Genomic DNA, 56,159 nt, shown 5'->3' on the forward strand with positions numbered 1-56,159 from the left:
AGGTGGGCATATACCACAAAGCCGTTCATTGCCTTTTTTAGATTTATTAACCGATGGCGAGGCTAAAGCTTTTGAAGAAATAAAGATAAAATTTGAGAACGCTGTAGGTACTGCAGAGTATATTCAATTTAGCTGTGGATCAGGTATTACAGCGTGTATTTTAGCTTTATTTGCTGATGAATGTGGTTATAAAAACTTAAGTGTTTATGACGCTTCTTGGAGTGAGTGGGGCGCAAGTAACTCGTTGCCTATTGTTACTGGAGAAAAGTAGGTGAGTTATGAGTTTAAAGTTTGCTCATGTTAAAGCGCAGCGCCTCTAAACCTCTTTATGAATAACGGTACTTAAAAATTTTACTCACAAGGAGAAGTAAAAGAGAAGAAAATGAGAAGGTAAAAACGAATATTTTCTCGCATTTTTATTAAGTAGCTTTTACTTTCTAAAACCATAAGGGCAGTTTTTACAGCCATTTTTACAGCAGGTTCCTCGCTTTAAAAAAAACCACTTACTAAATACCATGTAGCCATTGTGCATAGTGTAGTCGAGCTCTTCAATTAAGTTATCGTTTCCTCTAAATGCTTTTGCAAACTCTATTTGGCTTTTTATTGGCTGAGTATAAAGCTCTTCAAGGTAGTGATTAATTTTATTGAGTGTACAGGTTTGGCACAAACAGCTTGTTGCTGTTGCGTCTAGGGGTAAAATAGCGGGTAACTGGTTACACCAACATGTGGTTATATTATTTACATTACAGTTAAGCACTGTATTACATTGGCTGCAGTTTGTTTGAGTCATTTTAGTTCTTATCAACAGTAGAGCGCCAAGAATAACAAATATTATGAATATACAAAAAGTCTTAGCAGAATTTATTACGTTTTCGGCACAAAGAGACAATGCAATATCGGTTATTGTGTCAACGCCTGCATATAGTCAAGCGCCCTTATACACATTAAAAACTGACGTATTAGTTGGTGTAATTAAACGCTGTTTGAGTGGTGAAATAGATTTAGATGACTTAGAGCTTTGGGCTAACGTTATTGAGTCACGAGAAGACGTTGATTGCGCTGAACACGAGGGCGTTATTTATGCGCTTAGTAATAGCGAGCAAATGGGCGAGCTTGATCACCAAAAGCTTGAAAAAATACTGGCATTGTTAAAGGGTTAAAGTTTAGGTTAACTTAAAACCGCATTTAAATTAAATGCGGTTTTAGTATTTTTTTACAACTGACAACGTGATTACTTATGATATTCCAAGCAGGTTTCTACTTCGTTTTTAGATCCTAAAATAACCGCTACACGCTGGTGGATAGCGTCTGGCTGAATATCCATAATACGTTCAGACCCTGTTGAGGCAATGCCACCGGCTTGTTCTACTAGCATAGCCATTGGGTTTGCTTCGTAAAGCAGGCGCAATTTATTAGGTTTATTAGGATCTTTAGTATCAGTTGGGTAAGTAAATACACCGCCTCGACTTAGTACGCGATGAACATCGCCTACCATGGCTGCAATCCAGCGCATATTAAAGTTTTTAGCGCGCGGGCCGGTATCGCCTTCTAACAAATCATTTATGTAGTTTTGCATAGCGGGTTGCCAATGACGCTGATTAGACGCATTAATTGCAAACTCGTTTGTATCTGCAGGTATAGTGGCAAAGTCTTCTGTTAGTAAAAAGCTCCCTTGGGTTTTATCAAGGGTGAACATGCGTGTGCCTTTACCTGTACTAAGCGCCAACATCGTTGATGGGCCGTAAAGTACATAACCTGCCGCAACTTGCTTGTGGCCAGGTTGCATAAAAATACTTTCGTCTGCTGCATCTGAGCCTTCAGGCGCTTCCATAATTGAAAATATAGTCCCTACCAGCGAGTTAATATCGGTGTTTGACGAACCATCAAGTGGGTCAAATGCCACAATATATTTAGCGTCGGGGTTTCCTGCAACGGTGTAGTCTTCTTCTTCAGAGGCAATGGCTTTAACTGTGCCCGACTCCAGTAAAATATCTTTTAATAGCTGATTAGATAATACATCGAGCTTTTTTTGAGTTTCGCCTTGAATGTTTTCATCAAGTGTTGATCCTAATACGCCTGAAAGTGCGCCTTGGCCAACACGAAACGATATTTCTTTACATGCCGCTAAAATAGTTCGGATTAATGATAATAGTTCTCTTGGGCAACCGTCTTCTAGCAATACTGGAGGGAGTCTACGCATTCTATTTTCCTGATAACGTGTTAAAACTAATCATAATGTGAGAGAGATTAGTTTAGAGCGCTGAAATTCGTCTTAAATATCTGTATTGTTTAAATACCGCCCTATAATGGGGGCACCTAATCGTACCTAAAACGCCAATAACAAAGATAAGATTATGAAAAAAATACCACTACTAAGTTACATATTCTTTACTGTGTTGTGCTCTATCATAACTCAAGCGCACGCAGCAATTAAGTCAATTGATGAATTTACTACACAAATGAACCACTTTCCGGGGTACTACTCGTTTTATTACGATACTCAAAACGGCAAAGTGTATTTAAAAGTAGATAAGTTTGAGCAGCAGTTTTTATTACAACAAAGTTTGCCATACGGGGTTGGGTCAAACGATATTGGACTTGATCGAGGCCAGCTTGGCAACACGCATTTGGTACAGTTTGAGCGCTTTGGCGATAAAGTCATGCTGCGTGCTGTAAATACTTACTACCGTGCTAACACTAATAACAAAGCCGAGCAGCAAAGTATCAAAGAGGCATTTTCATCAAGCATATTGGCGGGCTTTAAAGTGGTTGCAGAAGACAAAAGCACGGCACTTATTGACTACACGCCTTATTTATTGAGCGATGTACATGGAGTAAGCCGTACATTAGCTGCCCGTAAGCAGGGTAATTTTAACCTTGATGAATCACGAAGTGCGGTTTACATGGCGCGTTCAAAAGCCTTTGTAAAAAACACCGAACTGGAGGCCGTGCTTACATTTAAAGGCGCAAAGCCGGGTAAGTTTGTACGCCAAGTTAGCGCCGACCCATACACTGTTACCGTACATATGCACCATTCACTTGTTCAATTACCAGATGATAATTACACACCACGTAAATTTAACCCGCAATCGGGCTTTTGGAGCATTGAACACAAAGATTACGCAGCGCCTTTAGGCGAGTCGATGTATGTTCGTTATATACCGCGTCATCGTTTAGTAAAAAAAGATCCGAGCTTACCTATTAGCGAGCCGGTTGAACCTATTGTTTATTATTTAGATCCCGGTGTACCAGAGCCAGTTAAAAGCGCCTTACTTGAAGGCGGTAAGTGGTGGAATGATGCATTTAGCGCTGCAGGTTATAAAAACGCGTTTATTGTTAAAGTATTACCAACTAATGTTGATCCCATGGATATTCGTTACAACGTGATTCAATGGGTGCATAGAGCAACACGTGGCTGGTCATACGGAAGCTCAGTTATTGATCCGCGCACCGGTGAAATATTAAAAGGCCATGTGACGTTGGGTTCGCTTCGTGTTCGCCAAGATATTTTAATTGCTGAAGCGCTGGCTGCTCCTTATTTTAAAGGCGATGAAGTTGCTAAAAACTTACACGCTATGGCGCTTGATCGTATTCGCCAGTTAAGTGCCCATGAAATTGGTCATACATTAGGTATTGCCCATAACTTTGCGGCATCAGTAAGTGATAGAGCCTCAGTAATGGATTACCCACACCCATTATTGAGCTTTAATGAACAAGGCAAGCTTGATGTAACACGAGGCTATGCAACAGGTATGGGCGTATGGGATACCCAGGTAATTAAATACGGTTATAGCGACTTTACTAATCAAGATGAAAGCGCAGAGCTGGCGGCAATTTTAAAAGAGAATAAAGCCAAAGGGCTAGCGTTTATTTCAGATTCTGACGCGCGAGCTAAAGGGGGTGCTCATCCAACTGCTCACTTATGGGATAACGGCGCTAACCCATCAGAAGAGCTTTTACGTGTTTTAGATGTGCGTAAAAAGGCACTTTCGCAATTTGGTATTAATAATATTAAGTTGGGTGTTGCGCTATCTCAGTTAGAAGAAAAGCTTGTGCCACTTTATTTATTTCATCGTTTTCAAGTTGAGTCTGTGGTTAAGTTAATTGCAGGTGTAAATTACGAATATGAAACGCGCGGTGATGAGCCTGTCCAAGGCGCTCAGGTTGTTGATAAGCAAGTGCAACAAGATGCAGTTAATGCCATTTTAGCAACGCTTACAGCCAAAAATTTAGTTATACCTGAATCGGTATTATCGTTAATTCCGCCAAAAGCATATGGTGAGTCTAAATCGCGCGAAAGCGTAGTGGGGCGTACAGGGTTAACACTTGATGCAATGGCTTTACCAGAGGTGGCAGTGCAGCATAGTTTATCGTTGTTGCTTAATCCACAGCGCTTAAATCGTTTAGCGCAACAACAAGCCCGTAATAACCAATTTTACAGTTTAGATGCGTTATTAAAGCAGTTATATAATCATGTTTATAATGTATCGTCGCCCGACACAATGAAAGGCAAAATAACCCAGCGTATACAGTTTTTAACAGCAAAAACGTTTGCTGACTTAGTGGCAAATAATAATGTAAGCCCAGAGGTACAAGCGCAACTTCGTTATTACTTAGTTAAGTTAAGTGACGACTTTAATCAAAACACGATGCTGAGTAATACAAGCATCGGTGAAAGCGCATTTAAGCAATACCTAGCAGTGCAGGTAAAACACTTTTTAGCTAATGGAGAGTGGCCTAATAACTTTAAGGTTCTGCCTATACCGCCAGGTTCACCCATTTAATTTTATAAGGGCGCAGGTTAACATGCCCTGAGCTTTAAACGCCTTTATAAGCAGCGCTTCGATAGTATCAAGCGCTGTTTTTTCTTGCATAAAATTGGTTTTTTGTTAACCTACTTGCCTTCCATTTTTTGTCTTTTTGAGGTGTATATGGCGTTTTTATCTCGTGCGATTTTATCGCTGTCCATTGCACTTTCAAGTACCGCTGCCTTTGCTCAAAAACCGTGTGATGTTGAACTCAGACATGGTCTAATTATTACCGATGACGTAATACGAATTGTTGATAAAGGCCAAACACGAGTACAAATTAACAACAATACCCAGCTCTTTATTCGTGGCTATTGGGTCGATTTAGGTGAAGATGAAAGCAAAGTACTGGAGCAATTTAGCCAAGGCATTCGTCAAACAGTACCCGAACTTGTAAATTTAGCCACCGACGGTGTTAATTTAGGGCTGAGTGCTATTGAACAAGTGGTTGAAGGCATGTCGGATAAAGAGCCTGAAGTACTTAAAACCCAACTGCAATACGTAGAACGCGCGTTGATGGATAAGTTTAAGCGAGGCGACGACTTTTTTTTTATAGCTCCTCAATCACTTTCTCAAATTGATGACTTTTTTACAAAAGAAATAAGCCAAAAAATCCACTCGGCGGTTCATGGCTCGTTAGGTGCTATTTTAGTGTCTTTAGGGGATGCGTTTAAATCGCGTGAAGGCAATATTGAGGATCGCATTAACGATATGGGTCAACGCATGGATATCATCACGAAAGAGATTGATAAGTCATTGCAAAAAAAAGCAGACCAATTAGAGCTAAAAGCATCAGAATATTGCGAATACCTCAACACCTTAGATGTCACCGAATCTCGCTTACAAGCGATTGTACCGGGCATGGCAGACTTTGATTTAGTGCAAATTAAATCGTAAGGGAAAGTGGTTCGTTATTAGACCGCCCTATAGTTTTATCTCATTCTCGGTTAACAAGCGGTATTCGCCTGGCGCTAAGTCTTCATCTAACTTAATACCCGCAATTTGCTCACGGTGTAATTCAACCACTTTGTTATCAACGGCGTAAAGCATGCGCTTTACCTGATGGTACTTTCCTTCACTAATTGATAAGCGTAAACCGTAGTTAGCTAAGCGCTCAGCAATAGCGGGGCGGGTGGCATCTTTTTCATTGTGTAGCATAACGCCTTCGCGTAATTGCTCAAGCGCTTCGTCGGTAATTGGTTCTTGGGTTTCAACTAGGTATGTTTTAAATTTATTACTGCGTGGTGAGGTAATTTTATGTGACCAGTCGCCATCGTTAGTGATAATAACTAAGCCTGTTGTGTCTATATCTAATCGGCCTGCTACGTGAAAGTCACTCATATTTGGCTCATCAAGTAAGTCAAAAACTGTTTTGTGTAAGTCGTCACTATTTGCGCACACATAACCAACAGGCTTATTTAGCATAAAGTAACGTTTACCTAAAAATACTAATGGCTCACCGTTATGTAATACGGCATCTTCTTTTGCTAACTGAAAGTTATGTGCTGTGATCACCTCACCATTTACGCTTACTTCTTTACGCTTAATACTGGCGCGAGCTTGCGTGCGCGGTACTTCTGCTAAGTGGCTAATAAATTTATCTAAACGGCAAGGGAATTTCATTTTGGTTCACATTTTTAGTCGGCTACAATGGGCGCGATTATAGCCGATAGTGAAATACCATGACAGTGCACAGCACACTAATTTTAAACCTATATAAGGCCAAAGTGGCCTCTGGTGAGCTGACGTACGATGCTGCCCAGCAACGTGCGGTTATGGCATTAAATACCTTAAGCCTACAACTTCAGACATCGGTAAAATGGTGGCAAAAAACACCAAATATAAATGGAGTTTATTTGTATGGGCCGGTAGGGCGTGGTAAATCAATGTTAATGGATTTATTTTATAACAATGTGCCAGTGGTAAAAAAACAGCGACTTCACTTTCATCATTTTATAGCACATGTTCATGCCCAATTAGCTGAGCTACAAGGCCACGCTAATCCGCTTACATTGATAGCGAAAAAATGGGCTAAAAACATTAAAGTATTATGTTTTGATGAGTTTTTTGTCAGCGACATTGGCGATGCCATGATTATGGCTAGATTGTTTAAAGCGATGTTTGAGCAAGGTTTAGTGCTGGTGGCTACCTCTAATGCAAAACCAGAACAGCTTTATAGCAACGGCCTGCAACGCGCGCGATTTTTACCTACTATCGATTTAATTAACAACCACTGCCACATAGTCAATGTGGCCGGTGAGGAGGATCATCGCTTTAGATATGGTAAAAATAGCCGCCACTATTATATCAACTTACCGAGTGATGATTTTAAAGCTATTTTTGTGCAAGCGAATTCACAGGTTACTTTTTCAGATGTAATTACGATTCACGGCCGTAAACTTAGCTACCAATTAAAAGCGCCTAGAGCCGTAATCATTGATTTTATGGCTTTATGTTCAGGCCCACGTAGTGCAAACGACTATATGTTTTTAGCATCCCAGTTTGATGTATTGTACGTTAATAATGTGCCTAAAATGGGTGAAACCGCAACGGGTAAAACGATTGTGCATGGAATAGAAGATAGCTACCAGCGGGAAAAGCAAACGCTTGAAGAACACACTTTAGACGACGAGGCTCGGCGCTTTATTGCATTAGTGGATGAATTTTATGACTGTCAAAAATTACTGATCATCAATGCTCAGGTAAATATAGAGCATTTATATGTGGGTAAAAAGCTAAGCTTTGAATATGCGCGAACGCAATCGCGGCTAGTAGAAATGCAAAATTGGTAAAAAACGCGCTTAACGGTTTGTGGCTAAGCGCAAATTTAATGACTTTACTTACTGTAGCCATTTGGATTGTTTGACTGCCAGCGCCATGTATCTTGCATCATGGCATCAATTCCGCGTTTAGCTTCCCAGCCCAGCTCATTAAGGGCTTTTTCTGGTGCGGCGTAACATGCAGCAATATCGCCAGGGCGACGAGGTGATACTTGGTATGGTACTGCTTGGTTACTTGCTTTAATAAATGCATTAACCATTTGCAGAACAGAATAGCCATTACCAGTGCCAAGGTTATATACAAGTGCACCCGTATTTGTAGCTATTTTATCAAGCGCTTTTAAGTGGCCAATAGCTAAATCTACAACGTGAATGTAGTCGCGTACGCCTGTGCCATCAATGGTGTCGTAATCATCACCAAATACGGCTAACTGCTTGAGTTTACCCACTGCTACTTGAGCAATGAATGGTAATAAATTATTAGGAATGCCATTAGGATCTTCACCAATTAGGCCCGATTCGTGAGCACCTACAGGATTAAAATAACGCAAAATAGCAAACGCAAAGCGCTCGTCAGATTTAGCGATATCCTGGAGCATCATTTCAACCATTAACTTAGATGTGCCATAAGGGTTGGTAGTACCGCCTACAGGGAAGTCTTCTTTGATTGGTAAGCTTGCAGGGTCGCCATAAACGGTGGCAGATGAGCTAAATACTAACTTAAATACGCCCGCATCTCGCATAGCATCAACTAAGGTTAACGTGCCTTGCACATTATTTTGGTAATACTCTACTGGTTTAGCAACCGATTCGCCAACCGACTTTAAGCCTGCAAAATGAATAACGCTGTTAACCGTATGCTTTGCAAATACTGAATCTAAAAAAGCTTTATCGAGTATGTCACCTTGATAAAAAGTTACTTCTTTTCCCGTAATTTGTTTAACGCGAGCCAGAGACTCTTGCGATGAATTTGCTAAATTATCTATAACAACAACATCACTTCCTTGTTGCAAAAGTTCTAAAACGGTATGCGAGCCAATATAGCCTGCGCCACCGGTTACTAAAATAGTCATGAAAGCTCCGTAGGGTTCTTTATTCAGTTGTTTTAATTTCAACATAAAATGGCATAGTTTACATGCTTTATATTTAATTTTTTGTTTGCAAAGAAGATGGTTTAAAGTAGTTTTAAAAGGTACATCAGATTACATTTTGTTCGTTTATAATTACATTTAACAACTATGATTAAGTTATAGTTAATATATATCTGTTAGGATTATTTAATTAAGGTAAGCAATAAAGTCACACCATATACGTTGTGTTATGGATTACTTTTTGGAGATAGCTATGAACTCAGTTACAAAAATTTCAATGGCACTGTGTGTTGTATTGCCACTATTTACACATGCTGGCGAGTCTGCAGTTAAGTGGCATGACTTTAAAGACTATCGCGATGTGCGTGCATCAAACCAAACTAAAGCGTCTTACCATAAGCAAATTACTAAGCAGTTTGAAAAACATTTTTCCAAGCTTGCTGAGCAACTGCCAAAAGATTATAAGCTGAATGTCGAAATTACAGATGTTGATTTAGCTGGTGATGTACGTTTCAGTGGCACAAGTGAAATACGCGTTGTTGAACCTATTTTTTTCCCACGTATTAACCTGAACTATTCGTTAGTTAATAAAGAAGGCGATGTAATAAGTGAAGCAAATGATGTTGAACTCAAAGACATGGGCTTTATGGATAGAATAAGAAGAGGCCGAGAGGAGTCATTTGACCACGAAAAAAGATTACTCACACAGTGGTTTGGCGAACAAGTATTAACAAGTATTGATTGAGTTAACTTGCCGCTTAAGAGCGGCAAGTGATTAACTTTGGTTATTTAAACGTGGCGAGTAAAGTGAGTAACTGTTGTAATTTAATGACGGTTGTTTTTAACTTTTCTTCGTTAAAGCCATCGGTTGATAAACTTTCTACGTCGGCTGCAACGTCTAGTACATAGGGTTTGAAACGCTTTGCTTCAAAGTCAAAACCAGCGTCTTTTCCAAATAAGGCTTTAAATTTACCATGGCCTTGTTGTTGTAATTCGTCTAGTTTTTTGTCGGCATCAAGTGCCTGACGATAAACAATTTTTAAGTTAGCGTTGAGTTGTTCAATTATAGAATCCATGGTTTTCCTAAAGCTTTGTACTGCATGGCCGATATAATACGTGGATTACATTTAAAAGTCAGGTTAGTAATATGAATATATCAGGTTCAAGTTTACCCGTTATGTCAGGGGCTAGCGAAAGTGGTGAAGTTTACAGCGCTTCTTTGGCTAAAAAACAGCAACAGGCAGACGGCGCAGCTGCGCTTGCACTAATTGAAGGTGCTGCGCAATCATCAAGTGCGCAAACACCGGCTAAATCGGTGACTGCAACACTTGGTAATAACATAAACGTATACGTTTAAATGTCGCTCTAAATGAGTTTGAGATCTATAGGGGTTTTACTTTTTTGACCGCCTATTTCTCTTACTAATTTAGGCACTAAAAATCCGGGCAGAGCTTTTAAAAGCTCTGCCATTATTTTTATTGCTTGCTCTTCGTTAATATCAAAGTGACTTGCGCCTTCAACTTTATCTAGCAAATACAAATAATACGGCAGCACGTCGGCATCAAATAACGCTTCACTTAAATTTATTTGTGCGTCAACCGTATCGTTCACGTCTTTTAAAATAACCGCTTGATTTAATAGCATAACGCCTGCATGTTTAAGCTTTTGCATTGCGGCTTTAAACTCATCATCTATTTCGTTGGCGTGATTTATATGGTTTATAAATACAATTTTTAGTGGTGATTTTTGTAAGCGGGCACATAGCTCGTCGGTAATTCTCGCAGGTATTACCACAGGCAAACGGCTGTGTATTCGCATACGTTTTATTTGCGGTAATTTTTCAAGCTCATCTAAAAACCAGCTAATGGCATCGTCTTTGGCCATAAGCGGGTCGCCACCACTTAAGATCACTTCGTTTATATTGGTATCTGATTTTATATAGCTAAGGGCATCTAGTAGGCTTTTTTTATTAAGTTGGTTTTCTTGATACGGAAAATGACGTCTAAAACAATACCGACAATTTACCGCGCAACCGGTTTTAAACATAACTAAAACACGCGATTTATACTTATGTAAAATCCCGGGTTGATCGTTGTCTTGCTCAAGCAAAGGATCTTTATTAAACCCCGATTTTTTTAAAAACTCTTGATGGCGAGGCATAACTTGTAGCAATAGAGGATCGTTTGCATCACCTTTGCGCATTTTTTTTATAAAAGGCACTGGCACCCGTACCGGAAATAAACTGCGAGCTTTTAGGTCGTTTTCATGGACTTGGCTCGATAAACCAACCATTTCAAGCAAGGTTTTTGGACAGGTAACTACATTTGCTAATTCTTTTTGCCAGTTTTTATGCAAATTTGCTTCATTTCTTTGTATCATTGGCACGTAGATTACTCGAAAAAATTAAAATAGAGGAAACGATGGCGAATTATAGCACCAACGAGTTCAAGGGCGGCCTAAAAATTATGATGGACGGCGAGCCTTGCAGTATCTTAGAAAATGAAATGGTAAAACCTGGTAAAGGCCAAGCGTTTAACCGTGTTCGTATCCGCAAGCTTATTTCTGGCAAGGTACTTGAAAAAACCTTTAAATCAGGTGAATCGGTTGAAGGTGCTGATGTTATGGATACGGATTTAGCGTATCTTTATACAGACGGTGAATTTTGGCATTTCATGAATAACGAAACATTTGAGCAAATTGCTGCTGACGAGAAAGCATTAGGCGATGCTGGCAAATGGTTAGTTGAAAACGATGTATGTACTATTACACTATGGAATGGCAGCCCAATTGCAGTTACTCCACCAAACTTTGTAGAGCTTGAGATCACTGAAACAGATCCTGGCCTAAAAGGTGATACAGCGGGCACGGGTGGTAAACCAGCAACGCTTAGCACGGGTGCAGTAGTTCGTGTTCCATTATTCGTTCAAATTGGCGAAGTAATTAAAGTAGACACACGCAGTGGTGAGTACGTAGGCCGTGTTAAGTAATATTTAACGTAGCTTAATAATACCAATCCGCAAAGATCAACACGGCCTAAGCGAATTGGTATAAATCCCAGCCTATGCTGGGATTTTTTTTGGAGAAAATATGTCAGCAACACTTTGGGCGCCCAGCGCAAATATAAAAACATTAAAACAACGCGCAGAAATTTTACGCACAATTCGTGAATTTTTTTACGTGCGAGATGTAATGGAAGTAGAAACACCGAGCTTAAGTGCTGCTAGTGTCACTGATGTTCACTTGGCAAGTTTTAATACTTCATTTATGGGCCCCGGGCATGCTGGTGGTTTGCCTCTTTATTTACAAACATCCCCCGAGTTTGCAATGAAACGCTTGTTAGCGGCTGGTTCAGGTTCTATTTTTCAGCTTTGCAAAGCATTTAGAAATGAAGAGGCGGGCAGCCATCATAACCCTGAGTTCACTATGCTTGAGTGGTATCGCCCTGGGTTTGACGAATTTGCATTGATGGATGAAATGGATGAGCTAATGCAGTGTGTACTTAATGTGGAGCCAGCTACGCGTATTACTTATCAGGATGCATTTAAACAAGTATTAGGCCTGGATCCACTGACAGCATCTTTAGATCAACTAAAGGCGCGTGCTTGTGAGCATGGCTTTGCTGACATAGCTAAAAACGAAACTCATAAAGATACCTTGCTACAGCTGTTATTTTGTATGAAAGTAGAACCGAGCATTGGGCAAACTAAACCCTGTTTTGTCTATCACTTTCCTGCCTCACAAGCGGCATTAGCGCAAATTTGTGAACACGATGAGCGAGTCGCTGGTCGTTTTGAACTCTATTATAAAAATATGGAGCTTGCGAATGGCTTTAACGAGCTAACCAACGCAACAGAACAAGCTAAACGCTTTGATGAAGATAACCAGTATCGTGAAGCGCACGGTTTAAAACAAGTTCCGATGGATTCGCGCTTAATTGCTGCATTGGAGCATGGTTTACCGCAATGTTCAGGCGTAGCATTGGGGATTGATAGGCTGGTAATGCTAGCAACTAACAAAGACAAAATTAAAGATGTAATTGCCTTTGATGTAGATAGGGCTTAGAAAAGTTATTAGTTTTCAGATAAAAAAACACCGCGCTTTAATTAAACGCGGTGTTTTCTAATCTGTAACTGACAACTGACAACTGACAACTGACAACTTACAACTTACAGCTCTAACGTAAACGTTATACCTGCTACTCTTGGCTCACCTAATTGTGTGTAGGTATGAGTTTCGTAGCCATCAAGTGGGTCGTTACCGAACTCAAAGCCACGCGTCGGCACAGCTTCATCAAACACGTTGCGTGCCCATGCACGAACTGACCACATGTCAGCGTCGTAGCCAAAGCTTAAGTTAACTAAGTTGCTGTTAGGCGCTTTTGAGTTATGGCTATCTGAGAAGTAGTAATCGTCTTTCCCTTCAATACCCACCATGGCATAAAAAGCGTTGGTAAAATTGTAGCGTGCAGTAAATGCATATTGGTACTTAGGCGATTGGGCTTGTTCACGGCCATCTTGGTTTAAACCAGATTGCGTTACAAAGTTATCTATTTCTGTGTCTAAGTAACCAGCGCTACCGGTTAATAATAGGTTGTCGGTGAGTCGGTAGTTACCTTCAATTTCAAGGCCGTAGTTACTACCAGAGCTTGCGTTATCAACGTAGCCTGTAAACTGCTGGCCTTCAACTTGCCATGCTTTTAACTGTATGTCGTCGCGGTGCATATAAAATGCCGCTAGGCGAAGTGTTAAAGCGTCATCGAGTGATGATCCTTTAACGCCAAACTCACCGCTCCATAAGTATTCAGGGTCGAAGCTGGTGTGCTGTTGAAAAAAGTTAGCGTCTAGGTTTAGGCCTTCATCTTTTGCTTTTGCAAGCGCTTCAGAGTTAATACCACCGGCTTTGTAACCACGCGTAATACTTGCGTAGATCATAGTGCGATCTATTACTTGATACTCAAGCGCAACTTTACCACCGAGCATAACATCGTCGGTTTCTTGTATAAAACCGTTACTGTCGGTGTAATCACCTTGGTATTGCTCAACACGTAGGCCTGTTATTAAGGTGGTTTTTGGACCAATAGGGGTTGCTACTTGGCCATACAATGCAATATTGCTGGTTTCATAAGTAGAGGCAAATGGGCTTGCAAGCCATGTGTATTGGCGCTCTAAATCAACATCGCGGTTTTGATAATAAAGACCCGCAACCCAGTTACCAGTTTTATCGTTAAACTGTAAGTTAGCTGATTGATCATCGCGATCGCGATTGTAAATATCAGTAGAGCTGTAACCCCAAGGGTGTAAGCCTGCAGCACAAAGTTGCGGCTCGTTAATATCATTACAAACCCAGTCTTCATCGTAGCTATAGAGTAACTCGCTATCGATTGCTGAAACATTAAGGCTTACATCAAATTTATCGAAACCCGTGTAAGTGTTAGCAATACCTACCGCGTAACTTTTTTGGTTATCTTGACCTGGTTCATCCGCAACGCTGTCGCGGCTATTGTCGAGCGTAAAGGCATCGTAACCATTGTTTATATCAATATAATGAAAATTTAACTCAGTGTTTAGGTTTTCAGTAAGCTGAGAGTTTAATTTGAAGCGTGCAACTTGCTCGTCTTGATTTTGTGTTGACTCGTTCAGGTATAAGTTGTCTACGTAGCCGTCAGATTTTCTGCGAAAGTAACTAATACGAGCCGTTGTATCGTCGGTCAAACCAGTGCTTGCTGCAAGGCCTGCTTCATGGCTGTTGTATGTGCCAGCACCTAAGTGCAGTTTTAAACTCGGATCGCTAGTTGCTTTAGCTGATTGCATTTGGATCATACCGGCCATGCCGTCTGCACCAAAGCGTGTTCCTTGAGGTCCACGGTAAATTTCTACTTGGTCAATATCAAATAATAATGAACTGCCACCAAGGCCAGAGTAGTTAATGCCATCAATAACTAAACCAACCGAAGGGTTAATAGGGTCAACAAATTGTGAGCGTAAACCCACGCCACGAATTTGTATAAAACGCCCACGAGACGCACCCGCAGTGAAGTTTACGTTAGCGGCACTGCCTAATATTTCGTCTAAGTAACTTGCACCACGTAGGCTTATTTCTTCTTCACTGAGTAAACTTGCACTGGCACTTAAAGTTTGAATAGTTTCTCGTTGAAAGTCACCGGTGACCACTATTTTTTCTATGTCGCTATCATCAGCATTAGCTGAAAAAGGGGCGCTCATTAGCGGCAAAAGTGCGGCAGTGATTAAAGACAAACGTAAGTTCATTTTGTTACTTAACTCCATTTTAGGGGCTTATGCTGGGGTCTGTTGACCTTTTAGTATTAATCTTAAAAGACAAACTGACCCTAGTAATTATTTTTATACCTGTGTTATAACGCAGCGATTATACGTAAAAAAACTAGGATTACTAATATGACTTTTAAAGTTGATTTTAAAGTACGTCATTACGAATGCGATTTACAAGGGATCGTTAATAACAGTGTTTATTTTAATTATTTAGAACATGCCCGCCATGAATTCCTATTTTCGAACGGTGTTGACTTTGCATTACTTGCTAAGCAAAAAGTTAATTTAGTTGTGATTCGTAGTGAAGTTGATTACAAGCACTCATTGGTGCCAGAAGATGAGTTTTATGTGTCTGTAAAGCCCGTTCGTCTAAGTCGTTTAAAGTTTGCGTTTGAGCAAACTATTGTACGTAAACACGACCAGCAAGTGATGCTTAAAGCAAAAGTAATAGGTACTGCCGTTAACGAAAAAGGGCGTCCTTTTTTACCACCCGAAATGCAAACCCTATTTAACAATAATGATTTAGGCTAACTCATATTCTATAAATAACGTTTTATGAACAAAAAATTACATTTAAAACATGCAAATTTAACGGATAAATCGCATAAATATTGTTATTATGACATTAATTAGACAATGAGTTAGTAGCAGTATGAAATTATCAGCAATACCGATGCTTTTAATCGGTTTATGTGTTGGTTGCGCATCAACAGGGACCGTTACCAGTGAGCAGCTAAAATACACACAATGGCAGTTATCTACAATTGATGATTTAGCCTTAGAGGAGCAATACACGGCTTCCGTTAGCTTTATAGAAGCGCTTCAAGTAAATGGATTTGCAGGATGTAACCGATTCTTTGGTGAGGGTGAACTTAACGAAAGTAGCCTTAGTGTGCAAAAAGTTGGAATGACCCGAAAATCTTGCGGCGAAAAAACAGATAAGTTTGAACAGCAGTTTTTAAAAACGTTAAAGCAAGGTGCAACGCTTAGCATGCAAGGTCAAAAATTAGTTATGCAAGGCGAGCAAAAGTTTGTATTTGTTGCTAAATAAATTTTAGAGTTTTAAAAAATGACCCCTTGCGGGTCTTTTTTAACTGGCGTACACTCAACGCAGATTTAATAAGATTGTTTATTAAATCAACGAACAATTTATATACTTGTCGGAGTGCCTAAGTATGTTGCTTAGGCTGAGATCGCGAAAGCGGGATCCGTGAACCTGATCAGGTTAATACCTGCGTAGGGAACAAGCTGCCTAAAACGGGACGCTTGTGCGTCTTTTTTTATGCGTGCAATAAAGCGATACCCATTTTTATAGGCTGCAAAGTGGCATGAAGCTACTTTACGATCTTTCTCTATTCCTTTTGGAATATCTGACAAGACAACCCTTTAGTTATGAGGTAAGTCATGTCAAACACTACAAATAAATCATCGCGTCGCGAAACGCGCGCAGCTGCATCTGAATATATTTATAATTTAACAGGGCAGCCATTTCCAAATTCTCAAAAAGTGTACGTTGAAGGTAGCCAGCCAGGCGTGCGTGTAGGTATGCGCGAAATAACACTCAGTGATACGTTTATTGGTGGCACCGACGAAAATCCGGTGTATGAATCTAATGAGCCCCTTCGTGTTTACGATACATCGGGCCCTTACACTGACCCAAATTTTGAATTAGATGTACGCAAAGGGTTACCAAAATTTCGTGAGCAATGGATTGCAGAGCGCAACGATACAGAAGTACTCGATTCGGTCACCTCGCAGTTTGCACAGCAGCGTATGGCTGATGATGGACTTGATCATATTCGATTTGATCACCTACCAAAAATTCGCCGTGGTAAAGCGGGCAAAAATGTCACACAAATGCATTACGCCCGCCAAGGTATTGTAACGCCAGAGATGGAATACGTTGCAGTGCGAGAAAATATGGGGCGTGCAAAGATTCGAGAAGAGTTATTAGCTGCGCAGCATAAGGGTGAGTCGTTTGGCGCGAGTATTCCCGATTTTATAACCCCTGAATTTGTACGTGACGAAATAGCGCGTGGCCGCGCAATTTTACCTAACAATATAAATCATCCAGAAACCGAACCAATGATTGTTGGCCGTAACTTTTTGGTTAAAGTGAACGCTAATATAGGTAATTCATCGGTCACTTCATCTATTGAAGAAGAAGTAGAAAAAATGGTGTGGTCGACTCGTTGGGGCGCCGATACCGTAATGGATTTATCAACAGGGCGCTATATTCATGAAACACGTGAGTGGGTAGTACGTAACTCGCCTGTACCCATTGGTACTGTGCCTATTTATCAGGCCCTTGAAAAAGTAAACGGTGTAGCTGAAGACTTAACGTGGGAAATATTCCGCGATACCTTAATTGAACAAGCAGAGCAGGGCGTTGACTACTTTACTATTCATGCAGGTGTGCTTTTGCGCTACGTACCTATGACGGCAAAACGTGTTACAGGTATTGTATCGCGCGGTGGCTCTATTATGGCCAAATGGTGTTTAGCGCACCATAAAGAGAACTTTTTATACACGCACTTTGAAGATATTTGTGAAATTTTAAAACAATACGATGTGTGTTTTTCATTAGGCGATGGCCTTCGCCCAGGCTCTATTGCTGATGCAAACGATGAAGCACAATTTAGTGAGTTACGTACATTAGGCGAGCTAACACAAATAGCATGGAAGCATGACGTACAAGTATTTATTGAAGGGCCAGGGCATGTGCCAATGCACATGATCAAAGCCAACATGGATGAGCAACTAGAACATTGTGGCGAAGCGCCATTTTATACTCTAGGCCCACTAACAACCGATATTGCACCAGGGTACGACCACATTACATCGGGCATTGGAGCTGCGCAAATAGCGTGGTATGGCTGTGCTATGTTGTGTTATGTAACGCCAAAAGAACATTTAGGCTTACCAAATAAAGAAGACGTTAAAGAAGGTTTAATTACCTACAAAATTGCAGCGCATGCCGCCGATTTAGCTAAAGGACACCCAGGCGCGCAAGAGCGCGATAATGCCTTGTCAAAAGCGCGTTTTGAGTTTAGATGGCATGACCAATTTAATATTGGTTTAGACCCTGAACGTGCCCGCGAATACCACGACGAAACACTGCCACAAGAGTCGGGCAAAGTAGCTCATTTTTGCTCTATGTGTGGCCCTAAATTTTGCTCTATGAAAATCAGCCAAGAAGTACGCGATTACGCTAACGATTTAGAGGAGCGTGGTATTGATCCCAATAACGCGGGTGAGGCTATTGAAATTAAAATGATTGATGTAGAAGCACAAATGAAAGCTAAATCAGAGGAGTTTAAGCAAACGGGCTCTGAAATTTATCACAAAGCGATATAACTCGACCTTAGGCTGCAGATATCTAACTACGTGCAATGAGGTGGCTACCTTAGCACAAGATTGCATGTAGTTTGTGACTCGCGGCCAGCCAATGAAGGATTTTTTATGCAGTACCATATTGCAATTGTTGGATTTGGTTTAGCAGGAAGGCTTGCTGCACTTGAGCTAAGTAAGCAGCACAATGTGAGCGTGTTTGAGGCCGATGATGAACATGCTCTCAATAGCGCAGGCAAAGTTGCAGCAGCTATGCTTGCGCCATTGGCTGAGTCGGTATTGTGTGAAGCCGATTTAGCGCAAATGGGATTGGATTCGATTAATCGCTGGCCACAAATAATAGAAGAGCTTGAACACGATGTGTTTTTTCAGCAGCAAGGCACATTAGTGGTTGCACATCAGCAAGATAAAGGCGACCTGCAAAGCTTTACCCAGCGAATAAAACCCATAGCTGGGCACAATACTGAGGCCTTAAATGCTCAGAAAATAGCGCAGTTAGAGCCAGAGCTTGCGAATCGTTTTAGCCAAGGTGTGTTTTTACCCTGTGAAGGGCAAATAGATAACCAAGCCTTTTATAAAGCAAGCTATAGCATGCTTAACAGGCGAAAAGTAAAGTTTGTGTTTAATCAGCGGGTAACTATTAAAAATGGTGAAATTAATAATCGCCCGTTTGATTTTATTATTGATTGCAGAGGGCTTGGCGCAAAAAAGGAGCAACTGCTTCGTGGCGTAAGAGGTGAGGTTGCGCGACTTTATGCGCCAGAAGTTAATTTAACGCGTCCAGTGCGATTAATGCATCCGCGATATCCTATTTATATTGCACCAAAACCTAATAATGAATATGTCATTGGTGCAACTGAAATTGAATCGCAAGACAGCGGCCCAGCCACTGTACGTTCAACACTAGAACTATTGTCGGCAGCTTACACGGTGCATAGTGGGTTTGCAGAAGGGCGTTTATTAGGGGTTCAAACAGGGCTTCGGCCTGCGTTTAGTGATAACAGACCACAAGTGAAAAAATCAGGAAATGTTATTAGCATTAATGGCTTATATCGTCATGGCTATATGTTAGCCCCTGTTCTTGTTGCACAAGCGCTATCGTACATAGGTGAGAATTAAATGAAGATTACGTTAAACGGTGAGCTTTTAGATTTAACCTCTCATGCGTTACTTGAGATATTGAAAGAATATGGAGCAATTGCCCCTTATGCGGTGGCTGTTAATGGCGTATTTATACCAAAAAGTCAGCATAACGGTTTTGTTATAAATGAAGGGGATAGCATTGAATTGTTATCGCCCATTCAAGGTGGGTAGCGCATGCAAGTAAAAGACACGCTAAATATTTATGGTGAAGCAATTAATAGCCGATTATTAATTGGCACCGCTTTGTATCCATCGCCAGATATTATGACGCAATCAATTGAAGCGTCCGGTGCGGGGGTTGTCACGGTATCACTAAGGCGTCAGCAAAGTGCAGAAGCAGGTGATGACTTTTGGCAATTGATAAAAAATACGGGTTTAAAAATATTACCCAATACGGCTGGGTGTCACAGCGTAAAAGAAGCGGTAACCCTTGCTCGAATGTGTCGTGAAGTATTTGCTACCGATTGGATTAAGCTTGAGCTGATAGGTGATGACTATAACTTGCAACCTGATCCATTTGCTTTGCTTGAAGCCACAGAAATACTAATTAACGATGGGTTTAAAGTACTGCCTTATTGCACCGATGATTTAGTGCTTTGTCAGCGTTTAAATGACCTAGGATGCGAAGTGCTTATGCCATGGGGGGCACCAATAGGTACAGGAAAAGGCTTGTTAAATAGTTACAATTTAAAAACGATTCGTGAGCGCTTACCAAATACAACACTTATCGTGGATGCAGGGTTAGGTCTACCGTCGCATGCCTGCCAAGCGCTTGAATTAGGGTATGATGCTGTATTATTAAATTCAGCCATTGCTGGGGCGGGTTGCCCAAAAACTATGAGCCTTGCATTTAAGGCGGCGGTTGAGGCAGGGCGCTTTGCTTATAACGCTAAAGCAATGCCCGAAAAAGACCTCGCAGCACCCTCAACTCCTACAATGGGCATGCCGTTTTGGCATCAGCAGTAAGGAAATAAAATATATGAATAACGTAGTGTGGACAATTGCCGGATCTGATTCTGGCGGTGGCGCAGGTATTCAAGCCGATATAAAGGCGATGCAAAGTTTTGGTGTACATGGCTGTACCGCAATTACTGCGCTTACGGCGCAAAATAGTTTAGGTGTAGAAGCTATTAATGCGGTGTCTACCGATATTATTGAATTACAGCTTTTGGCACTTGAAAAAGACATGAAGGCCAAAGTAATTAAAATTGGCATGTTAGCAAATGTGCAGCAAATTCAATTAATCAGTGAACACATAAGCCACTACAAAGCTAAATGGCCAGTTCCACCAGTAATTGTTTATGACCCCGTTGCTATTGCCTCAAGCGGTGATGTATTAACCGAAGAAGATACCGTAAGCGCTATTAAAGAGTGCTTATTGCCGCTGGTGGATGTAATAACACCTAACACGCACGAGACTCAATTATTAACGGGCGTATATTTAATTGGCCCAAGCGCCGTTAAAGACGCTGCAAATAAACTGCTAAGTTGGGGAGCAAAGTCAGTGGTTATTAAAGGTGGGCATTGGGATTTCCCTAGTGGTTACTGTATTGATTACTGCATACAAAATAATGAAGAATATTGGCTAGGTAATAAAAAAATTCAAACCCCACACAACCATGGTACGGGGTGCAGTATGGCGTCGGTTATTGCAGCGTGTTTAGCAAAAGATTACCCACTAAAAGATGCCTTTATTTTAGCCAAAGCTTATATAAACCAAGGTTTAAAGCAGTCGGTTAGATACGGTGAAGGAATAGGGCCTGTAGCGCAAACATCATTTCCTACACATTTAGATGACTATCCTCAAGTTATAGAGCCAGGTAGCTGGCTTGGTGATGAACTTGATTTTGATGTGCCGCTTGAGTTTAATATGGCCGCTGATTTTGCACCTTGTGAAAGTAAACAATTAGGCTTGTACGCGGTTGTTGATAGTAATGACTGGCTAGAAAAGTGCTTACAGGAAGGGATCAAAACAGCGCAATTACGTGTTAAAAATAAAACTGAGACTGAGCTTGATGAACTCATAAAACAGGCTGTTGAACTGGGTAAAAAGTACCGCGCTCACGTATTTATAAATGATTACTGGCAGTTAGCAATAAAGCACGGTGCTTATGGCGTGCATTTAGGCCAAGAAGACTTAGACATTGCTAATTTAGCCGCCATTAAAGAGGCGGGTTTAAGGCTTGGGCTTTCGACTCATGGTTTTTATGAAATGCTGCGTGCGCATAATTACCGACCAAGTTATATGGCATTTGGCGCTATTTATCCAACCACAACCAAAGATATGACAGGGCAAATACAAGGGCTCGATAAACTTAAAAAGTGTGTGCCATTAATGCAAAGCTACCCAACGGTTGCCATTGGCGGAATTGATTTAACCCGCGCAAATGAAGTTGCTAATACAGGCGTCGGTAGTGTTGCGGTAGTAAGGGCCATTAGTGAAGCGGATGACTATATTGCAGCTATTAGCTCGCTACAAAGCGCTATAAACCAGCCAAATGGATAAGCTCAGCGATAAAGAAACCCTGCGTTATAGCCGCCACTTATTATTAAAAGAAGTGGGGCTAGAAGGGCAGTTAGCACTAAAGTCTGCCACTGTTGCTGTAGTCGGTGCAGGCGGTTTAGGCAGTCCAGCACTTTTGTATTTAGCGGCGGCAGGTATTGGAATGCTTATTTTAATAGACGATGATGCCGTTGAGCTTTCAAACCTACAGCGCCAAGTGCTTTATAAAGTTAATCATTTAGGACAAAGTAAGGTAGCGGCCGCTGGTAAAGTATTAACGAGCCTCAATAATCAAATAAATATAGTAACGCACAGTAAAAAGCTTGATGAGGAGAATTGCGCTGAGCTTTTAAGCAATGCCGATGTAGTACTTGATTGCTCAGATAATTTTACCACGCGCTATGCAGTTAACCGGTATTGCTTAGCAAATAAAACGCGTTTAATAGCTGGCGCTGCTATCGCGACAAGCGGGCAGTTAATGGGCTTTGACTTTACACAGACTCAAAGCCCTTGCTACGGCTGTATTTTTCCAAAAACGAGTGATGCACCCGCTATTAATTGTAGTAATGCGGGGGTAATAAGCCCTTTATTAGGGATTGTTGGTTCTATGCAGGCACAACTTACGCTTAATTTTTTACTCGGGCATGTTGAGGGGAGTGCATTTATTACCTTTGATGCGCTGAGTTTAAAGCAGCAACATTTTAAAGTAGTTAAAGATTTAAACTGTAAAGAGTGTGGTAGATAAAATAAGAGGTAATTCGCGGGGCTAAACTTGGGATTAAGCCATGAGAAGCTGCGCTTCTAACATGAGCAAGCTCATTGTCTACCAATAAAAAGCACCGCATTTGTCATAAACGCGGTGCTTTTAATCTTTAACTAAAAACTAAAAACTAAAAACTTATAGCTCTTCACTTCCTTTAATTTTTGCAAACGCAGTACCTAAGCGAGTAACCACTTCTGGTAGTTGATCGTCTAGTATGTTTGCTTTATTAGCACCCCATGCAAGCACTACCGTTGAGCCTAATTTAAAGCGACCCATTTCCTCGCCTTTCTTAAGTGTGATTGCGTTTTCACCGCTGGTCGGGTAATTCCAACTAAATACATCACTACCCGCTGGTGGAGTAACAGTACCGGCCCAAACAGTTTCTATGCTTGCGACAATGGTTGCGCCTACCAATACCATAGCGAGTGGACCTATTTCCGTTTCAAAAATAGCCACTACACGCTCGTTACGCGCAAATAAGTTGGGAACATTCTGCGCTGTAAGCGGATTTACCGAAAATAAATCGCCCGGTACGTAAATCATTTTGCTTAATGTGCCATCAATAGGCATATGAATACGGTGGTAATCTTTTGGTGCTAAATAAATAGTTGCAAATTTACCACCTAAAAACGCAGTTGTATCGTCCTCAGACCCACCTAGAAGTGCCTGCAAGCTATAGTCGTGGCCTTTGGCTTGAATAAGCTGTCCATCAACTATGTCGCCTAGCTGGCTAATTGCACCATCTACTGGATGAATTATTGTATCAGCGTCTTCAACCATTGGACGAACGCCGTCTTTGAGTGGACGAGTAAAAAACTCGTTAAATGTTTTGTAATGAGACGGGTCTGAATATTTAGCCTCACTCATATCTATTTTATATTGCTTGATAAACAGTTTAATAAGCGTTGTTGTTAACGCACCGGCTTTTGCAGCTGCTAATTTACCCACAACGCGCGAAATAAAGTGTTTTGGCATTGCGTACTGCATTGCGATTTTAAATTTGTCTAAGCTCACGGTATTTTTCCTTAATTATACACGCGGCGCACGAGCGCCGGCACGGCCATCGGCCATTGATTCTAAAATTCGGTGGTAGCTGTCAAAGCGTAGTTGCGAAATGTCGCCATTGGCTACGGCTTCTTTAATTATACAGCCCGGGTCATTTAAGTGTTTGCAGTCTCTAAAGCGGCATCCACCTATAAATTCTCTAAATTCTTTAAAGCACCAAGTTACACGCTCAACGTCTAAATGCCACAACCCAAATTCACGAATACCCGGCGAGTCAATTAAGTTACCGCCAGTGGGTAAGTGATGAAGGCGAGATACCGTTGTGGTGTGTTGGCCTAAGCCACTGTTCTCTGATACCTCTTTCGTTAATATTTCGGCATTTGGCAGTACAGTATTTACTAGGGTTGATTTACCCACGCCACTTTGACCTACAAAAATATTATTTTTACCAACAAGCATGTCTTTAAGCTCATCAATTCCTTCTCCGGTTATATTGCTGACAAGCAGTACGCGATAATTTAATTTGCGATAAATATCGAGCACGTTTTGAATATCTTTTAGGCCGGCTTCGTCGATTAAATCGATTTTGTTGAGGACTAAAATAGGCTCAATACCCATGTCTTCACACGCAATCAAATAACGGTCAATAATGCTGGGTGTAAACTCAGGTAATACAGCAGAAACCATAAGTATTTGGTCAATATTTGCAGCAATTACTTTTACCCCATCGTAGAAATCGGGGCGAGTAAGCTGCGAGCGACGCTCTTGTGTTGCTTCAATAACTCCGGCTAAATCGCCTTCACTTACTTTAGCGCGACGAAATAACACTTCGTCGCCACATACTAAATTAGATACCGTTCGGCGTATATTACAGCGAAGCACGTCTCCATTTTGCGTTTCAACATCAGCGTGCTGACCAAATCGACTGATCACAATGGCGCTTTCAACCTGACCTAAATTATCTGCCTGCCACTCTTGGGCACCTTTTTTAGCTGGTTTTGAACCTGCGCTATTAATACGCTTTTGATGATTGGCCTTGATCTGACGCGATTGGCCTTTACTTAATTTTTTCTGTTTTGCCACGTTTGGCCTATAACCTTGTTTAAATGTCGGCTTTGAGCATAATACCAATTCGCAATAATACTTAACCGAGTTGGTATAAAAAAAGCTTTAGCTCGACGGTTGATGCTAATATGATATATCGAAATGCGTTGGATCTAAAGAAAAGCACCGTTTAAGGTAATTATGACTATTAATAAATCAAACTTAATTTGGCTCGATCTGGAAATGACCGGACTTGAACCTGCGACCGACAAAATACTTGAAATTGCAACTGTTGTCACTGATGCAGACCTTAATATATTAGCTGAGGGGCCAACTATTGCTATTCATCAAAGCGATGAATTACTTAATGGTATGGACGAGTGGTGTACTACTCAGCACGGCAAATCAGGCTTAACTGCGCGTTGTAAAGCAAGTGCGTTTGATGAAGAGTATGCGGTAGCGCAAACATTAGAGTTTTTAAAGCAATGGGTGCCAGCCGGTGCATCCCCAATGTGCGGTAACTCAATTGGGCAAGACAGACGCTTTATGAATAAATATATGCGTGAACTCGAAGATTTTTTCCATTACCGCAACCTTGATGTAAGTACGATTAAAGAACTTGCTAGACGTTGGAAACCAGAAGTGCTCGCTCAAGTGAATAAAAAAGGCTCTCACCTTGCCTTAGACGACATTAAAGATTCGATCATGGAATTGAAGGTATACAGAGAAAAATTCTTTAATTTGTAAAAAACACTTGCAAACACATCGTATTATTGTAGAATCCTGCCCCGCTCAAGACGATAACCCCCGCGGGGTTAGTGTGCTTAAGCGGTTAAATTATCATCAGAAAGTGCGGCGCTAGCTCAGTTGCCGGGATGTTGGACGCGACGTGTCGCGCACCAACGGAAAAATTACTGACTAACCATAATGCGGCACTAGCTCAGTTGGTAGAGCGCGACCTTGCCAAGGTCGAGGTCACGAGTTCGAGCCTCGTGTGCCGCTCCAATTTCTCACCAAAGAAATTGGAGTTAAAATTTAGAAATGCGGTACTAGCTCAGTTGGTAGAGCGCGACCTTGCCAAGGTCGAGGTCACGAGTTCGAGCCTCGTGTACCGCTCCAATTTCTAACTAAAAATGCGGTACTAGCTCAGTTGCTAGAGTGTTGAACGCGACCTGTCGCGCACCAACGTAAAATAACTAAAGAAGTAAAAATGCGGTACTAGCTCAGTTGGTAGAGCGCGACCTTGCCAAGGTCGAGGTCACGAGTTCGAGCCTCGTGTACCGCTCCAATATTTTTATCCCTTCAAAATATCTTCATTAAAAAGCATAATTCAAACCTTTATTACCTAATTTTTCCTATTTGTAATATTTAGCATTCAGACTTTGATTATTTGACGTTATCACTTTTGCGCAGAGCCAGCTTTTCATTAATAAAGCGATATTTTATCCTGAGGTAGTATAGTTGAAGCAAGAGGGGGGGGATATTTTTTGACTGAGAAGTTTTGAAATTTTAGTTAAAGCAGCTCACCTTGAATAGTTGCTATAATGCGCCTTGCGCCACCAACATCTCGGTGCTCGCCTAAATAAATACCCTGCCAAGTTCCTAAAGCTAAGTATCCATTTGAAATTGGAATACTTAACTCACAACCAAGTATGCTGGTTTTTATGTGGGCAGGCATATCGTCGTCGCCTTCATAATCATGACGATAATAAGGCTGTCGCTCAGGTACAAATTTATTGAAGTGGCTTTCCATATCCATACGCACAGTAGGATCGGCATTTTCGTTAATCGTTAGACTTGCTGATGTGTGTTGAATAAATAAATGCAGTAAGCCTACTTTGTAGTGGGCAATTTCGGGGAGTTGGTTTAAAACGTCATCATCAATTAAGTGAAAACCCCGAGAACGAGGTTTTAGTGAAATTGTTTTTTGTTGCCAACTCATAGTGTATCGAAACTAACTTCTATATTGGCTGTGCCAGCGTCGCTACTAAATGGCATTATGATTTTTTTGCCTTGGCTTTTATGTGTTATTGTATGGCCTGCACCTGAAACAACAATAGGTGTAGCCATATCAAAATCAAACCCTTTTTCGCCTAACAGGTTTTTTGCACCACCGGTTACCATATTAGTGATTTCACCCACCATGTCTGTGACTTCTTCATTAATAGTGTCTGGGCGCTCGCCAAGCATACGTTCCATAATTGTAAGAGCTAGACTTTCGTCAAATGTGATTGAGAACGACCCACGCGTTTGCGGGCCAACCATACCAATTAAACCAGATACATCGCCACAGGCGACTTCATCAGTTTTAATGCGCGGTTTACCAGGTTTCAACTGTGTTTGTGCCATGGTGCTTAACACGTTGATTAATGATGATAAAAAAGGATTGATAAACTCTACATTCATACTGAATACTCTTAAATTTGTGCTATTGAATGGCTACAACTTACTAGTATAGCCATAAAGAATTATTTTGTTTTTATAAAGCTCTGCAAGACTCACATTTACCATGAGCTTCAATTGTTTGCCCTGATACTACAAACCCACTTTCTGCCGCTAAGTTGTTTAGCTCATGAGAGATAACGGTAGAGTGAAGTTCTTTAACATATCCGCAGTTGTCGCAAATTAGCAATTGTACGGGATGAATATGATCAAAATGATGACACAACATAAATGCGTTGGTGCTTTCAATTTTATGAATAAATCCTAGTTCGGCTAAAAAGTCTAATGCACGATAAATAGTGGCTGGCTTGGCACCAGACTCAGTGATTTTTAGTTGTTCTAGTAGATCATAGGCACCTACACCGCCTTGTGCACTGGCTAATAAGCGAAATACTTTTTCACGGATAGGCGTAAAACGAGCGCCACGGTTGTCACATACTTGCTTAGCTTTACTAACTAGTGATTCTATATTCATCATTCTCTTATCCTTACGCTACCATGATATACTAACATACTGTGTTGTAGTTGCAGTGTTTTTATTAGGCGCTTTTTATTTAGGAAACCCCGAAATGAACGAATTATTAGCCATTTTTATCTTCTTTTTTGCGGTGATAGACCCAATAGGAACTGTACCTGTATTTATCGCAGTAACCCGAGGAGAAGATGATAAATTTAAGCGCAAAGTCATCTTTAAGGCCGTTGGGGTATCGGCTGTTGTGCTGCTATTTTTTGTTGTAGCTGGTGAGCTTTTATTAAATGCGATTGAAATTCCATTGTCGGCTTTTCAGATAGCGGGCGGCATAGTGCTACTGCTTTTTGCACTGTCGATGATTTTTGGTGAAAGCAAACCCGAAACAGAAATAAAAAGCGTACGTGACAGCACTGAAACAGCCATTTTTCCATTGGCTATTCCTTCAATCGCGAGCCCAGGCGCTATGTTAGGTGCTGTGCTTATGACGCGTAATGAAGAGTTTACTTGGATTGAGCAACTGATGACGTCCTCGATGATGCTTGCTGTTTTGGCTTTGGTACTCATATTACTTTTACTTGCAACACATGTGCATAAAGTTATTGGCGATAGTGGCGCGAGTATTATAAGTAGAATAATGGGACTTATTTTAAGCTCTGTTGCAGTAACTAATATTTTAAATGGTATTGCGCATTACTTTGGTTTGCAGGTATATAGCTAATATTGCTGCTAGTCGGGGTTTTGTGTAAAATGCGCCTCCTTTAAACGCCTTGCTTTTATACCCACTTGGGTTTTACATTTGGATGAATATATTTTGGATAAACCAACTTTAAACAGACGCTTTTCTGTCGCCCCAATGCTTGATTGGACTGACCGTCATTGTCGTACTTTTCATCGTAAAATGACAAAGCACACCGTGCTATACACAGAAATGATCACCACGGGCGCTATTTTGTTTGGCCGAGGTGACTACTTGCATTTTAACCAGCATGAGGGACCTGTTGCATTGCAATTGGGTGGTTCTGATCCTGAGGCATTGGCAAAATGTGCAAAGCTTGCCGGGGAGCGTGGTTATGATGAAATTAATCTAAATGTAGGCTGCCCGTCAGATCGGGTTCAAAATGGTCGCTTTGGTGCGTGTTTAATGGCCGAACCCGAATTGGTTGCTCAGTGCGTTGCGGCAATGAAAAATGAAGTTAGCATTCCGGTGACTGTTAAAACGCGCATTGGTATAGACGAACAAGATTCGTATGAGTTTTTATGTGCGTTAATTGAAGCAAGTCATAAAGTAGGCTGTGATGACTTTATTATCCATGCGCGCAAAGCATGGCTAAATGGTTTAAGCCCTAAAGAAAACCGTGAAGTTCCGCCACTTGATTACCCGCGTGTATATCAGCTTAAGAAAGATTATCCGCAACTCGATTTAAGTATTAATGGCGGCGTGAAAACGATTGAACAAAGTCTAGAGCATCTTCAATACATTGACGGGGTTATGGTTGGGCGCGAGGCCTACAGTAATCCGTTTATGCTTAACGAGGTTGATGAAAAAATTTACGGGGATATAGCCAATACGCAAACCCGACATGATGTTGTGCGCTCAATGTATGATTACATTGAAGAGGAAATGCGATTAGGCGCTAATTTTTGGCATGTTGCACGTCATATGCTCGGTATTTTTCAGGGACAACCTGGTGCGCGTGGCTTTAGACGTCACCTTTCAGAGAACGGCCATGGCAAACAGGCTGATTTATCTGTAATGGATAAAGCTCTTAGCTTTGTTCCCGAGTAATTTTTTCAAACGTAATATATAAAGCCACTTATACAGTGGCTTTTTTGATCCTAAAAATTAGTCAAAAACATAATTTATTGGCCAATTATACTTAGCACTATTCAGTGTGTGGTCATTTTAATCTTATCTTTTTCATTTCAACCCTTTGATAATAAGCTTCTTTTATTAATATAAAGTGACTTGGCATAACTCTTGGAATCTACTCGTTGTAATTAATTAAAAATCAACAGGAGAATACAATGGGAATAGTTAATCGCGTAAACGATGTTATTCAATCAAATATAGTGGCAATGCTTGATAAAGCAGAAGATCCTCAAAAGCTGGTTAACTTAATGCTTAACGATATGCAGGATGCATTAAACGAATGCCGAAGCACAGCCGCTGCGCTTTTATGTGAAGAAAAAGCAATTAACCGCCACCTTGATACTAAAAAAGCAGAGCTTGCGACATGGCAATCTAAAGCTGAGTTAGCAATTGAAAAAGGACGTGATGATCTTGCAAAGTCAGCACTCATTTCTAAACAAGCTGTAAGCGAAAGCATTGAAAAGAAACAAGCTCAACGTGAGACTTTACAAGAGTCTTTATTAAAAATTAGATCTGACTGTGAACGCCTTCAACAAAAAATAGCAGAGGCAAAAACAAAGCAAGCTCAACTAGCGCAGCGCCATGATGTAGCCGTTGCCAGGTCGCATATAAATACTCAGTTAAATAGCGATAAAGTAGCTCATGCACTCTCTCGTTTTGAGCAAATAGAGCAACGTGTTGAGGGTATTGAAGCACAAGTCGAGGCGTATGAGTTAACTGATAAAGCTAATTCGACGGCAACTCAAATCGAGTCACTTGTTAAAAACGAAAAAATTGATACAGAGCTGGCTAGTTTAAAAGCACGCTTAAATGTTAGTTCTAAACAAAGCGCCTAGGAGGAATTATGAGTCGATTTAATCATCAGCGTGGTTGGTTTAAAGACACGCTAAATAAAAAGATATCTGGCGTATGTAGTGGCTTAGCTTACCGATTAGATTTTCCGGTGTGGGCAACACGTTTGGTTACTATTTTACTGTTTTTAAGTTTTCCGTTTGTAGTTGCGCTTAGTTATTTTATTGCGCATTGCTGTTTAGAAGAAAAGCATATTAAGGAATTTTAAAATGAAAGCTATAGCTGTTTGTATACTCATTTATTTGGTGTTTTTTACTAACTCATTCTCATTTTTAAACTTTGACACGTGGCAGTTTCCATTGTGGATTGCAGATATGAGCTGGGTTGGTGTTGAATTAGTGAGTGTACTTATAGCCATTGTAGCCGTTGCCGCAATTGCTGCGTTAGTGACTTTAGGTTTGATTGGTGCAGCAGCAGTGGCTGTTATTGGTACTGTTTTGGCTTTGCTATTTGGCTCAGTGATGATTGCATGGCCATTATTATTTATTGCCGTATTGTGCTGGTTAGTGGCTGATAACAAAAAAGTGGTTTCTTAATCCTTAATTTAACTCACTATTCCCCGTTAACTATGTTAAATTTAACGTGTGATATTACGTTTTTACAAGGATTAAAATGATGACAAAATTGTGTTTATCTTTTGTGTCTGCATTGGCTTTTAGTTTTTTTTCGTCATCTTTGGCTGCGCACTCTGGCCATAACCATTCAGCCGATACCGCACAACTTGAAGTAAGTAACGCGCAAGTTAGAGAGTTCTTACCTGGCGGTAAGGCAAGTGCCGCCTACTTAACTATTTCCAATCATAGTGGTACAAATGCAATATTAACAAAGGCCAGTATTGACGGACTAGCACGTGTTGAAATACATGAGCATGCACATGTTGATGGTATGATGAAAATGCAAAAGGTCGAATCGGTCATTGTGAAAGCGCATGAAAGTGTCGATTTTCAGCCTGGAGGCTATCATTTAATGGTATTTGAGCCACAAGAGCCTTTAAAAGCAGGGCAAGAACGCAAACTAACGCTATATTTTAGTGATGGTAATCGCTTATTTACAAATATTGAGGTGGTTACGCTAGAGTCGCAAATAAATAAAGCTAAGTCGTCAGCACAACATTCTCATCATTAGGAGTTTACATGTCGCAACACAAAGGAAAAATAGCAGGCATTATAGTTATACTGCTTATTATATTTTACGCCATTGCCGTTTACTGGAGTACTGAACCTTCACGTTTTGATGTGGTTGAAAGTGCAAAAGAGCAAGCGCAACTTCGAAATGAAACGATGGTGACGGGTTACATTACTACATCAACACTTATCACTGTTGCAAATACGCTGCTTGATAAGCCAGGCGGATATTTATCAAACGACGTTATACCACCTAGCATTATTATGGATGATATGCCTGCTTGGGAATATGGCGCACTTGAAATGGTTCGTGATTTATCACTTTCTATGAGAAAAGATTTTAGCCGCTCTCAATCGCAATCAACTGAACACGAAGCGCTTAAAAAAGCACAACCTCAATTTAATATAAGTTCTGAAGCTTGGGCGTGGCCAAGTGCTGAGGGCGAGTACCAAAAAGGGATTGATTACTTAATTGTTTACCGTACGCAAATGGCTCATCAGCATGAGCGCGATAGTCAGTTTTATGCTCGCGCTGATAACTTACGTAGTTGGTTAAAAGAAGCTGAAAAACGTTTAGGCAGTCTAAGTCAGCGTTTAAGTGCAAGTGTTGGGCAAGATAAAGTTAATACTGACTTAGCTGGTAATTCTTCAAATAAGCAAGCAACGCTTGCTCCATTGCAGCAGCAAGTAAGAACACCATGGCTTGATATAGATGATGTGTTTTATGAATCTCGTGGTGCAACGTGGGCGTTACTGCATTTTTTACAAGCCGTAGAGTATGACTTTAACGATGTGCTTGAAAAGAAAAACGCACGCGTTAGCTTACAGCAAATCATCCGTGAACTTGAAGCCACGCAAGAAACCGTGTGGAGCCCACTAATTTTAAACGGAAATGGTTTTGGCTATGTTGCTAATCATTCTCTTGTTATGGCAAATTATATTTCTAGAGCCAACGCGGCTTTAATCGAACTTAGCGAACTATTAGCGCAAGGATAAAAAATGAAAAAGTATTGTTTAGCAGCTGCCTTATCTATGGCATGTTTAGCACCTGTAGCTCAGGCTGATACCCTATTAGGTTTGTATGTAGGTGTTGATGGTTGGCAGTCGGATAATGAAGGTCAGCTTTCTTACAAAGCAAATGCACCTCAAGATTTTAACTTTGAAGATGAAACATACATAAGCTATTACGCCGCGCTCGAACATCCGGTGCCATTAGTACCTAATCTTAAATTAAAGTATACAGAACTTGAGCTAAATGGCTCTACAGTGCTAAATGATACATTTAGCTTTAATGGTTCAGACTACGTAGTGGGTACACCCGTTAATTCTGTAAGCGATTTAACGCATGTAGATTACATTTTGTATTACGAAATATTTGATAATGACCTGATTTCTATTGATTTAGGTCTAAACGCAAAGCAGTTTGACGGTGACATCATTGTTAATGGTACAACGCAAGATGGTGGCGCAAACTTTACTGAAACGGTTGAGTTTTCTGGTTTTGTGCCACTTGCATACGCGCGTGCAGAAGCAGGCTTACCACTTACAGGTTTAAGTGTGTTTTTTGAAGGCAGCCTTTTGGCAATTGACGATAGTAAAGTGCAAGATTATCAAGTAGGTGTTGCTTGGGAACTTGTAGATAACTTAGCTGTAGATATTGCTGTTAAAGCGGGTTACCGATCAATGGTATTAGAGCTTGACGATATTGATGATATTACTACTGATATTGACGCATCGGGTCCGTTTGCAGGTATTCAGGTTCATTTTTAATTAGTGCCTTCTAATTGAACAAAGCGTGGCGTCCTATTTTGTAGGATGCCACGCTAAATCAAACTCTCCCTCTAGTGCCGTGTTTACCAGCTGCTTATATACTTTATTTACAGGGAATCGTATGAGTTTAGATAGCTCATCACCGGTTTGTGTGAATTTGTAATAGCTTAACACCAAATCACTATTCTTTGCTTTAAGCGTCACCTTTTGAGATAAAAACGATAACGTGAGTTCTTGGCCAGCTTTAAGCACCGCAGATTCGATTTCTTTTCTGTAAAGCAAATTTAAATCCATTAAAGTTAAAATATCAGGAAAGCCTATTCCTGTTTTACCTAAATTTAATGACACTTTATTTCCCTTACGAAGAAGGTCGAATAAAGACGGTTTTTTATAAAAGCCAAGTAAAATAAAGTGGCTATCGTCTTTTTCGTTATAACCTGACAAAGACACGCATTTTTGCAAAGAGTCGGCTTCGCGCTGAGTCATGTGTTTTAGTGTTTGTAAGCTTTTAATTGAAAAAGTACCCGGGCTTAATGTTTCACCGGTTAAAATTTTTGCCCACAATGCTTGCATAGAGCTATTTGAGGTGTCCTCACATAAAGCAATAAAGTGTTCAACCCAATCTGCATCAGGGTGTTTATTGCTAGCTACATCGTGGCAAAACTCCATTGCTTTGGTTAAAATAGCTTCTATATTTTGTTGGCGCTTAATAGCCAGTAAATCTTGTCTTTGCTTTGAGCGAGTCAGCAAAGGGTGTTCGCTATTTATATGGTACAGCGGTTTTACTTGCCCTCTTGTATTGTAACTTTGTTCTGATGACGGCGAAGTGTCGTTGTTGGGCACCTTAGTCACAGGGTAACCAAGTAACGATTCTATTATATTAGCTAGATTAATCCGTGCTTGTGCTGTTTTTACTGTCATGGCTATTTGCTACGCTTTGTATATCGCTTAATTGTGCTACGGTTTTTAAATTATTTAACCCAAGCTCTAAAGTGTTATTTAAAATATACTCATATACGAGTGCCATATAGCCTGAAATGAGAAGAGTCGTTGATTGCCCTTCAATATAACAGGTCACGGTATTGGCATTTGCCTGCGGTGAAAATGTGAGTGTACCTTCAATAATATGTTCATTATTTAGTAATATGTTGAACGACATTTTATCATTATTTAGGGAGGTTATGGTCATTTCACCATACCCCCATTTTCCTACCCATGATTGATGAGCGCCTACACCAGCGCCAGGTTCATTAACAATAAACTCAATGGTGGGGTCTACTTGCTGCCAAGGTGACCATGTGTGCCATTGGTTAAAGTCTGCAACAAGTGTTTTTATTGTGCTGGTATTGGCATTAATTTCTACGTGTTTACTTACACGATAATCTTGTGGCAGCAGTAATCCGACTACGACTATTATAAGTAGTAAAACTAATACATATTTGAACAGTACTTTTAATAATTTAATAACCATACCTTTGGTAGTTTTTTTAACTATATATGTAACAACTTTTTGTTAATCGACTATAGTATGAATTAGATCATAAGCCAAAAACTAAATTTATAGCTTTTTAAACATTACGTTAGAATATTTAAGCATTAAGCAGTATCAGAAAAAGGGTAAATATGTCGTCTGAACAAAATGATTTTCTATTTTTAGACCCACAGCAAGACGACGAAATAGTTGTTGAGCCATCTCGTTATTGGGATATTTTAATTGTAGACGACGACGAAGAAATTCATACGGTTACAAAACTCGCATTATCTGGACTAGAGTATGGTGGTGCTAGGCTTAGGTTTCATCACGCATATTCTGGCGCTGAGGCCAAAAATATACTTACTCAGCCCAATGATATATCTGTTATTTTTTAGACGTTATTATGGAAACTGACGATGCCGGCTTTCAGGTGGTTAAACATGTCAGAGACACTCTTAATAACAAACGCGTTCGCATTATTTTACGTACGGGCCAAGCCGCTAATATCCCCGAAGAAAAAGTTATTCGTGAATACGATATAAACGATTACAAAACTAAAACAGAGCTGACACGCTCAAAACTTGTGACAACGCTTATTGCTGCTATTCGTTCTTACGAACAGATATGCCTACTTGAGTATCAAGCGCAAGCGATGAATACTATTTTATCTGCCTCTAAATACATTTTGGGGCAAACAGATATAAAAGTATTGTGCAATAAAGCACTTGAATTTATGGGGGTTATTTTAGGTTGTAAATCTAACGGATTAATTTGTACCAAGCTTGATGGTGAAAATTTTATTCAGGTTCTGGGCGGGTGTGAAAAGTACGAAGAATATTTTGGTGAAAAATTAGTTAATGTTAACCAAACTGCGTTATCTCAGGTTGAGGCCTGTTTTGGACAACTCACTCATCAATATACAGATAACAGCATCACCTTTATTTTAAAAAGTAAGCACCGCAAAGCTGCTTTATATATTGAGAGTGGTGGAGCACCGACAGATATTCAACTGCAGTTTGCTGAAATATTTTTAACTAATATTAGTATTGCGCTCGATAATATACGGTTGTTTGTAAAGCTAAGAGATGCAGCTTATAAAGACCTACTCACTGGTATTTCAAATAGAACTGATTTTATTGAGCGCATAGATGATTTTCAAAACGCCAGTGAAAACAAATATGTGTTTGTTTTGTTAGACGTTATTAACTTCTCAGATATAAATGATGGCTTAGGGCAAGATGTAGGTAATAAGCTACTTATTGCTATTGTTGAGCGTTTGAGAGCAATTGTCCCCACAGCTCAATTACTCTCTCGTGTAGGTGCTGATGTATTTGGTTTTTTAATCCCAAAAAGTGAATTTGTTTTAACTGATTTTAATGAAAAGTTAAGTCCGTCGTTTTCTGCTGCGGAACATGTGTTACCCATCGATTTTAGAATTGGCTTATGCCAACAGCAAGACTTTCAAGGCTCTGGTTTAGAAACATTAAAAGTGGCTTATATTGCTTTAAATCATGCTAAAAAAATAAAGCACAAGGAAGGTGTTTATTACAGTATTGATATGCAAGAAAAAATGGAGTGGCGATTAGGTTTAATTAGACAGCTGCGCCATGATTTTGCCAGAGGGAAGCTCGAAGTATGGTACCAACCGCAGTTATCGTTTGATGATTTGTCATTAATTGGTTGCGAAGCTCTTTTACGCTGGCCGTTGGAAAATGGCACCTACATTTCACCCGCAGTGTTCATACCTTTAGCTGAAGACGCTGGACTCATCGTTGATATAGGGCAGTGGGTGTTAGAGCAAGCGTGCCAACAGCAAAAGCGATTAGAAAATGAAGGAACTGAAATTTGTATTGCTGTTAACGTGTCGGTTCCGCAATTTAAAGTTAAAGGGTATGCGCAAACAGTAAAAAATACCTTACTAAAATACGGTGTGGACCCAAAAAACATTGAGCTTGAAGTCACTGAAAGCGTAGTAATGGATGAATTAGACACGGTTATTAATACTCTGAGGGAGCTTAAGGCGTTGGGTATTGAAGTTGCTATTGATGACTTTGGCACAGGGTTTTCTTCATTAAGTTATATACAAAGCCTTCCTATCGATAGGCTAAAGATTGATAGGTCGTTTATTAAAGATCTTAATAATGGTGATACCGGTGCCGTTGCTGGATTAGTAATATCGTTAGGTGCAAAGTTAGGTTTAAAAACAATAGCAGAGGGTGTTGAAACGCAGGAACAAGCTAAGTTTTTAAAAGACTTAGGATGCGATGAAGTACAAGGGTTTATGTATGCTAAACCTATGCCTGAAAACAAGTTATTAGAGTTCATTAGTAAACGAAAAACATAGATAGTTATAGGCTTAGTGTTAAAGGTATTTCATACGTTGTAATGTTGTATATATAAACAAGTCTATGATGTATAATTTGCGCCTTTTGTTATTCTACGGTCACATTTATGAGCACACTCAAAGCTAAGCGCGCCTTATTCTCTTACCCCAAGTATTGGGCTGAGTGTTACGGCACTGCACCATTTTTACCTACATCACGCGAAGAAATGGATGCACTTGGCTGGGATAGCTGCGACATAATAATAATTAGTGGTGATGCTTATGTTGACCACCCAAGCTTTGGGATGGCAGTGATAGGACGTGTGCTCGAAGCGCAAGGCTTTAGAGTGGGGATTATTGCTCAGCCAAAATGGGATACAAAAGATGCATTTATGGAGCTTGGCAGGCCAAACCTATTTTTTGGTGTAACTGCTGGCAACATGGACTCAATGATTAACCGTTACACAGCTGAAAAGCGTATGCGCCACGATGATGCTTATACACCAGACAATATAGGTGGTAAACGCCCAGATCGTGCGGTGATGATTTACTCTCAGAAGTGTCGTGAAGCATACAAAGGTATTCCTATTGTTATTGGCGGTATTGAGGCCAGCCTTCGTAGGATAGCTCATTATGATTATTGGCAAGAAAAAGTGCGCCGTAGTATCTTGTTTGACTCAAAAGCCGATATATTGATTTACGGAAATGCTGAGCGCCCATTAGTAGAAGTTGCCCACCGCATTGCCGGTGGTGAAACGATGGATACGATTCAAGACATTCGTGGTACCGCTGTTATTCGTAAAGAACCTTTGCCGGGCTGGCGGGGGAGTGATTCAACAGCTATTGATAAAATAGGTAAAATAGACCCCATTCCAAACCCTTACGGAGCCGATGATGTTGGCTGTAGCAAGTCTGAGTTTAAACAAGCAGGTATTGATTTAAAAGCAGAAGCTGCAAAGCCTATTACCGTGCAGCCAGCGCGCCCTAAGCCATGGGAAAAAACGTATGTTAAACTTCCAGCGTACGAGCAAGTAAGTGTTAACAAACCTTTATACGCGCATGCCTCAAGGATATTACACCAAGAAACTAACCCTGGTTGTGCAAGAGCTTTATTCCAGCGTCATGGCGATCGCTCTATTTGGGTGAATCCACCGGCTTATCCTTTAGAAACACATGAAATGGATGCGGTATTTGGATTACCCTATCAACGAATTCCTCATCCACGTTATGGCGACGCTAAAATACCTGCTTACGACATGATAAAAACGTCGGTGAATATTATGCGCGGCTGTTTTGGTGGGTGTTCATTCTGTTCGATTACAGAGCACGAAGGGCGAATTATTCAAAGCCGCTCGCAAGAGTCCATTATTGAAGAAATTGAACAGATCAGAGATAAAGTGCCTGGTTTTACTGGCGTTATTTCCGATTTAGGTGGGCCAACGGCCAACATGTACAAATTACGTTGTACAAGCAAAAAAGCAGAAAGTACCTGCCGACGCTTATCGTGCGTATACCCTGATATTTGTAAGCATATGGACACGGATCACACGCCAACAATCGATTTATACAAAAAAGCACGTGATGTAAAAGGCATTAAAAAAGTTCTTATCGCTTCGGGCGTTCGCTATGACCTTGCTGTACGCGATCCTCGCTATGTTAAAGAGCTGGTGACACATCATGTGGGCGGGTATCTAAAAATAGCGCCAGAGCATACTGAAGACGGTCCATTATCAAAAATGATGAAGCCAGGCATGGGTGCTTACGATCAATTTAAAGAATTATTTGATAAGTACTCGAAAGAAGCGGGTAAAAAGCAGTATTTAATTCCGTATTTTATTTCTGCGCACCCAGGAACTAAAGACGAAGATATGGTAAACATGGCTTTATGGCTTAAGTCTAACGACTTTAAGTTGGATCAAGTGCAAAACTTTTATCCATCTCCAATGGCCAATGCGACCACTATTTACCATACCGAGATGAACTCACTGCGTAATATCAAGAATAATAGTGAAGTAGTGCCAGTGCCAAAAGGAGCACGCCAGCGCAGATTACACAAAGCTATTTTGCGCTACCATGATGCATCGGGCTGGCCAATGATACGTGAAGCACTTCGCAAAATGGGTAAAGCCAACTTAATTGGCAAAGGGCCAAACTGTTTAGTGCCAGAAGAAGGCCGCGATGAAAAAGCGGGTAAAACCGTTAATAAAGGCCGTAAAGGGGCTCGCCCAGCGCTTACACGTCATACGGGATTTAGCCAATTTAAAAAGGCTAATACAAAACCTAAAGTGGGTGGAAATAGGCAAAAAGCCAGATAGTTATTACCGAGACAATAAAAACGCGCAGCTATAAATTAACTACGCGTTTTTTATAACAGCTTTTAAATTTATATTAACAGCCAAGTGGCGGTGCCTAAAAAGGCAAAAATACCCACAATATCTGTCACTGTTGTTAGCACTACACTGCCTGCAAGTGCAGGGTCTATATTCATTTTTTTAAGTAAAATTGGAATACTTGCACCAGCAACCCCTGCCACAACTAAGTTCATAAACATGGCAAAAGCGAGTACGCCGCCGAGCATAAAGTCCCACTGCCAAAGTGCAATAACACCCGCTATCAACAATGACCACAAAATGCCATTGAGTGCTCCAATAGCGAGTTCTTTCATCATTAAAAAGCGTTGGTTGGTTTGATTTATATGACCAACAGCTATACCACGAATAACAAGTGTGAGTGATTGACTACCAGCTACACCGCCCATAGAAGGAACAATGCCATTAAGCACTGCTAATATGGGTAAAATATCGAGTGTGCTTTCAAAAAAACTGGCTACAAAGGCGGCCGCAAGCGCAGTTAATAAGTTAACTCCTAACCATACTGAGCGTTTTTTAGAGCTTTTTAAGACAGGGGCAAAGGTATCTTCTTCATCATCAAGGCCCGCCAAACTCAGTAAACTATGTTCGGCGTCTTCACGAATTACGTCAACAATATCATCGATCGTGACACGACCAAGTAGCTGATCGTTGTCATCAACAACTGGGGCCGAGATCCAATTATGGCGCTCAAACAGTTGTGCGACTTCACTTTCATCCATTGAAATTGGAATTGACTCACATTCTTCATCCATTAAATCGCGAACAATTTTTTCTGGTGGATTAGTTAGCAATGTACTCAGCGATAAAGCACCAATAAAGCAGTTATGTTTATCAACCACATACAGGTCATCAGTGCCTTCAGGTAACTCTCCGCGAAGTCGAATATAACGTAGTACGACATCAATGGTCACATCTGGGCGAATAGTTACCGTATCGGTGTTCATGAGTGCACCAGCAGAACGCTCTTGATAAGATAGCGCTTGTGTTGCGCGCTCTCTATCTTGGGTGTCCATGGCGCTAACAACGTCTTGGTAAACGGTGTCAGGCAAACTACGTAATACTTCACCTAGGTCATCGTGACCCATGTCTTCAGTGGCAGCAGCAATGTGCTCAGGCTCCATTTGGGCAATAATACCCAGGCGCACGTCTTCTGATAATTCTTCGAGTACATCACCTTGAACATCAGGATCAACTAACTGCCATAGCAAGCGACGAATTTTGTGTGGAGATGATTCTAATAATAACGCAGTATCACATGGCGCTGTTTTTGCGAGCATGCGCCTAACTTGAACAAACTGACCACTATTAAGTGACTTGGTCACTTGTTTTAGTTGTTGTAGTGGGTAGTCTTGTTCAAAAGCTTCGGGCATTGGCGTCCTTTATTTATACTGTAACTGTTACCTAATGGGTGGGGGAGTACGACCTAGCAGCCAGTTATTTTGATTATAGTTATTTTATTTAAATGTTAAAAATTAACGTTACTCTTGTTCGTTAAATCGTTGCGAAATAAGTTCTCCAATTGCATTTAAAGCTTGCTCTGCATCAGGCCCTTCACATACCACTTTAACTTCTTTACCTTGGCTACTTTCAAGTAGCATCAGTGCTAATACACTGTCACCAGCAGCTTCTTTATCATCTTGAAACAAGGTGATTGAAGCATCAAATTTTACAGCGAGTTGGGCTAATACAGTCGCGGCTCTGGCATGCAGTCCTAATTTATTTTGTATTAAAAAAGTGTCTTCTATACGCATACATTACTCTATCAAAGCTGAACAGGTTATTAGTTTTGTAAAATTACTTTTCTTGTTCTCTGTGACGTATTTTTACATTGGGATGCGTAACTGCAAAGCTTTCGCCAATTGTTTGCGCTAAATATACAGAGCGATGTTGCCCGCCAGTACAGCCAATCGCAATAGTTAAATAGCTTCTGTTATTTCGCTCTAGGTGTGGTAGCCATGTTTGTACAAAGGTTTGTATTTGCCATGTAAATTTTTGAACTATGCTGTGGCTAGCCAAATAATCTTTTACTGGTTGGTCTAGGCCATTAAGTGGTTTTAGTTCAGGCTCCCAATGCGGGTTAGGTAAAAAACGTGCATCAAATACGTAATCTGCTTCTTTAGGAATGCCATGTTTAAAACCAAAAGATTCAAATGTAACAATTAGCTGCTTGTCTTTTTTACCTAATATTTTTTCGCGAATTGATTCAGCAAGTTCATGAACGCTTAGCTCACTGGTATCGATCATGTAATCGGCGCGCGTAATTAGCACATCGAGAAGTTCTTTTTCTTTTTTTATGGCTAAATCAAGCGGAAGTGAATCTATTGATAAAGGGTGTAAGCGTCTGGTTTCAGAAAAGCGTTTAATAAGGGTTTGATCTTCACTGTCTAAGTAGAACAGCGTTGGTTTTGTAAAACCCGGTAAGTATTCGATGATGTGATTAAATTCATCTTGCTCTTTTGGTAAATTTCGCACATCTATACTAACGGCAATTTTATCGTAGTTATCAGAAACGCTTCTTACCAAAGAAGGTAATAAATTTACTGGAATGTTATCTACGCAATAATAACCTAGATCTTCAACAACGCGTAAAGCAACCGACTTACCAGAACCAGAACGGCCACTTATGATAATCAACTCCATTAATCACCCTTTAAATTTGTTACGATTGGTCAACAATAATTTGATACAACTCAGCATCCGATTTAGCACAGCGAAGCTGCTTACAAAATTCTTTATTTTTTAGTTTATCAGCTATCGTTGCTAGCGTCTTTAAATGCTGTTGGTTATCGCCTTCAGGTACGATGAGTGCAACAAAAATATCAACAGGGCGGTTGTCTATAGCATCAAAATTAATCGGTGTTTCACTTACTAACACCAATGCTAAAGGTTCTTGTGCGCCGCTCATTCGGCCATGTGGAATAGCAATACCTCTGCCTATCCCTGTGCTGCCTAGCTTTTCGCGGGTTAATAAAGCGCCCAAAATATCCTGTTGAGATAAATACGGTAATTTATCGTGAGCCAGCTCGCTAATAAACTCTAAAATTCTTTTTTTACTATTAAAAAGGACCGCAGCTTTACTGCAGTCCTGGCATATAAGTGAACTTAATTTCATCATATTAGTGTCGAGCAAGCTTCTCTTTGTGTTTAATTACTTGACGGTCAAGCTTGTCAATCAATGAATCAATAGCTGCATACATATCTTGATGTTCAGTGGATGCGAATAATTCAGCACCACTTACATGAATAGTTGCTTCTGCTTTTTGATTTAATTTTTCTATATCGAGAATGACATGAACATTATTAATATGATCAGAGTGCCTTTCTAGCTTCGCAAATTTGGTATTTATATAGTCTCTTAATGAATCAGTTAGTTCTACATGACGACCAGTTAAATTTAGTTGCATAAGCATTACCCTCTTTGTTTAGCGTCTTAGATCAGGCTCTTTCGCTGATTTGACGGTGGAATAGCAAGAGATTCGCGATATTTTGCGATTGTACGTCTCGCTACTTTAATTCCTTGCTCAGCCAATATATCCGCAATTTTGCTATCACTCAATGGTTTTGCTGAGTTTTCTGCTGCGATTAATTTTTTAATAAGTGCACGTATTGCCGTAGATGAACATTCTCCACCATTTTCGGTACTTACGTGGCTTGAGAAAAAGTATTTAAGCTCAAATATTCCACGCGGTGTGTGCATATACTTTTGCGTAGTTACGCGCGAAATTGTTGATTCGTGCATTTCTACCATTTCGGCAACATCATTTAAAACCATCGGTTTCATGGCTTCTGGCCCGTGTTCAAAAAAGCCCTGTTGTTGTTTAACAATACAGTTAGTTACTTTTAAAAGTGTATCATTTCTACTTTCTAAGCTTTTTATAAACCATTTAGCTTCTTGTAAATGTGAGCGAATAAATTGACTGTCGCCGCTTGATTTAACTGTACGTGACATTGCTGCATATTGGCTGTTTACACGAATTTTTGGCATGCTGTCTGGGTTTAACTCTACAATCCAGCGGCCTTTAATTTTTTTAACTGACACATCAGGTATTACATACTCAGACTCTTCTCGTACTATTGTGTCTGCAGGCTTAGGGTTGAGCGTATGAATAAGTGTCATTACTTCTTTAAGCTCATCTTCTTTGAGCTTCGTTTTTTTCATTAATGTACGGTAGTCACGAGCAGCTAACAAATCAATGTGCTCTGTTAAAATCATTTTTGTTTCATCAATAAAAGGCGTGCCTTTATCAAATTGATTTAACTGAATACACAAGCACTCTTGTAAGCTACGTGCCGCAATACCCACTGGGTCAAATAGCTGAATGCGCTTTAAAACCGCTTCTATTTCGTCAAGTTCAACCTCAACGTCATCGTCGTTATCTTGATTAAAGCTCTCTAAAATCTCTTCGCAGCTGAGTGTCAGTATGCCTGAATCATCCACCGCTTCTACAATAGCAATAGCGATGGCTTCATCTGTAGGGCTAAATGGCGTTAATTGTAATTGCCACATTAAGTATTCGTGAAGCGTTTCAGTTGATGCGCCCTGATATATAGACTCATCTTCAGGCATTGGGCCTGAAGATGATGCAGGGGCTGCACTCATATACTCATCCCAGCTAACATCCATTGCCATGTCGTCACTTACGGTATCTTTAGCAAGCGCTTCACCACTGTCTTGTTCATACTCGCTAGGGGCTTCATCGGCAGATACGGTTACTGTAACTTCATCGTTATCTGCTTTTTGCTCATTTTTGCCCGCAAGATCATCGGCATAGTCTTGCTCCTCAACCTCAAGTAATGGGTTGCTGTCGAGCGCTTCTTGTATTTCTTGCTGAAGATCCAATGTACTCAATTGCAGCAAGCGAATAGCTTGTTGCAACTGAGGTGTCATTGTAAGTTGCTGGCCCATGCGCAGCTGTAGTGATTGCCTCATGTATCTCTAACAATCCTTTTAAGTTGTTATAATTAATACTAGCAGATGCTTATAAATAAGGCGTAAATGTTACAGCCTAAATTGCTCGCCTAAATATACATCGCGTACAGTTTTATCATTTAATACGTGTTCAGGGGTACCAGAAGCAATCAGTTCCCCATGAGAAACAATGTAGGCTTTTTCGCAAACATCAAGGGTTTCTCTTACATTGTGGTCTGTTATTAATACGCCAATACCACGGTTTTTTAGGTGTTCAATAATTTTTTTAATATCTAATACTGAGATAGGGTCAACACCGGCAAATGGTTCGTCTAACAAAATAAACTTTGGATCTGCAGCTAAAGCACGTGCAATCTCCACTCGGCGACGTTCTCCGCCCGATAATGCCATACCTTTGCTGTCGCGAATGTGTTGAATGCTAAATTCATCCAATAGATTATTTAATGTTTCTTCTCTGGCTTGTTTAGTGAGCTCCTTTCGAGTTTCTAAAATAGCCATTAAGTTTTGATACACTGTTAATTTTCTAAATATAGACGACTCTTGTGGTAAGTAGCCAATACCTAATCTAGCACGACTGTGCATAGGTAAAAGCGTAATATCGTTATCATCGATAGATATTTTGCCTTTGTCGCTAGGGACTAAGCCTACAATCATGTAAAAGGTTGTTGTTTTACCTGCGCCGTTTGGCCCAAGCAAGCCTACAATACTGCCAGCTTTAACTTCTAGGCCCACATTTTTTACAACTTCACGGCCTTTGTAGCTTTTGGCTAGTAGCTCTGCTTTTAATGTGCTCATGGTTGGCCTTTGTCATTTTTTTTAGGCTCCACAGGCACTAAGATAGTGTGTACACGGTCAGTTGAGCTTTCATCTTTTTCTGCGCTAATAAGCTGCTGTTCTATATCGTAGGTAATGCTTTTAGCATTCATTTTTTGCCCAGCTTGAGATATCTCTGCATCTCCAATTAATGTTAAAAAACGCGTTGAGACATCGTATCTAACTTCATTAGCGCTGGCGCTCATTATTGTGCCGTCGGCTTGTTTTTCTTCAAAATATGCAGGCGTACCTGTGGCAATTAACAATTGCTTGTTGTCGCCTAGCTCATCACGCTTGTGAACCTCAAGGCGGTCTGCGGTAATTTTTCTGTCGCCATGAATAATTTCAACATTTTTTTCGAAGATACCTACGTTTTCTTTTAGTTGACCCTCTTGTTTATCCGCACTAATCGAAATTTGATTTGCAGAAATTGGCGCTGTTGGTTCAGCGGCATTAGTACCTAATGCAAGTATAAATGTTGGAATAATAAAGAGTGTTGATAGTTTATTGGTCATAATAAATAGTTCGCGTATGGTTAATTAATTTTATCACTTCGGTTTTTAAATCGGCTTCTAAGCCTTTACCGGTGATTTTTAAATTGGGCCCTGTAACAATGACAGGCTGCTCTGATTGCATCGTTAGTAATTTTATATCTACCTGAATGTTATCAGCATTAATTTTATCTATCATTGCGTTATCAGTTAAATTACTAGCAACAACGTTACCTTCTAATATTAATTGTCTGCCTTCGTACAATGTTGCTTCATTAGCGTTAATTCGCCATGTTTGCTTGTTGTTGTATAGCGTAAAAATAGGTTTATCAAAAAAGGTAAACCCTAATTCTTGATATAGCTCCATTCGCGCTGCCGTTACTTTATGGCTGATTTTCCCATTTTCGTCATACGCTGTTTGTTTTAGCTCTATGGCTGTGTAATCGGGCTTTGCAATTATGTCTGCTTCGGTTTGTTGTGGTAAATTTACTTGTGTGAAATAAGGGTACCAAAGCCAAACCATACAGCTGATGAATAAAACGCTTAATATTATGCGCGCTGCATTCATGAACTAGTCCCTTTTGTGGTCAAAGGTTTGTTATTTTCAAGCATTAGCAGGTCGGTAAGTTCTCTCACTGCACCAAAGCCACCTAGCATTTGTGTTGTATAATGTGCTAAACGTTTTATTAGCGGATGTGCGTCATTTACTGCAACAGCAAACCCTACTAACTCCATCACTGGCATGTCTGGGCCATCATCGCCAATGTAAGCAATTTGCTCATCATTTAAATTGAGCTTTGTTTTTAGTTCTTCGTAAGCGAGTAATTTATTTTCTTGGCCTTGGTATATATGTTGTACTGTTAGGCTTGTCATACGCTGTTGTACTATCTTTGAGTGGCGTCCTGTAATTACCGCAACTTCAAAGCCGCTATTAATTAGCGCTTTAATGCCAAAGCCATCTTTTGTATTAAATGCTTTGAGCTCTTCGCCTTGGTTACCCAAATAAATGCGACCATCAGAAAACACACCATCAATATCACAAATAAGTAGCTTTACTTTTTTTGCACGTGCTTTTGCGTCTTCACTCAATGGTTGATAGAGCTCTTCAAATTGCATTTATAATACTCCTGCTTTTAATAAGTCTTGCATATTTAATGCACCAATAGGGTGGTTTTGCTCATTAACGATAATTAAACCATTAATACGCTTTTGCTCCATAATATTAAGTGCTTCAGCGGCCAAAATATCTTGCGTTGCCGTTGTGCAGGACTTGGTCATTACAACATCTATTTGTGTTGTATGTATATCAATTCGTTGTTCTAAAATACGACGTAAATCACCGTCGGTAAAGAGCCCTACAAGTTGTTGCTGAGAATCAACTATGGCTGTCATGCCTAAGCCTTTTGCCGACATTTCTATCAGTGCATCTTTTATAGTTTGCGTAACGTTAATAATAGGTGTGTTTTTACCGCTATGCATGACATCTTTTAGGGTCAGCAGTAAACGTTTACCTAAACTGCCGCCGGGGTGAGATAGCGCAAAGTCATCAGCTGTAAAACCGCGGGCTTCTAACAGTGCAACCGCCATGGCATCGCCCATTGCAAGTGTTGCTGTTGTGCTTGCTGTAGGGGCTAAGCCTAACGAACAGGCTTCTTTTTGAACTTTTATGCAAATATGTACGTTTGCAAGCGTTGCCATTGTTGAACTAGCGTTGCCTGTCATGGCTATCATTTTTGCGCCGAGGCGTTTCAAAACGGGAATTATATTGAGGACTTCGCTTGTTTCACCAGAATTAGAAATGAGCATAACCACATCATTTTTAGTGATCATACCTAAGTCGCCATGGCTTGCCTCACCTGGGTGTACAAAAAATGCAGGGCTGCCAGTACTTGCTAATGTCGCCGCTATTTTATTGCCAATATGACCCGATTTTCCCATGCCTATAACAATAGTTCGGCCTTGGCAGTCGTATATTAACTGACATGCTTGATGAAAATTTTCATCCACATATTGTGCAATATCACTCAATGCTTGGCGCTCTATGTCTAATACACGTAGGCCTTGTTCAATAAAATTTAGCGTTGCCATTACTTACCCTACTTGACTGAAAATATACCCTTGGTAGCCTAAAAAAGCGATTAATAATAAGCCGCCCTCTACTCTATTGATGCGCTGAGCACCTCTAAAGTTCAATGACATGATAATAAGCGCAACCGTGGCACCAATCATAATAAGTATGTCGCGGTTAGCAACAGACGGGTCAATAACAGAAGGGTTAATAATGCCTGCGAAAGGCAGCACGGCAAGAATATTAAAAATATTAGAGCCAACAATATTACCCAGTGCTAAGTCATCTTCATTCTTAAGAACCCCTGCAATTGAAGCTGCAAGCTCGGGCAAGCTAGTACCTATTGCAATAATTGTTAAGCCAATGACTAAATCGCTTAGGCCAAAATATTTTGCAATATCGACCGCTGAATCTATTAAAAAATGTGCACTGACAGGGAGTAATACCATACCAATAACTAACCAAATGACTGCTTTTTTTGTTGGTACGTCATTGGGTACTTCATCACATGCTTCAGATACAAATGGGTCTGTTTGATTTTTAGCACGTAGCGAAACAATAATCAGCCCACCAATAAAGACGACAAAACCAATTAATAAGGCAACGCCTTCAGCAAGCGAAAAGTAGTTATCTGAAAAAATATACCAAGTAGCTAGAGATACGATAAGTACTAATGGGATTTCACGTTTTAATGTACTTGAAGAAACGCTAAGAGGCCTAAATAAAGCGGTAATACCTAATACCAGTAAAATATTTGTGATATTTGAGCCAATTGCGTTACCTACCGCAGTGTCTGTTTTTCCAGCCAATGCAGCAGAGGCTGACACCATCATTTCAGGTGCTGATGAGCCCATGGCAACAACAGTCAAACCAACAATTAAGGTTGGTACGCCAAAGTTTTTAGCCAGTGCGGCCGCACCATAAACAAACCTGTCAGCACTCCAAACTAGGGCTGCAAAACCAAGAATCAAAATAACAAACGAGGTAACCATTGTATTAAGCCAGTTATTCAAAATAGGAATGGCGCGAATAGTAACAAATGCCACGATGAAAGTATAAATAAAAGAGTAAGGTCAACTACGTAGACTAATTTATTTTACTAAATTAATCAGTCGGGGCTGTTAAGCTTTCAGTACTAAAGTTTTGCTGATGTATGGGGAATAACTTCACCACCAGGTACTGACTTACCAAAATTCTAAATGGGTTGCTGAAAATTTAACCTTGATAGTTAACAGACCCTAGTTTAAGTGTTGGTTAAGTGAAGATGAGTGAGTCTTAATGTGTGTTTTAAACGTACATTACAAAATCTTACGAATTGTTTTTTCCATATTGGATCAAAAAGATTTAAAATAGGGGCACTAGTGAACATTTTTATGGAGAGCGACTTGTCGCAATCAATAGTAGAAGTCAAGGATGTTAGCTTTTCCAGGGGCGATAGGGTCATATATAAAAATATGAGCTTTAGTGTGCCTAAAGGCAAAATCACTGCGATTATGGGGCCAAGCGGTATTGGTAAAACCACGATGTTGCGTTTAATTGGTGGCCAATTAAAACCTGATTCGGGTGATATTTTATTTGAAGGTGGCAGTATTCCTTCCATGACGCGTTCAGAATTATACGAAGCGCGTACAAAAATGAGCATGCTATTTCAAAGTGGTGCCTTGTTTACCGACATGTCTGTGTTTGACAATATTGCTTTTCCGATTCGTGAGCACACAAAACTAAGTGAAGATCTTATTCGTTTAGTGGTGTTAATGAAGCTGCAGGCTGTGGGTTTACGCGGAGCTAAAGATTTAATGCCCTCAGAGTTATCAGGTGGGATGGCAAGGCGTGCTGCTCTTGCTCGCGCAATAGCGCTCGATCCAGAGCTCATCATGTATGACGAACCGTTTGCTGGCCAAGATCCTATCTCAATGGGCGTGCTTGTAAAGTTAATCAAATCGCTCAATCAAGTATTAGGTTTATCGTCTTTAATTGTGACCCATGATGTAACTGAAGTAATGAGTATTGCCGATCACGTTATTATTATTGCCGATCAGGGCGTAATAGGCTCAGGTACGCCAGATGAAATGCGCAATCATGAATCAGAGCTAGTTCAGCAATTTTTAAAAGGTTTGTCTGATGGTCCTGTGCCATTTCATTTCCCCGCGCAAGCCTATGCAGATGAGTTGCTTGGAGAAAAAGCCTAATGTTGGATTTGTTTCAAAAGTTAGGGCATAAAACTCTGGGTCGCTTTGCTGCCCTTGGTCGCTCAGCTTACATGTTGTTCAGCGCACTCGCGCATGTTCCTAATTTTAAAAAAGGCACTCCGCTGCTTGTTCGCCAGCTTTATATGGTGGGTTCGCAGTCGCTGCTTATTATTATGGTATCGGGCTTGTTTATCGGTATGGTACTCGCATTGCAAGGCTACACCGTATTAGTAGGGTATGGTGCTGAAGATAGCTTAGGGCCACTTGTAGCATTGAGTTTACTGCGTGAGCTAGGCCCTGTTGTTACTGCGCTATTATTTGCTGGGCGTGCAGGTAGTGCACTTACCGCAGAAATAGGTCTCATGAAAGCCACCGAACAATTATCATCATTAGAGATGATGGCAATTGATCCACTTAAACGTATTATTGCACCTCGCTTTTGGGCTGGTTTTATTAGCATGCCCTTACTTGCAATTATATTCTCTGCCGTTGCAATTATAGGGGCTCATTTAGTCGGGGTTGATTGGTTAGGTGTAGATACCGGTAGTTTTTGGTCAATTATGCAATCGCAAGTGTCGTTTCAGGCAGATGTACTAAACGGCATAATTAAAAGTTTTGTATTTGCAATAGTGGTTACTTGGATTGCACTTTACAAAGGCTATGACTGTGTTCCAACGTCGGAAGGGATCAGCAAGGCAACTACCGAGACAGTTGTACATTCGTCATTGGCCGTTTTAGGTTTCGACTTTATTTTGACAGCGGTAATGTTTACCAGCTAATTAGGGTATAAATAATGAATTCACGGAAATTAGAAATTTTAGTTGGCTTTTTTGTAGCGCTTGGCATTTTAGCTTTTGCTATGTTAGCGCTTAAAGTAGCGAATGCAGGTATTAGTGGCTCAGGCGAAACCTATTCACTCAATGCAAAGTTTGAAAATATTGGCTCATTAAAAGCACGAGCCCCTATCAAAGTAGGTGGTGTGGTAATTGGTCGCGTTGAGTCAATTTATGTTCATCCAAAAGAGTTTTTACCTGTGGTTGATATGACTATTGATGCGCAATACTTATGTCGTTTTTCAGATACAAGCTCTATATCCATACTTACATCGGGTATTTTAGGCGAGCAATACTTAGGTATAAATCCTGTTATTGCCTCCAGTTCTGCGGAACAGCGCTGTTTAGGTGAAACAGTAACCAACAATGAACAAGATACTGCAATTGATGATTTATTTGGCGTAGAAAGTAAGGCGTTAGGTAATGGGGATTCAATTATTGATACTAAGTCTGCCATTGTGTTAGAAGAATTAATTGGGCAGTTTTTATTCAACCAAGGTAGTGAGTAATTATTATGTTGAAAAAGTATTTAGCTATTATAACGCTTAGCGCATTGAGCCTAATGCAAACGGTGAGTGCTGCAGAAGTAAAGTTAGACGATCCAAATAAAATGGTGCGCAAGGTATCAGAGCATACATTTGACCGAATCAAAAAAGATCAACCATTGATTGTTAAAGATCAAGAGTATCTTCGCGTTATCGTTGAAGAAGAGTTGATGCCCTATATTGATTATAAATACGCAGCACTGCGTGTATTAGGAAGTGAAGTATCTAAAGTGCGCGCAATCACAGATGATGCTGAAAAAGCACAAGCAATTAAAGATATTCAGCGCTTTATTGGCGTGTTTAGAGAGTATTTAGTTGCTACGTATGCAGGTGTATTTACCCAATATACTAACCAACACGTTGAATTTGGTGCACCGCAACCATTTAAAGGTCAGGATGTGGTTGTAGTAAAAACAAAAATTATCGAAGATGGTAAGCCAGATATCCGCATTGATTTTAAAGTTCGTGAAGATCGCAGTGGGCAATGGCGTGCATACGACATGATTGCTGAAGGGATAAGCTTGTTAGATGCTAAGCAAAGTGAGCTACAAGGTATTTTGCGTCAGCAAGGTATTGATAAGGTAAGTGACCTTTTAGAGCAAAAAAGTAAGCTTCCAGTTCAATTTAGAGGCAGCAGCTCGAATGACTAAATTGGCGATAAGCCAAATTGATGATCAACAGTTTCGAGCGAGCGGCGAGCTCTCTCGAAATTCAATTGGCGATGAACAACTTCTGAACAAGCAGCTACAAACTAAGCATAAAATCATCTATTTTGACCTAAGTGGGGTGTCAAGGGTTGACACAGCCGGCTTAGCTTGGTTAATTCACTCTTTTGCAGAATTAAAGCAGCAAGGTATTCGCCTTGAATTGCAAAATCCACCTGAGCAATTGCAAAATTTAATGCAATTGGGTCAAGTTACAACCCTATTTGAGTGAGAGTTATGGAAACTAGCCAAGTCGAAACATTATTACGCGAAGAACTTCAATTAGCAGAAGTTCATGTAAAAGCCAATGGAAGCCATTATGAAGTTGTTGCCGTGGGTGAGTGCTTCGACGGTTTAAGCCGAGTTAAAAAGCAACAGCTAGTATATGGTCCACTAATGAATACTATTTCAGACGGTACTATTCATGCAGTTTCTATTCGTGCTTTTACACCGACTGAGTGGAAACGCGAACAAAAATTTATTTTACCGCAATAAATAGGGCCTCCTAATGGATCAATTTGTAATTCAAGGTGGCACTTCACTTGCTGGTGAGGTGACTATTTCTGGTGCTAAAAACGCGGCACTGCCTATTTTATTTGCCTCACTTTTGGCCGACGGTAAAAGCACATTTACCAATGTGCCACGCTTACGCGATATTGTAACTACTGAAGCTTTGCTAAAAACATTAGGTGCAGATGTAAATTGGCAGGGTGATACCCTCGTCATAGATGGTGCAACTGTTGATAAAACGTTGGCCCCATACGATTTAGTAAAGCAAATGCGCGCGTCTGTATTAGCATTAGGGCCTTTAGTTGCTCGCTTTGGTGAGGCACAAGTTTCATTGCCAGGCGGCTGTGCTATTGGTGCTCGCCCTGTTGATATTCACATTCAAGGCATGGAACGTTTAGGTGCGCAAATTAGTGTTGAAAATGGCTATATCAATGCAAAAGTGGATGGTCGCCTTAAAGGCGCTGAGATCTTTATGGAGATGGTCAGTGTAGGCGCAACCGAGAACTTGTTGATGGCAGCAGCGCTGGCCGATGGTAAAACAGTACTAGAAAACGCAGCCCGTGAACCTGAAATCACCGATTTAGCAAATTGCTTGATTGCTATGGGTGCTAAAATTACAGGCGCTGGAACGAGCCGTATTGAAATTGAAGGCGTAGAGCGCTTATCCGGTTGTGAACACAAAATTTTACCGGATCGTATTGAAACGGGCACGTTCTTAGTTGCTGCAGCAATGGCTGGTGGTGAAGTATTGTGTAAAAACACAGACTTTCATTCACTTGAACCGGTTATTGAAAAACTGCGCGCGACAAATGCCTTACTTGAAGTTAAAGACGATTCTATTTACCTAGATATGCGTGGTCGTGAGCTTAAAGCCGTGAATGTTAAAACCGCGCCGCATCCAGGGTTCCCAACCGATATGCAAGCTCAGTTTACTGCACTTAATGTAGTGGCTAATGGCAGCGCGACAATTACAGAAACTATTTTTGAGAACCGTTTCATGCATGTGCCTGAGTTACAGCGCATGGGCGCAAACATTCGCTTAGAAGGCAACACAGCAATATGTGGTGAAACTAAAAGTCTTTCTGGCGCTCAAGTTATGGCTACGGATTTACGAGCATCAGCAAGCTTAATCCTTACAGGGATTGTAGCGCAAGGTGAAACCGTTGTTGATCGTATTTATCACGTTGATAGAGGGTATCAGCGTATTGAGGATAAACTCAGCGCGCTAGGCGCTAACATAAAGCGTAAAGCAAGCTAACACGTTTAAATGCTGGTCGGTGTGATTACACCGACCTTTCTTTATTTAGAGTTTGGTTTCAAGCTCAGCCACAGTAACCATTATTTTTTCGATTTTCCCATCTCTATACAATTCAAACTCTATTTCTTTACCTGGTTCAGTATTGCCAATTTTTTCGAGTACCTTTTGTGGATTAGCCACTGAAAGCCCTGCAATTTTTATTACAATATCTTGTTCTTCAATGCCAGCTTGCCACGCAGGCCCTAATGGATCTAAATTTGTAATACGCATGCCGCTCACAGGGGTTAAGTTGTCATTAACCTCTTTGCCTGTACTGTCTACAGCTGTGCCTTCAAACCCTAAGTAACCACGCACTACACGGCCATGGCGGATTAGCTTAGCCATTACTTCCTTAGCTAGGGTGTAGGGGACAGCAAAAAAGATGCCTTGGATGTTTAAGTTTTCGCGGGTTTTAAATTGCGCCGAAGTAATACCCACTAAATCACCATTTGAATTAACGAGTGCACCTCCAGAATTTCCTACATTAATTGCTGCATCCATTTGCAGTAGATTATTAAACGGGCTATCGGTAATTTTTTGTTTACCTGTGGCACTAATAATCCCTTGTGTAATGGTTTGCCCTAAGTTGAGTGGGTTACCAATCGCTAATACAACATCTCCCACGCTAGTCGTATAGTCATCGTTTACGGGAATAACAGGAAGGTGTTCTGCATTTATTTTTAGTAGTGCTAGATCTGTAATTGTATCAAAGCCTATAAGCTGCACATCAAAAAAACGTCGGCCGTCAGTTAAAATCACCATAATGACATCAGCATTATTAACAACATGATAATTAGTAAGTATATAGCCATCTGGCGACATAATAACGCCTGAGCCTAACTCCTGAACGGTGTTTTTTCTTTTGTAGCGGGGCTCCTTTGAAATACTTTCAGAAAAAATAGTAACGACAGACGGGGCTGCGCGCTTTACTGCATCAGAAAAGCTTAAGTGGCTTGCACTCATTGCACTGGGGATAGGAACATTAGGCAGCAGCGCTGCTCTCATATTTGGGCTGAAAAAAACCACTAAAAAAGCAATACTGAGACCTGCAAATAGAGGAGGGAGGACAAATTTAATGAATTTCAGCACAAGTTTCTTATTATTAAAGGAGCAATCTCTTTATGATGGCACAAAAAAAATAACAGCGGCAAGTGCCGCTGTTATTTTTATTACACATATACTGCGATTAATTACTGAATTAGGATAAATATAGACTCACGTCCACGTTTAACGCCTAGTACAATATTACCTTTCGTATTTTCGATGATTTTATTCATATCGCGAATAGTCTCAACACGTTGGCGGTTCACTTGGACTATCATGTCACCTTCTTCTAGGCCTACCCGTGCAGAAGGAGAGCGAGGATCGACAGAGGTAATTTCAATCCCCTTTGCGTTATTTTTCTGAACATTTTCTAATTCAGCCCCTTGAAATGCGGGATGCAGTTCTTCGCCAACCGCTTTAACACCAGATGCACCGTCGAGTGTGACTTTGAGCGTTTTTATTTTTCCATCTCGGTAAATACTGAGCTTTATTTCTCTGCCTTCACCTAATGTAGCAATTTTACTGCGCAGTTCATGGAAGCCGCTTATATCGCTGCCATTAATGCTTACAATAACATCCCCGGCTTTTATGCCTGCTTTACTAGCAGCAGTATCATCCATTACCTGCATTACATAAGCACCTTGTTTAACATCAAGCTGTTGTGCTTTGGCTAAGCCCGCATCAAGTGGACGACCCGATATGCCTAGCGAGCCACGGCGTACTTCACCATGCTCAATAATTTGATCAACCAAGTTTTTCATCATGTTAGAAGGAATAGCAAAACCAATTCCAACGTTACCACCAGATGCACCTAAAATAGCGGTGTTAATGCCAATTAGTTCTCCATTTAAATTCACTAAAGCACCGCCAGAATTACCTTGGTTAATTGCGGCGTCTGTTTGAATGAAATCTTCGTAACCTTCGATGTTTAAACCACTGCGTCCAAGGGCACTAACAATGCCTGAGGTGACGGTGTGGCTTAAACCAAACGGGTTGCCTATAGCAACTGCAAAATCACCGACTCGTAATTGGTCTGAGTTAGCAAGTTTGATTTCTGTAAGGTCATCAGCGTCTATTTGTAGTAGTGCAATGTCAGACTCTTTATCTGTACCAATTTTAGTAGCTTCAAATTCACGTCCATCTTCGAGTGTAACGATCATTTTTTCAGCATCTTGGATCACGTGATTATTAGTAACCACATAACCTTCATCTGCATCGATAATCACACCTGAACCCAAACCACTAAATTGGCGCTTTTGGC

The 56,159-nt window shown here is 40.5% G+C and carries 62 protein-coding genes, 3 tRNA genes, 1 pseudogene and 1 riboswitch (2 of these 67 cut by a window edge); of the genes and pseudogenes, 38 read left to right on the plus strand and 28 right to left on the minus strand.

Features of this window, described 5'->3' with window-relative positions; translation table 11 throughout:
* Positions 1 to 271 carry the final stretch of a sulfurtransferase gene (locus tag MTP24_RS02380; protein WP_008130209.1) on the plus strand. Its footprint begins 563 nt before the window's first position, so 271 of the gene's 834 nt are visible here — the last part of the coding sequence; the start codon falls outside the window, past its left edge; its stop codon occupies positions 269 to 271.
* Positions 272 to 430: 159 nt separating this feature from the next.
* Here MTP24_RS02380 and MTP24_RS02385 read toward each other — a convergent pair whose 3' ends face one another.
* Entirely contained in the window at positions 431 to 790 is a 360-nt protein-coding gene (locus MTP24_RS02385) for a DUF5522 domain-containing protein (protein WP_243532617.1), read from the minus strand.
* Between the two features lie 43 nt (positions 791 to 833).
* Between MTP24_RS02385 and MTP24_RS02390 the strand changes: the two genes are divergently transcribed.
* The gene (locus MTP24_RS02390) at positions 834 to 1,160 is read left to right on the plus strand and encodes a hypothetical protein (RefSeq protein ID WP_243532619.1); all 327 of its coding nucleotides are present in this window, start codon (positions 834 to 836) and stop codon (positions 1,158 to 1,160) included.
* 71 nt (positions 1,161 to 1,231) lie between these two features.
* Here MTP24_RS02390 and MTP24_RS02395 read toward each other — a convergent pair whose 3' ends face one another.
* Positions 1,232 to 2,200 carry a class 1 fructose-bisphosphatase gene (locus MTP24_RS02395; RefSeq protein WP_039036347.1) on the minus strand — a complete coding sequence of 323 codons (969 nt, stop codon included), beginning with the start codon at positions 2,198 to 2,200 and terminating at the stop codon, positions 1,232 to 1,234.
* Positions 2,201 to 2,354: 154 nt separating this feature from the next.
* Between MTP24_RS02395 and MTP24_RS02400 the strand changes: the two genes are divergently transcribed.
* Entirely contained in the window at positions 2,355 to 4,784 is a 2,430-nt protein-coding gene (locus MTP24_RS02400) for a zinc-dependent metalloprotease (protein ID WP_243532622.1), read from the plus strand.
* A gap of 147 nt (positions 4,785 to 4,931) precedes the next feature.
* Complete coding sequence (locus MTP24_RS02405; protein WP_006792053.1) at positions 4,932 to 5,705, plus strand: YggN family protein; 774 nt, start codon at positions 4,932 to 4,934, stop codon at positions 5,703 to 5,705.
* A gap of 27 nt (positions 5,706 to 5,732) precedes the next feature.
* On the opposite strand, the gene rsuA is transcribed toward MTP24_RS02405, so the two are convergent.
* The gene (gene rsuA, locus MTP24_RS02410) at positions 5,733 to 6,431 is read right to left on the minus strand and encodes a 16S rRNA pseudouridine(516) synthase RsuA (protein ID WP_203986100.1); all 699 of its coding nucleotides are present in this window, start codon (positions 6,429 to 6,431) and stop codon (positions 5,733 to 5,735) included.
* Positions 6,432 to 6,490: 59 nt separating this feature from the next.
* Here rsuA and zapE point away from each other — a divergent pair, with 59 nt between their 5' ends.
* Complete coding sequence (gene zapE, locus MTP24_RS02415) at positions 6,491 to 7,600, plus strand: cell division protein ZapE (protein WP_243532624.1); 1,110 nt, start codon at positions 6,491 to 6,493, stop codon at positions 7,598 to 7,600.
* Positions 7,601 to 7,644: 44 nt separating this feature from the next.
* Here the strand turns inward: zapE and galE are convergent, their stop codons facing one another.
* Positions 7,645 to 8,661 carry a UDP-glucose 4-epimerase GalE gene (galE, locus tag MTP24_RS02420; protein ID WP_039036351.1) on the minus strand — a complete coding sequence of 339 codons (1,017 nt, stop codon included), beginning with the start codon at positions 8,659 to 8,661 and terminating at the stop codon, positions 7,645 to 7,647.
* A 271-nt stretch (positions 8,662 to 8,932) separates the two neighbouring features.
* On the opposite strand from galE, the gene MTP24_RS02425 reads away from it, so the two are divergent.
* Positions 8,933 to 9,424, plus strand: a complete 492-nt coding sequence (locus tag MTP24_RS02425) for a DUF3016 domain-containing protein (RefSeq protein ID WP_006792057.1) — start codon at positions 8,933 to 8,935, stop codon at positions 9,422 to 9,424.
* Between the two features lie 40 nt (positions 9,425 to 9,464).
* Here MTP24_RS02425 and MTP24_RS02430 read toward each other — a convergent pair whose 3' ends face one another.
* On the minus strand, positions 9,465 to 9,755 hold the full coding sequence (locus MTP24_RS02430; protein WP_008130233.1) for a hypothetical protein: 291 nt from the start codon (positions 9,753 to 9,755) through the stop codon (positions 9,465 to 9,467).
* Between the two features lie 71 nt (positions 9,756 to 9,826).
* On the opposite strand from MTP24_RS02430, the gene MTP24_RS02435 reads away from it, so the two are divergent.
* Entirely contained in the window at positions 9,827 to 10,036 is a 210-nt protein-coding gene (locus tag MTP24_RS02435) for a hypothetical protein (RefSeq protein WP_006792059.1), read from the plus strand.
* A gap of 8 nt (positions 10,037 to 10,044) precedes the next feature.
* On the opposite strand, the gene epmB is transcribed toward MTP24_RS02435, so the two are convergent.
* Positions 10,045 to 11,058 (minus strand): EF-P beta-lysylation protein EpmB, encoded by a 1,014-nt coding sequence (gene epmB / locus MTP24_RS02440; protein ID WP_243532626.1) that lies wholly within the window; start codon positions 11,056 to 11,058, stop codon positions 10,045 to 10,047.
* Positions 11,059 to 11,099: 41 nt separating this feature from the next.
* Here epmB and efp point away from each other — a divergent pair, with 41 nt between their 5' ends.
* Together efp and epmA are read left to right on the plus strand one after the other, a co-directional pair.
* On the plus strand, positions 11,100 to 11,666 hold the full coding sequence (efp, locus tag MTP24_RS02445; RefSeq protein WP_006792061.1) for an elongation factor P: 567 nt from the start codon (positions 11,100 to 11,102) through the stop codon (positions 11,664 to 11,666).
* A 100-nt stretch (positions 11,667 to 11,766) separates the two neighbouring features.
* Positions 11,767 to 12,741 (plus strand): elongation factor P--(R)-beta-lysine ligase, encoded by a 975-nt coding sequence (gene epmA / locus MTP24_RS02450; RefSeq protein ID WP_243532628.1) that lies wholly within the window; start codon positions 11,767 to 11,769, stop codon positions 12,739 to 12,741.
* 104 nt (positions 12,742 to 12,845) lie between these two features.
* Here the strand turns inward: epmA and MTP24_RS02455 are convergent, their stop codons facing one another.
* The gene (locus MTP24_RS02455; protein WP_006792063.1) at positions 12,846 to 14,963 is read right to left on the minus strand and encodes a TonB-dependent receptor; all 2,118 of its coding nucleotides are present in this window, start codon (positions 14,961 to 14,963) and stop codon (positions 12,846 to 12,848) included.
* 129 nt (positions 14,964 to 15,092) lie between these two features.
* Between MTP24_RS02455 and MTP24_RS02460 the strand changes: the two genes are divergently transcribed.
* From MTP24_RS02460 to MTP24_RS02495, 8 genes are all read left to right on the plus strand, one after another.
* A complete protein-coding gene (locus MTP24_RS02460; protein WP_058428325.1) occupies positions 15,093 to 15,497 on the plus strand; it encodes an acyl-CoA thioesterase in 405 nt (134 codons plus the stop codon).
* A 121-nt stretch (positions 15,498 to 15,618) separates the two neighbouring features.
* Positions 15,619 to 16,017 carry an META domain-containing protein gene (locus MTP24_RS02465; RefSeq protein WP_243532631.1) on the plus strand — a complete coding sequence of 133 codons (399 nt, stop codon included), beginning with the start codon at positions 15,619 to 15,621 and terminating at the stop codon, positions 16,015 to 16,017.
* Between the two features lie 100 nt (positions 16,018 to 16,117).
* Positions 16,118 to 16,226: riboswitch (TPP riboswitch) on the plus strand.
* A 144-nt stretch (positions 16,227 to 16,370) separates the two neighbouring features.
* On the plus strand, positions 16,371 to 18,323 hold the full coding sequence (thiC, locus tag MTP24_RS02470) for a phosphomethylpyrimidine synthase ThiC (protein WP_243532633.1): 1,953 nt from the start codon (positions 16,371 to 16,373) through the stop codon (positions 18,321 to 18,323).
* A 105-nt stretch (positions 18,324 to 18,428) separates the two neighbouring features.
* Entirely contained in the window at positions 18,429 to 19,436 is a 1,008-nt protein-coding gene (locus MTP24_RS02475) for an FAD-dependent oxidoreductase (RefSeq protein ID WP_138739950.1), read from the plus strand.
* Positions 19,437 to 19,631 (plus strand): sulfur carrier protein ThiS, encoded by a 195-nt coding sequence (gene thiS, locus MTP24_RS02480; protein WP_006792068.1) that lies wholly within the window; start codon positions 19,437 to 19,439, stop codon positions 19,629 to 19,631.
* A gap of 3 nt (positions 19,632 to 19,634) precedes the next feature.
* A complete protein-coding gene (locus MTP24_RS02485) occupies positions 19,635 to 20,426 on the plus strand; it encodes a thiazole synthase (RefSeq protein ID WP_243532635.1) in 792 nt (263 codons plus the stop codon).
* Positions 20,427 to 20,439: 13 nt separating this feature from the next.
* Positions 20,440 to 21,966 (plus strand): thiamine phosphate synthase, encoded by a 1,527-nt coding sequence (thiE, locus tag MTP24_RS02490; RefSeq protein ID WP_243532637.1) that lies wholly within the window; start codon positions 20,440 to 20,442, stop codon positions 21,964 to 21,966.
* A complete protein-coding gene (locus MTP24_RS02495; RefSeq protein WP_243532639.1) occupies positions 21,959 to 22,708 on the plus strand; it encodes a HesA/MoeB/ThiF family protein in 750 nt (249 codons plus the stop codon). Before thiE ends, MTP24_RS02495 begins: the two co-directional genes overlap by 8 nt.
* A 153-nt stretch (positions 22,709 to 22,861) precedes the next feature.
* Here MTP24_RS02495 and asd read toward each other — a convergent pair whose 3' ends face one another.
* Complete coding sequence (gene asd, locus MTP24_RS02500; protein WP_243532641.1) at positions 22,862 to 23,740, minus strand: archaetidylserine decarboxylase; 879 nt, start codon at positions 23,738 to 23,740, stop codon at positions 22,862 to 22,864.
* A gap of 15 nt (positions 23,741 to 23,755) precedes the next feature.
* A complete protein-coding gene (gene rsgA / locus MTP24_RS02505) occupies positions 23,756 to 24,814 on the minus strand; it encodes a small ribosomal subunit biogenesis GTPase RsgA (protein WP_243532643.1) in 1,059 nt (352 codons plus the stop codon).
* Between the two features lie 162 nt (positions 24,815 to 24,976).
* Here rsgA and orn point away from each other — a divergent pair, with 162 nt between their 5' ends.
* The 4 genes from orn (at position 24,977) to MTP24_RS02525 (ending at position 26,063) form a co-directional block, all read left to right on the plus strand.
* Positions 24,977 to 25,522, plus strand: coding sequence for an oligoribonuclease (orn, locus tag MTP24_RS02510; protein WP_006792074.1), 546 nt, complete (start codon positions 24,977 to 24,979; stop codon positions 25,520 to 25,522).
* 182 nt (positions 25,523 to 25,704) lie between these two features.
* Positions 25,705 to 25,780 (plus strand) — tRNA-Gly (locus tag MTP24_RS02515).
* A gap of 38 nt (positions 25,781 to 25,818) precedes the next feature.
* Positions 25,819 to 25,894 (plus strand) — tRNA-Gly (locus MTP24_RS02520).
* Positions 25,895 to 25,987: 93 nt separating this feature from the next.
* Positions 25,988 to 26,063: transfer RNA gene (locus MTP24_RS02525), tRNA-Gly, on the plus strand.
* A 225-nt stretch (positions 26,064 to 26,288) separates the two neighbouring features.
* Here the strand turns inward: MTP24_RS02525 and MTP24_RS02530 are convergent.
* The 3 genes from MTP24_RS02530 to MTP24_RS02540 form a co-directional block, all read right to left on the minus strand.
* The gene (locus MTP24_RS02530) at positions 26,289 to 26,717 is read right to left on the minus strand and encodes a secondary thiamine-phosphate synthase enzyme YjbQ (protein ID WP_039036362.1); all 429 of its coding nucleotides are present in this window, start codon (positions 26,715 to 26,717) and stop codon (positions 26,289 to 26,291) included.
* Positions 26,714 to 27,181, minus strand: coding sequence for a chemotaxis protein CheX (locus tag MTP24_RS02535; RefSeq protein ID WP_006792077.1), 468 nt, complete (start codon positions 27,179 to 27,181; stop codon positions 26,714 to 26,716). Before MTP24_RS02535 ends, MTP24_RS02530 begins: the two co-directional genes overlap by 4 nt.
* 73 nt (positions 27,182 to 27,254) lie before the next feature.
* Positions 27,255 to 27,692 (minus strand): transcriptional repressor, encoded by a 438-nt coding sequence (locus tag MTP24_RS02540; RefSeq protein ID WP_033019044.1) that lies wholly within the window; start codon positions 27,690 to 27,692, stop codon positions 27,255 to 27,257.
* A gap of 94 nt (positions 27,693 to 27,786) precedes the next feature.
* Here MTP24_RS02540 and MTP24_RS02545 point away from each other — a divergent pair, with 94 nt between their 5' ends.
* The 8 genes from MTP24_RS02545 to MTP24_RS02580 all read left to right on the plus strand — a co-directional run bounded on the left by MTP24_RS02545 (position 27,787) and on the right by MTP24_RS02580 (position 33,305).
* Complete coding sequence (locus MTP24_RS02545; protein ID WP_006792079.1) at positions 27,787 to 28,407, plus strand: MarC family protein; 621 nt, start codon at positions 27,787 to 27,789, stop codon at positions 28,405 to 28,407.
* Positions 28,408 to 28,500: 93 nt separating this feature from the next.
* Positions 28,501 to 29,475, plus strand: a complete 975-nt coding sequence (dusA, locus tag MTP24_RS02550) for a tRNA dihydrouridine(20/20a) synthase DusA (RefSeq protein WP_279388989.1) — start codon at positions 28,501 to 28,503, stop codon at positions 29,473 to 29,475.
* A 239-nt stretch (positions 29,476 to 29,714) separates the two neighbouring features.
* On the plus strand, positions 29,715 to 30,395 hold the full coding sequence (locus MTP24_RS02555; protein WP_243532644.1) for a PspA/IM30 family protein: 681 nt from the start codon (positions 29,715 to 29,717) through the stop codon (positions 30,393 to 30,395).
* An 8-nt stretch (positions 30,396 to 30,403) separates the two neighbouring features.
* The gene (locus tag MTP24_RS02560) at positions 30,404 to 30,619 is read left to right on the plus strand and encodes a PspC domain-containing protein (RefSeq protein WP_008130273.1); all 216 of its coding nucleotides are present in this window, start codon (positions 30,404 to 30,406) and stop codon (positions 30,617 to 30,619) included.
* Between the two features lies 1 nt (position 30,620).
* Positions 30,621 to 30,947, plus strand: a complete 327-nt coding sequence (locus tag MTP24_RS02565) for a hypothetical protein (RefSeq protein ID WP_008130274.1) — start codon at positions 30,621 to 30,623, stop codon at positions 30,945 to 30,947.
* Between the two features lie 79 nt (positions 30,948 to 31,026).
* Positions 31,027 to 31,536: a copper chaperone PCu(A)C gene (locus MTP24_RS02570; RefSeq protein WP_082014408.1), complete on the plus strand. Its 510-nt coding sequence runs from the start codon at positions 31,027 to 31,029 to the stop codon at positions 31,534 to 31,536.
* Positions 31,537 to 31,544: 8 nt separating this feature from the next.
* Positions 31,545 to 32,531, plus strand: a complete 987-nt coding sequence (locus tag MTP24_RS02575; RefSeq protein ID WP_010555652.1) for a DUF2333 family protein — start codon at positions 31,545 to 31,547, stop codon at positions 32,529 to 32,531.
* A gap of 3 nt (positions 32,532 to 32,534) precedes the next feature.
* On the plus strand, positions 32,535 to 33,305 hold the full coding sequence (locus MTP24_RS02580; protein ID WP_243532646.1) for a TIGR04219 family outer membrane beta-barrel protein: 771 nt from the start codon (positions 32,535 to 32,537) through the stop codon (positions 33,303 to 33,305).
* A gap of 33 nt (positions 33,306 to 33,338) precedes the next feature.
* On the opposite strand, the gene MTP24_RS02585 is transcribed toward MTP24_RS02580, so the two are convergent.
* Complete coding sequence (locus MTP24_RS02585) at positions 33,339 to 34,226, minus strand: TIGR03899 family protein (RefSeq protein WP_243532649.1); 888 nt, start codon at positions 34,224 to 34,226, stop codon at positions 33,339 to 33,341.
* Complete coding sequence (locus MTP24_RS02590; RefSeq protein ID WP_243532650.1) at positions 34,195 to 34,776, minus strand: SRPBCC family protein; 582 nt, start codon at positions 34,774 to 34,776, stop codon at positions 34,195 to 34,197. The genes MTP24_RS02585 and MTP24_RS02590 overlap by 32 nt, the downstream gene beginning before the upstream one ends.
* Before the next feature lie 152 nt (positions 34,777 to 34,928).
* Between MTP24_RS02590 and MTP24_RS02595 the strand changes: the two are divergent.
* Positions 34,929 to 37,123, plus strand: a pseudogene (locus MTP24_RS02595) (EAL domain-containing protein).
* A 107-nt stretch (positions 37,124 to 37,230) separates the two neighbouring features.
* The gene (locus MTP24_RS02600) at positions 37,231 to 39,417 is read left to right on the plus strand and encodes a YgiQ family radical SAM protein (RefSeq protein ID WP_243532652.1); all 2,187 of its coding nucleotides are present in this window, start codon (positions 37,231 to 37,233) and stop codon (positions 39,415 to 39,417) included.
* Positions 39,418 to 39,485: 68 nt separating this feature from the next.
* Here the strand turns inward: MTP24_RS02600 and mgtE are convergent, their stop codons facing one another.
* The 12 genes from mgtE to MTP24_RS02660 all read right to left on the minus strand — a co-directional run bounded on the left by mgtE (position 39,486) and on the right by MTP24_RS02660 (position 48,768).
* Positions 39,486 to 40,844, minus strand: a complete 1,359-nt coding sequence (mgtE, locus tag MTP24_RS02605; protein ID WP_006792092.1) for a magnesium transporter — start codon at positions 40,842 to 40,844, stop codon at positions 39,486 to 39,488.
* 108 nt (positions 40,845 to 40,952) lie between these two features.
* Positions 40,953 to 41,225: an HPr family phosphocarrier protein gene (locus tag MTP24_RS02610; protein ID WP_006792093.1), complete on the minus strand. Its 273-nt coding sequence runs from the start codon at positions 41,223 to 41,225 to the stop codon at positions 40,953 to 40,955.
* Positions 41,226 to 41,268: 43 nt separating this feature from the next.
* Positions 41,269 to 42,114, minus strand: coding sequence for an RNase adapter RapZ (gene rapZ / locus MTP24_RS02615; RefSeq protein WP_243532654.1), 846 nt, complete (start codon positions 42,112 to 42,114; stop codon positions 41,269 to 41,271).
* 19 nt (positions 42,115 to 42,133) lie between these two features.
* Positions 42,134 to 42,586, minus strand: coding sequence for a PTS IIA-like nitrogen regulatory protein PtsN (gene ptsN / locus MTP24_RS02620; RefSeq protein WP_006792095.1), 453 nt, complete (start codon positions 42,584 to 42,586; stop codon positions 42,134 to 42,136).
* Positions 42,587 to 42,590: 4 nt separating this feature from the next.
* Entirely contained in the window at positions 42,591 to 42,878 is a 288-nt protein-coding gene (hpf, locus tag MTP24_RS02625; protein ID WP_006792096.1) for a ribosome hibernation promoting factor, read from the minus strand.
* Positions 42,879 to 42,904: 26 nt separating this feature from the next.
* Entirely contained in the window at positions 42,905 to 44,404 is a 1,500-nt protein-coding gene (locus tag MTP24_RS02630; protein WP_006792097.1) for an RNA polymerase factor sigma-54, read from the minus strand.
* Between the two features lie 69 nt (positions 44,405 to 44,473).
* Entirely contained in the window at positions 44,474 to 45,199 is a 726-nt protein-coding gene (lptB, locus tag MTP24_RS02635) for an LPS export ABC transporter ATP-binding protein (RefSeq protein ID WP_243532656.1), read from the minus strand.
* Positions 45,196 to 45,732: a lipopolysaccharide transport periplasmic protein LptA gene (lptA, locus tag MTP24_RS02640; RefSeq protein WP_006792099.1), complete on the minus strand. Its 537-nt coding sequence runs from the start codon at positions 45,730 to 45,732 to the stop codon at positions 45,196 to 45,198. Before lptA ends, lptB begins: the two co-directional genes overlap by 4 nt.
* Positions 45,722 to 46,276, minus strand: a complete 555-nt coding sequence (lptC, locus tag MTP24_RS02645; RefSeq protein ID WP_006792100.1) for an LPS export ABC transporter periplasmic protein LptC — start codon at positions 46,274 to 46,276, stop codon at positions 45,722 to 45,724. Before lptC ends, lptA begins: the two co-directional genes overlap by 11 nt.
* Complete coding sequence (kdsC, locus tag MTP24_RS02650) at positions 46,273 to 46,824, minus strand: 3-deoxy-manno-octulosonate-8-phosphatase KdsC (protein WP_006792101.1); 552 nt, start codon at positions 46,822 to 46,824, stop codon at positions 46,273 to 46,275. Before kdsC ends, lptC begins: the two co-directional genes overlap by 4 nt.
* Positions 46,825 to 47,796, minus strand: coding sequence for a KpsF/GutQ family sugar-phosphate isomerase (locus tag MTP24_RS02655; protein WP_006792102.1), 972 nt, complete (start codon positions 47,794 to 47,796; stop codon positions 46,825 to 46,827).
* Positions 47,797 to 47,799: 3 nt separating this feature from the next.
* Entirely contained in the window at positions 47,800 to 48,768 is a 969-nt protein-coding gene (locus MTP24_RS02660) for a calcium/sodium antiporter (protein ID WP_033019047.1), read from the minus strand.
* 381 nt (positions 48,769 to 49,149) lie between these two features.
* Between MTP24_RS02660 and MTP24_RS02665 the strand changes: the two genes are divergently transcribed.
* The 7 genes from MTP24_RS02665 to murA are packed head-to-tail and all read left to right on the plus strand — an operon-like array spanning position 49,150 to position 53,815.
* Positions 49,150 to 49,965 (plus strand): ATP-binding cassette domain-containing protein, encoded by an 816-nt coding sequence (locus MTP24_RS02665; RefSeq protein WP_074210176.1) that lies wholly within the window; start codon positions 49,150 to 49,152, stop codon positions 49,963 to 49,965.
* A complete protein-coding gene (gene mlaE / locus MTP24_RS02670) occupies positions 49,965 to 50,744 on the plus strand; it encodes a lipid asymmetry maintenance ABC transporter permease subunit MlaE (protein ID WP_006792105.1) in 780 nt (259 codons plus the stop codon). Before MTP24_RS02665 ends, mlaE begins: the two co-directional genes overlap by 1 nt.
* A gap of 14 nt (positions 50,745 to 50,758) precedes the next feature.
* Positions 50,759 to 51,307: an outer membrane lipid asymmetry maintenance protein MlaD gene (mlaD, locus tag MTP24_RS02675; protein ID WP_006792106.1), complete on the plus strand. Its 549-nt coding sequence runs from the start codon at positions 50,759 to 50,761 to the stop codon at positions 51,305 to 51,307.
* Between the two features lie 5 nt (positions 51,308 to 51,312).
* A complete protein-coding gene (locus MTP24_RS02680) occupies positions 51,313 to 51,993 on the plus strand; it encodes an ABC transporter substrate-binding protein (protein ID WP_010555664.1) in 681 nt (226 codons plus the stop codon).
* Positions 51,986 to 52,279, plus strand: coding sequence for an STAS domain-containing protein (locus tag MTP24_RS02685; protein WP_243532658.1), 294 nt, complete (start codon positions 51,986 to 51,988; stop codon positions 52,277 to 52,279). Before MTP24_RS02680 ends, MTP24_RS02685 begins: the two co-directional genes overlap by 8 nt.
* 5 nt (positions 52,280 to 52,284) lie before the next feature.
* Positions 52,285 to 52,542, plus strand: a complete 258-nt coding sequence (locus tag MTP24_RS02690; RefSeq protein WP_006792109.1) for a BolA family protein — start codon at positions 52,285 to 52,287, stop codon at positions 52,540 to 52,542.
* A 13-nt stretch (positions 52,543 to 52,555) separates the two neighbouring features.
* The gene (gene murA / locus MTP24_RS02695) at positions 52,556 to 53,815 is read left to right on the plus strand and encodes a UDP-N-acetylglucosamine 1-carboxyvinyltransferase (protein ID WP_006792110.1); all 1,260 of its coding nucleotides are present in this window, start codon (positions 52,556 to 52,558) and stop codon (positions 53,813 to 53,815) included.
* Positions 53,816 to 53,860: 45 nt separating this feature from the next.
* Here murA and MTP24_RS02700 read toward each other — a convergent pair whose 3' ends face one another.
* The gene (locus MTP24_RS02700) at positions 53,861 to 54,943 is read right to left on the minus strand and encodes a trypsin-like peptidase domain-containing protein (protein ID WP_010555666.1); all 1,083 of its coding nucleotides are present in this window, start codon (positions 54,941 to 54,943) and stop codon (positions 53,861 to 53,863) included.
* A gap of 101 nt (positions 54,944 to 55,044) precedes the next feature.
* Positions 55,045 to 56,159: the 3' portion of a Do family serine endopeptidase gene (locus MTP24_RS02705; protein WP_008130320.1), read on the minus strand. The gene runs 238 nt beyond the window's last position; 1,115 of the gene's 1,353 nt are visible here — the last part of the coding sequence; the start codon falls outside the window, past its right edge — the gene reads right to left on this strand; the stop codon is at positions 55,045 to 55,047.

It is taken from the genome of Pseudoalteromonas sp. APM04 (genome assembly GCF_022809815.1).
Lineage (GTDB): Bacteria > Pseudomonadota > Gammaproteobacteria > Enterobacterales > Alteromonadaceae > Pseudoalteromonas > Pseudoalteromonas marina.

Coding starts and splice junctions, on each gene's coding strand:
- rsuA (WP_203986100.1), bottom strand. CDS start 6,431: ATGAAATTCCCTTGCCGTTTAGATAAATTTATTAGCCACTTAGCAGAA.
- MTP24_RS02610 (WP_006792093.1), bottom strand. CDS start 41,225: ATGCGTATAGAAGACACTTTTTTAATACAAAATAAATTAGGACTGCAT.
- lptC (WP_006792100.1), bottom strand. CDS start 46,276: ATGAATGCAGCGCGCATAATATTAAGCGTTTTATTCATCAGCTGTATG.
- lptA (WP_006792099.1), bottom strand. CDS start 45,732: ATGACCAATAAACTATCAACACTCTTTATTATTCCAACATTTATACTT.
- MTP24_RS02680 (WP_010555664.1), top strand. CDS start 51,313: ATGTTGAAAAAGTATTTAGCTATTATAACGCTTAGCGCATTGAGCCTA.
- MTP24_RS02425 (WP_006792057.1), top strand. CDS start 8,933: ATGAACTCAGTTACAAAAATTTCAATGGCACTGTGTGTTGTATTGCCA.
- mlaD (WP_006792106.1), top strand. CDS start 50,759: ATGAATTCACGGAAATTAGAAATTTTAGTTGGCTTTTTTGTAGCGCTT.
- ptsN (WP_006792095.1), bottom strand. CDS start 42,586: ATGAAATTAAGTTCACTTATATGCCAGGACTGCAGTAAAGCTGCGGTC.
- MTP24_RS02395 (WP_039036347.1), bottom strand. CDS start 2,200: ATGCGTAGACTCCCTCCAGTATTGCTAGAAGACGGTTGCCCAAGAGAA.
- MTP24_RS02390 (WP_243532619.1), top strand. CDS start 834: ATGAATATACAAAAAGTCTTAGCAGAATTTATTACGTTTTCGGCACAA.
- MTP24_RS02545 (WP_006792079.1), top strand. CDS start 27,787: ATGAACGAATTATTAGCCATTTTTATCTTCTTTTTTGCGGTGATAGAC.
- MTP24_RS02555 (WP_243532644.1), top strand. CDS start 29,715: ATGGGAATAGTTAATCGCGTAAACGATGTTATTCAATCAAATATAGTG.
- MTP24_RS02540 (WP_033019044.1), bottom strand. CDS start 27,692: ATGAATATAGAATCACTAGTTAGTAAAGCTAAGCAAGTATGTGACAAC.
- kdsC (WP_006792101.1), bottom strand. CDS start 46,824: ATGCAATTTGAAGAGCTCTATCAACCATTGAGTGAAGACGCAAAAGCA.
- thiE (WP_243532637.1), top strand. CDS start 20,440: ATGAATAACGTAGTGTGGACAATTGCCGGATCTGATTCTGGCGGTGGC.
- MTP24_RS02435 (WP_006792059.1), top strand. CDS start 9,827: ATGAATATATCAGGTTCAAGTTTACCCGTTATGTCAGGGGCTAGCGAA.
- MTP24_RS02570 (WP_082014408.1), top strand. CDS start 31,027: ATGACAAAATTGTGTTTATCTTTTGTGTCTGCATTGGCTTTTAGTTTT.
- MTP24_RS02590 (WP_243532650.1), bottom strand. CDS start 34,776: ATGGTTATTAAATTATTAAAAGTACTGTTCAAATATGTATTAGTTTTA.
- MTP24_RS02690 (WP_006792109.1), top strand. CDS start 52,285: ATGGAAACTAGCCAAGTCGAAACATTATTACGCGAAGAACTTCAATTA.
- MTP24_RS02530 (WP_039036362.1), bottom strand. CDS start 26,717: ATGAGTTGGCAACAAAAAACAATTTCACTAAAACCTCGTTCTCGGGGT.
- MTP24_RS02655 (WP_006792102.1), bottom strand. CDS start 47,796: ATGGCAACGCTAAATTTTATTGAACAAGGCCTACGTGTATTAGACATA.
- epmA (WP_243532628.1), top strand. CDS start 11,767: ATGTCAGCAACACTTTGGGCGCCCAGCGCAAATATAAAAACATTAAAA.
- MTP24_RS02465 (WP_243532631.1), top strand. CDS start 15,619: ATGAAATTATCAGCAATACCGATGCTTTTAATCGGTTTATGTGTTGGT.
- thiS (WP_006792068.1), top strand. CDS start 19,437: ATGAAGATTACGTTAAACGGTGAGCTTTTAGATTTAACCTCTCATGCG.
- MTP24_RS02600 (WP_243532652.1), top strand. CDS start 37,231: ATGAGCACACTCAAAGCTAAGCGCGCCTTATTCTCTTACCCCAAGTAT.
- MTP24_RS02585 (WP_243532649.1), bottom strand. CDS start 34,226: ATGACAGTAAAAACAGCACAAGCACGGATTAATCTAGCTAATATAATA.
- thiC (WP_243532633.1), top strand. CDS start 16,371: ATGTCAAACACTACAAATAAATCATCGCGTCGCGAAACGCGCGCAGCT.
- galE (WP_039036351.1), bottom strand. CDS start 8,661: ATGACTATTTTAGTAACCGGTGGCGCAGGCTATATTGGCTCGCATACC.
- MTP24_RS02455 (WP_006792063.1), bottom strand. CDS start 14,963: ATGGAGTTAAGTAACAAAATGAACTTACGTTTGTCTTTAATCACTGCC.
- zapE (WP_243532624.1), top strand. CDS start 6,491: ATGACAGTGCACAGCACACTAATTTTAAACCTATATAAGGCCAAAGTG.
- MTP24_RS02580 (WP_243532646.1), top strand. CDS start 32,535: ATGAAAAAGTATTGTTTAGCAGCTGCCTTATCTATGGCATGTTTAGCA.
- lptB (WP_243532656.1), bottom strand. CDS start 45,199: ATGAGCACATTAAAAGCAGAGCTACTAGCCAAAAGCTACAAAGGCCGT.
- MTP24_RS02400 (WP_243532622.1), top strand. CDS start 2,355: ATGAAAAAAATACCACTACTAAGTTACATATTCTTTACTGTGTTGTGC.
- MTP24_RS02665 (WP_074210176.1), top strand. CDS start 49,150: ATGGAGAGCGACTTGTCGCAATCAATAGTAGAAGTCAAGGATGTTAGC.
- MTP24_RS02430 (WP_008130233.1), bottom strand. CDS start 9,755: ATGGATTCTATAATTGAACAACTCAACGCTAACTTAAAAATTGTTTAT.
- mlaE (WP_006792105.1), top strand. CDS start 49,965: ATGTTGGATTTGTTTCAAAAGTTAGGGCATAAAACTCTGGGTCGCTTT.
- MTP24_RS02385 (WP_243532617.1), bottom strand. CDS start 790: ATGACTCAAACAAACTGCAGCCAATGTAATACAGTGCTTAACTGTAAT.
- hpf (WP_006792096.1), bottom strand. CDS start 42,878: ATGCAACTAAATTTAACTGGTCGTCATGTAGAACTAACTGATTCATTA.
- epmB (WP_243532626.1), bottom strand. CDS start 11,058: ATGATACAAAGAAATGAAGCAAATTTGCATAAAAACTGGCAAAAAGAA.
- MTP24_RS02460 (WP_058428325.1), top strand. CDS start 15,093: ATGACTTTTAAAGTTGATTTTAAAGTACGTCATTACGAATGCGATTTA.
- mgtE (WP_006792092.1), bottom strand. CDS start 40,844: ATGCCCGAAGCTTTTGAACAAGACTACCCACTACAACAACTAAAACAA.
- rapZ (WP_243532654.1), bottom strand. CDS start 42,114: ATGGAGTTGATTATCATAAGTGGCCGTTCTGGTTCTGGTAAGTCGGTT.
- MTP24_RS02485 (WP_243532635.1), top strand. CDS start 19,635: ATGCAAGTAAAAGACACGCTAAATATTTATGGTGAAGCAATTAATAGC.
- orn (WP_006792074.1), top strand. CDS start 24,977: ATGACTATTAATAAATCAAACTTAATTTGGCTCGATCTGGAAATGACC.
- MTP24_RS02565 (WP_008130274.1), top strand. CDS start 30,621: ATGAAAGCTATAGCTGTTTGTATACTCATTTATTTGGTGTTTTTTACT.
- MTP24_RS02630 (WP_006792097.1), bottom strand. CDS start 44,404: ATGAGGCAATCACTACAGCTGCGCATGGGCCAGCAACTTACAATGACA.
- MTP24_RS02660 (WP_033019047.1), bottom strand. CDS start 48,768: ATGGTTACCTCGTTTGTTATTTTGATTCTTGGTTTTGCAGCCCTAGTT.
- MTP24_RS02475 (WP_138739950.1), top strand. CDS start 18,429: ATGCAGTACCATATTGCAATTGTTGGATTTGGTTTAGCAGGAAGGCTT.
- MTP24_RS02495 (WP_243532639.1), top strand. CDS start 21,959: ATGGATAAGCTCAGCGATAAAGAAACCCTGCGTTATAGCCGCCACTTA.
- MTP24_RS02535 (WP_006792077.1), bottom strand. CDS start 27,181: ATGAATGTAGAGTTTATCAATCCTTTTTTATCATCATTAATCAACGTG.
- efp (WP_006792061.1), top strand. CDS start 11,100: ATGGCGAATTATAGCACCAACGAGTTCAAGGGCGGCCTAAAAATTATG.
- MTP24_RS02560 (WP_008130273.1), top strand. CDS start 30,404: ATGAGTCGATTTAATCATCAGCGTGGTTGGTTTAAAGACACGCTAAAT.
- murA (WP_006792110.1), top strand. CDS start 52,556: ATGGATCAATTTGTAATTCAAGGTGGCACTTCACTTGCTGGTGAGGTG.
- MTP24_RS02685 (WP_243532658.1), top strand. CDS start 51,986: ATGACTAAATTGGCGATAAGCCAAATTGATGATCAACAGTTTCGAGCG.
- MTP24_RS02575 (WP_010555652.1), top strand. CDS start 31,545: ATGTCGCAACACAAAGGAAAAATAGCAGGCATTATAGTTATACTGCTT.
- MTP24_RS02405 (WP_006792053.1), top strand. CDS start 4,932: ATGGCGTTTTTATCTCGTGCGATTTTATCGCTGTCCATTGCACTTTCA.